Here is a 44,260-nt window from a genome sequence, read left to right on the forward strand (position 1 = left end):
ACCGCACGCTCGTTGCCGAGGATCAGCTCTGCGCGTCCCGGGCAACCGCGTGCCGCGGTTGGTACAGCAGCGCACGAACCAGCGGGCGCGGATCACCTCGTCGGCCACGCCCAGCGCCAGCGCCATGATCGACACCTGCGGGTTGACCTCCGGGCAGCTCGGCAGGATCGAGGCGTCGGCCACCCACACCCCGTCCACGCCGCGCAGCCGCCCCGTCTCGTCGACCGGGCAGAGCTGATCGTCGGCGCCGGCGGCCGCCGTGCCCGTCGGATGAAAAGCCGCCAGGTGCAGGCTTCTCGGGTCGCTGCGCCGCAACGCATCCTGCAGGGCGGGCAGCGACGTCACCGTCATCGCGCCGGGCAAACCGGTCAGCACCTCGCTCGCCCCGGCCGCGAACAACAGCCGGCCCATCGCCTCGAGTGCCACCACGAGCTTGCCGACGTCGGCGCGCGCGATGTTATAGCGCACCAGCGTCTCGCCGCGCACGGTGGACACCGAGCCGACGCCCCGATCGGCCACCATGGCGCCGAACGTCGCCACCCGGGGGGCCGCATCCAGCCAGCCGAGCAGCTCGGCACCGTAGCCCGGATACACCATCGAGCCCATCCCCGGCGGGGTGGAGGTCGCTTCGATGAGCACGCCGTGCGACTCGTGCAACTCGTGAACCGCGGCGCTTTGCAGCACGCCGTGCCAGGCCACCACGTCGTCCTCGAAGCGGCCCGCGAGCATGGTCGCCGGATGCAGCGCCAGGTTGCGGCCGAGCCGCGGGTGCGCGCCAAAGCCGCTGCGCCGCAACAACCCCGGCGTTTCGGTGGCGCCGGCCGCCACGATGACCGTGTCGGCCAGCACGTCCAGCGCGGTGCCGTCGGGCCGGCGGGCGCGCACCCCTCGTGCGCGCCCGTGCCCGTGCAGCACCCGCTCGACGCGGGCGTGGGAGATGATCCGCGTGCCCGAGGCGCACGCCTCGGGCAGCGCGTTGAGGTGCACGCCGAACTTGGCGTTGCGGGGGCAGCCGATCGCGCACTGGCAGCAGCCCTCGCAGCCCGGCGCGTTGCGCGGGATGGGCGCCGCCCGCCAGCCCAGCGTGGCGGCGGCCTCCAGCAGCAGCCGCCCGTTGTGGCCCATGACCTCCAGCGGCACCGGGGCAACCCGCAGCGTGCGTTCGACGTCGTCCAGGCGCGCGGCCAGCCGGTCGGAATCGGCCAGCGCGAGCCCGAATTCGTCGCGCCACCGCCGTTGCACGGCCGCCGGCGGGCGGTAGCAGGTGCCGGAGTTCACCACCGTGGTGCCGCCGACCGCCCGGCCGATGGGCAGCACCACCGACGGGCGGCCCAGGGCGACGGTGGCCCCCGCGCCGCGGTACAGCCCGGCGTAACGGTCGATCGGGTGGGTGGTGCGGAATTCCTCGACCGTCCACCGGCGCCCCTCCTCGAGGACGACGACGTCCAGGCCGGCCCGGCCCAGCGCGCGGGCCGCCATCGCCCCGCCGGCGCCCGACCCCACGATCACCGCGTCGGCGGTGACGACGGAGGCCTCATCGGCCGACGACACGATGTTCAGCGCGGCGTCGGGCCGGGCGGTCGCGTGCTGGCCGGCGTGCGAAATCAATTCCGTCGCATAGGTTTCCGCGCCGTTGGCCAGCAACACGATCGCCTTCATGGCCTCGACGGCCGCGCCGGCGTCCGGGCTCAGCGCGGCGACCCGGCGCAGGACCTGCTCCCGGCGGTCGGGGCCGAGCCGCGACAATGGCCGGCCGGTGGTGGCGTAGCTCGCCGCGGCCAGCGTGAACAACCCGGCGCGCACGGCCACGCGTGATGTCGTGGGCAGCTGCCGCAGGTAGCGCTCGACGCGGCCGGTCAGCTCGGGGGGCGTCGGGCCGCCGTACTCCTCCGGCAGCAGGGCGGTTCCGAACGAGGCGACCAGGCTCATGTCGTCCGCGCGAGCCGGCGGCCCAGCTTGATGAAGAACGGATAGGTGGCGAAGATGGCGGCGGCCGCCGCGTGCAGGGGCCAGTCCGCTTTGGCGGTGTTGACGCGGAAAACCCCGCTGTTCCACATGAAGTCGCGACCGTTGCGGGCGCGGAACGGCCGCCACAGCACCCCCAGTCCGGGGACGTTGTTGTACAAACCGAACGAGCCGCCGAAGAAGACGCCCAGCGTGGCGGCCTCGGCGGCGTCGCGCTGCTCGGCGGGCAGCCGCCGCTCGATCAGCAGGCCGGAGGCGAACAGCAGCGGTGGGTCGAGCAGAAAGCTCATGAAAGGATCCTTTCGTTGACCTCGGGTGCCGCGCGGCCGCGCAGGCCCACTTCGGCGTGCCCGGTGCCCAGCACCGACCACCGCCGGTCGTCGATCTCGATGTGGACGTCGGCCTGTTCGGTGTTGGTGCACACCGCTTTTCCGCCGTCGGGGTCGGTGTACTCCAGGCTCACGCACCGCTCCGCGGGCTGGTCCACGCGGATCAGGACCCGACGGCCGCCGATGCGGCCCTCCAGCTGCCAGTGCGCCAGCCCAAGGGTCGTCCGCATCCGCAGAGACGGCAAAGGGCTTGCGGGCCAATCCTTTCCGTCGATGCGAAACCGCACGAACGCCAGCGGGGCCAGCTTGTTCAGCCCCGGCCTATTGGAGACCGCCGCAACGACTTCCATGACGTCGCCGTTGCCCAGGTCGGCGTGGACCCAACCCCAGCGCTTGGCGTTGCCGTGCCCATAGATGTGCGCGACGCCGCCACGCCAGCCGTCGATGCGCGACGCGGTGCCGGCGACGGTCAGCGAGCCGGTGAAGTCGGCGGTGGGGGCGATGACGACCTGGGCGCCCGGCAACAGCTCGCGGTCCCAGGCCGCGCGGGGAAACGTCCACAGCGGTGCGCCGGTGTCCGTCCACGCCAGGTCCCAGGCGAGGGGCCCGGCGCGTCCGCTGAGCTGAGCGTCGCCCACCCGGACGCCTTCGGCGTCGAACCACCAGGGCCCGCTGGCGGGCCGGGTGGGCGCGGGACCGAACCGCTCGGTGCGGGGCGGGCCGTCGGGCGAAAACCAGGTGGCCCAGCCGTGCGCGTAGGCGTCGCCGGCGAGCGGGGCGACCGTCTCGCAGTGCACCCACAGCCCGGCGCGCGTCGCCGGATCCGACAGGGTGGCGTACCACACTTCCAGGCGGCCGGCCTTGCCGCGCCAGCGTGGATTCGCCGCCGATTGCGTGTCGCCGTCCATTGCTCAACCTCCCGAGGGTTAATCCACTATATTGGTTGAGCCAATGAACCAGTCAAATCCGCTGCGTCCGCCGGACCGCCAACGCGTCGACGAACAGATCGCCGCGTCGATCACCGACGCGATCCTCGACGGCGCGTTTCCGCCGGGCTCGGCCCTGCCGCCCGAGCGCGAGCTGGCCGAACAGCTCGGCGTCAACCGCACGTCGCTGCGCCAGGGCCTGGCCCGGCTCCAGCAGATGGGCCTGATCGAGGCCCGGCACGGCAGCGGCAACGTGGTCGCCGACCCGCAGGGGCTCACCCACCCCGCGGTGGTCGAGGCGCTGGTGCGCAAGTTGGGGCCGGAGTTTTTGGTGGAGCTGTTCGAGATCCGGGCGGCGTTGGGGCCGTTGATCGGGCGATCGGCGGCGCGACGGCGCGCCCCCGAGGATGCCGAGACGCTGCGCGCCGCGCTGGCCGCGGTCGGTGAGGCCGACAGCGCGGCGGCGCGCCAGGCCGCCGACCTCGCCTACTTCCGGGTGCTCATCCACCACAGCCGCAACCGCGCGTTGGGGTTGCTCTATCGCTGGGTCGAGCACGCCTTCGGCGGCCGCGAGCACCAGCTCACCGCGGCGTACGACGACGCCGCGCCGGTGGTGGCCGGGCTCACCGCGATCACCGAGGCCGTGCTGGCGGGCGACGAAGCGGGGGCCGCCGCGGCCGTCGAGGCGTACCTGCACGCCAGCGCGCAGCGAATGGTGTTGTCCTACAACAAAACCGAGGCTATTCCGCGAGGCGAGTCGCGGGATGAACCGCGATGAGGCCCAACTTGGCGCGGCGCTTGCACATGGCCGCCAGCTCCGCGTAGGCCTTGGCGCCGAGCAACTCGGTGAGCTCGTCGGCCATGCTCTCCCACACCTGCTTGGCGCCGACGTGGGCGCCCGGGTCACCCGTGCAGTACCAGTGCAGGTCGGCGCCCCCGGAACCCCAGCCGCGCCGATCGTATTCGGTGACAGTGGTTTTGAGGATCTCGGTGCCGTCGGGCCGCGTCACCCACTCCTGGCTGCGCCGGATCGGCAACTGCCAGCAGACGTCGGGCTTCATGGTCAGCGGCGCGACGCCCAGCTTGAGGGCCTTGCTGTGCAGCGCGCACCCGACCCCCCCGGGGAAGCCGGGCCGGTTCAAGAAGATGCAGGCGTCCTTGTGTTTGCGGGTGCGGTACTGGGCCTGCCCGTCGTGCTCGTCGAGTTCCAGGTATCCCTTGCGGCCCAAGCCCTTTTCGCGGAATTGCCAGTCGTCGTCGGTCAGGTGCTGCACCGCGTCGTCGAGCCGGGCGCGGTCGTCGTCGTCGGACAGGAACGCCCCGTGCGAGCAGCAGCCGTCGTCCGGGCGGCCCGCCACCGTGCCATGGCAGGCGGGGGTGCCGAACACGCACGTCCACCGCGACAGCAGCCAGGTGAGGTCGGCCTCAATCAGGTGCTCCGGATTGTCCGGGTCGTAGAACTCCACCCACTCACGGGCGAAGTCCAGCTCGACCTCTTGTCCCGGCTCAGGGTAGGAATTCGCCACGGCGTCCACGTTAGACGACGCATCCGGCTCTTCGACCCGCTGACACTCGGGGCCCGACCGAACATCGTCGGCAACTTCCTTTGCGGGCCGCACGCGGGGTCCGCCCATATCCGACTAGGTTGTTTTCCGTGCGATTGGGCGTTCTCGACGTGGGCAGCAACACAGTTCATCTGTTGGTGGTTGATGCGCACCGTGGTGGGCATCCCACGCCCATGAGTTCGACGAAGGCCACCCTGCGGCTGGCCGAGTCGATCGACAGCTCGGGCAAGATCACCAAGCGCGGCGCCGAGAAGCTGATCTCCACGATCGACGAGTTCGCCAAGATCGCCGACAGCTCCGGCTGCGCCGAGTTGATGGCCTTCGCGACCTCCGCGCTGCGCGACGCGGTGAACTCCGACGACGTGCTGACCCGCGTCCGCAAGGAAACCGGCGTCGAACTGGAGGCGCTGAGCGGGGTCGACGAGTCGCGCCTGACCTTCCTCGCGGTGCGCCGCTGGTACGGGTGGAGCGCGGGGCGGATCATCAACCTCGACATCGGCGGCGGCTCGTTGGAGATGTCCAGCGGCGTCGACGAGGAGCCGGAGGTGGCGCTGTCGCTGCCGCTGGGCGCCGGCCGGCTGACCCGCGAGTGGCTGCCCGACGACCCACCCGGGCGGCGCCGGGTGGGGATGCTGCGGGACTGGCTGGACGCCGAGCTCGCCGAGTCCGCCGTGACGATGCTGGAAGCCGGCGCTCCGGACCTGGCGGTGGCGACGTCGAAGACGTTTCGCTCGCTGGCGCGGCTCACCGGTGCGGCCCCGTCGGCCGACGGGCCGCGGGTGAAGCGGACGCTCACAGCAAACGGCCTCAGGCAACTCATATCTTTCATCTCTAGGATGACGACCGCCGACCGGGCAGAACTGGAAGGAGTGAGCGCCGAGCGGGCGCCGCAGATCGTGGCGGGTGCGCTGGTGGCGGAGGCGAGTATGCGAGCGCTGTCGATCGAATCGGTGGATATCTGCCCGTGGGCATTACGGGAAGGTCTCATCTTGCGCAAACTCGACAGCGAAGCCGACGGAACGCCCCTCATGAAGCGATCCGTGCGCGATGCTGGAGGCCAGGCAGGTGATCGGGACGGCAACCGATCGAGAGGCGACAAAGCATGACCGGACCACACTCCGAGACCGAGAGCGCGGGCACTCGGCCGATCTCGGTGGCCGAACTTCTGGCCAGGAATGGAACCATCGGCGCCCCGGCGGTCACCCGGCGCCGCCGCCGCCGCCGCGGTGACAGCGACGCGGTGACCGTCGCAGAGCTGACCGGCGAGATTCCGGTCATCTCCGACGACGACGAGGACCCCCGGACCGCCGAGCAACCGAGCGCCGAACCCGTCGCCACCGCCCCGCAGCAGCAAACCGAAGCCAAGCCCGCCACCGCGTACTGGTCGCAGCCGGAGCCGCGCTGGCCCAAGTCGCAGCCGAAGAAGCCGTCCGGACCGGAGCGCAGCGAGTACCCGCGCCCGCTGAGCCATGCCGAGGCGACGAACGGCACCGGCCAATCCGGCGCCGAGGACATGAATCCCGACCCGCTGGACCATTACAGCGACCTCCCGGTCGACGTGATGGATTCGGAGGTGCGCGAGGCCGAAACCGCGCAGGAGGATTCCGCGTACGTGCGCTCCTACCTGCAGACGGAGACCGACGAGGCCGAGGAGGACGTCGACCCGCTGGCCGCCGGATACGTGCCCGAGGAGGACCTCGACGAGACGAGGCACGCGGACGCGGCCACCGACACCCACGCGCCCGGCCGGTTCGAGGGGATCTGGCGCGGCAGCCTGGTCGTGTTCCAGTCGATCCTGGCCGTCGCTTTCGGCGCGGGATTGTTCGTCGCCTTCGACCAGTTGTGGCGCTGGAACAGCATCGTGGCCCTGGTGCTCTCGGTGCTGGTGATCCTGGGCCTGGTGGTCGGCGTCCGGGTGGTGCGCAAGACCGAGGACATCGCCAGCACGTTGATCGCGGTCGCGGTGGGGGCGTTGATCACCCTGGGCCCCCTGGCGCTGTCGCTGCAGTCGGGCTAGGCGGACCCGGGACCACACAGACCGTTGCGCCCAGCTATCAAAGTCGGACTCTCAACGGCTTCGGTGTACCCATTGCGGGCCGAGGCCGCGTTCGAGTACGCCGCCCGGCTCGGCTACGACGGGGTCGAGCTGATGGTGTGGGCAGAAACGGTCAGTCAGGACATCGACGCCGTGGCCAAACTGTCCCGGCGCTATCGGGTACCGGTGCTGTCCGTGCACGCGCCCTGCCTGCTGATCTCGCAACGGGTGTGGGGCGCCAACCCGATCCCCAAGCTGGACCGCAGCGTGCGCGCCGCCGAGCAGCTCGGCGCGCAGACCGTCGTCGTGCACCCGCCGTTTCGTTGGCAGCGGCGCTACGCCGAGGGCTTCAGCGAGCAGGTCGCGGCGCTGGAGGCCTCGAGCGACGTGATGGTCGCGGTGGAAAACATGTTCCCGTTCCGCGCGGACCGGTTCTTCGGATCGGGCCAGTCGCTGGAGCGGATGCGCCGGCGTGGCGGCGGCCCGGGCCCGGCCATCTCGGCGTTCGCGCCCTCCTACGACCCGCTGGACGGCAACCACGCGCACTACACGCTGGACCTGTCCCACACCGCGACCGCGGGCAGCGATTCGCTGGACATGGCCCAACGGATGGGCGACGGGCTGGTCCACCTGCATCTGTGCGACGGCAGTGGTCTGCCCGCCGACGAGCACCTGGTGCCCGGGCACGGCACCCAGCCAACCGCGGAGGTCTGCCAGATGCTGGCCGGCAGCCACTTCGGCGGCCACGTCATCCTGGAGGTGTCCACGTCCAGCGCGCGTTCGGCCAACGAGCGCGAAAGCATGCTCGCCGAATCGCTGCAGTTCGCCCGCACGCACCTGCTGCGCTGATCAATCCAGGAGACCATGAACGCGTTATTCACCACCGCGATGGCATTGCGGGAGGTTGACCCCGGCGTCTTTGAAGGCGAGCTCAACAAGCACTGGACCATCGGCCCGAAGGTGCACGGCGGCGCGATGCTGGCGCTGTGCGCCAACGCCGCCCGCAGCGCCTGCGGCGGACCGTCGGCCGGCTTCGAGGCGGCCCAGCAGCCGGTCGCGGTGTCGGCGAGCTTCCTGTGGGCCCCCGACCCGGGGCCGATGCGGCTGGTGACCTCGATCCGCAAGCGTGGCCGGCGGATCAGCGTGGTCGACGTCGAGCTCACCCAGGGCGACCGCACCGCGGTGCACGCCGTGGTCAACCTCGGTGAGCCGGAGCACTTTCCGCCCGACGGTGACGCCAAGCCGTTGCTGTCGGCCAACCCCGTGGTGGGCCTGATGGCGCCCGAGCCGCCCGACGACGTCGCGCCAATCGGGCCCGGCCACCCGCTGGCCGGCCTGGTGCACCTCGGCGAGGGCTGCGACGTGCGACCGGTGTTGTCGACGCTCGGGCCGACGGCCGACGGGGGACCGCCGGTGATCCAGATGTGGGCGCGCCCCCGGGGCGTGGCGCCGGACGCGCTGTTCGCGCTGATGTGCGGGGACCTGTCCGCGCCGGTGACCTTCGCGGTGGAGCGCACCGGCTGGGCGCCCACCGTCCAGCTGACCGCCTTCCTGCGCGGCTTGCCCGCCGACGGGTGGCTCCGGATCATCGCGACCTGCACCGAAATCGGTCATGACTGGTTCGACGAGGACCACACCGTCGTCGACAGTCTGGGCCGCCTCGTCGTGCAGGCCCGCCAACTGGCGCTGGTCCCTGCCGCCGGGTAGCCGCCGGTGTCTGCGATGCTGTCGGGCATGGCAAGAATCGCGATCATCGGTGGCGGCAGCATCGGGGAGGCACTGCTGTCGGGTCTGCTGCGCGCGGGCCGGCAGGTCAAAGACCTGGTGGTGGCCGAGCGGGTGCCGGAGCGCGCCGAGTATCTGGCAGCCACCTATTCGGTGCTGATCACCTCGGTGGCCGACGCGGTGGAGAACGCGTCCTTCGTCGTGGTGGCGGTGAAGCCGGGCGATGTCGAGCCGGTGATGGCGGAGCTGGCCAAGGCGGCCGCCGCGGCCGAGACCGACAGCGCCGAGCAGGTGTTCGTCACCGTCGCGGCCGGAATCGGCCTCTCGTACTTCGAGTCGAAGCTGCCCGCCGGGACGCCGGTGGTGCGCGCCATGCCCAACGCGGCGGCGTTGGTCGGCGCGGGGGTGACCGCCCTGGCCAAGGGCCGGTTCGTCACCGTCCCGCAGCTCGAGGGGGTCTCGGCCCTGTTCGACTCCGTCGGCGGCGTGCTGACCGTGCCGGAAGCCCAGATGGACGCGGTGACCGCGCTTTCCGGGTCGGGCCCGGCCTATTTCTTCTTGATGGTCGAGGCCCTGGTGGACGCCGGGGTGGCCGCCGGTCTGAGCCGCGAGGTGGCCACCGACCTGACCGCGCAGACCATGGCCGGGTCGGCGGCCATGCTGCTGGAACGGATGGACGCCGAGCGGCGACCGGCCGAGGGGGAGGCGCCGGGGTTGCGGGTGGACGCCACCGCGACCCAGCTGCGGGCCACCATCACCTCACCCGGGGGAACCACCGCCGCCGGGCTGCGCGAACTGGAACGGGGCGGCCTGCGCGCGGCCGTGGATGCGGCGGTTCAGGCCGCCAAAATGCGCTCTGAGCAGCTAAGAATTACATCGGAGTAATCCAAGATTTTTGAACTGATTGTCCCCCACCAGTACCAGTAACCCCATTAGTCCCGCTATTCTCCTCTTTGTATGCACGTGTGGGTGCCAGCGGAGGGGAAGCCGCTGGCATTGCGGGTGCCTGACACGATTGGGTTGCGATGACGTCTACGAACGGGCCATCGGCGCGCGATTCTGCTGGTAAGCGGGACACCGGTTCCGGCGAGGGCCAGCAGGGCAGGACACAGTTCTTGACCGTCGCCGAGGTGGCGGCGTTGATGCGGGTCTCCAAGATGACGGTGTACCGGCTGGTGCACAACGGCGAGCTGCCCGCGGTCCGCGTCGGGCGGTCTTTCCGCGTGCACGCCAAGGCGGTGCACGACATGTTGGAGACGTCCTACTTCGACGCGGGCTGAGACGAAACCGGCCGCCCGCTGACTGCGCGCGGCCGGCCATGCGCGCTCCGCTGCGGACGCCGACGCCGGTTTGGTGTTCGGTGCGTCCCGCCGGGTAAAGTGTCCGGGTCAATCGGAGCAAGCAGGTCACGGGTCAGATAGCGGAGTTCATGGGTTCAGTAATCAAGAAGCGGCGCAAGCGCATGTCGAAGAAGAAGCACCGCAAGTTGTTGCGCCGCACCCGGGTGCAGCGCAGAAAACTCGGTAAGTAGGGCCCGCCCGCGGCGTCCTGCTGCGGTCTCTGAAGAGTCGATAGGCTGTTTGGGTGGATCAGTCGAGTGGGGATGGCGCCGGAAACGGCGGCACCGCGAGCAACACGGTGCATTACCCCAAGGTTGTGCTGGTCACCGGGGCGTGCCGGTTCCTGGGCGGCTACCTGACCGCTCGGCTCGCGCAGAATCCGATGATCAACGCGGTCATCGCGGTGGACGCGATCGCGCCCAGCAAAGACATGCTGCGCCGGATGGGCCGCGCGGAGTTCGTTCGGGCCGACATCCGTAATCCCTTCATAGCCAAGGTGATTCGCAACGGCGATGTCGACACGGTGGTACACGCGGCGGCCGCCTCGTACGCGCCCCGCTCCGGCGGCACCGCGGCGCTGAAGGAAATCAACGTGATGGGCGCGATGCAGCTGTTCGCGGCCTGTCAGAAGGCGCCTTCCGTGCGCCGCGTCGTGCTCAAGTCGACGTCGGAGGTGTACGGCTCCAGCGCGCACGATCCGGTGATGTTCACCGAGGACAGCACCAGTCGCCGGCCCCTGCGCGGCGGCTTCGCCAAGGACAGCCTCGACATCGAGGCCTACGCCCGCGGCCTGGGGCGGCGCCGGCCCGACATCGCCGTGACGATCCTTCGCTTGGCTAACATGATCGGGCCGGCGATGGACACCACGCTGTCGCGCTACCTGGCCGGGCCGCTGGTGCCCACGATGTTCGGCCGCGACGCGCGACTGCAGTTGCTGCACGAGCAGGATGCGTTGGGCGCGCTGGAGCGCGCGGCGATGGCCGGCAAGGCCGGCACCTTCAACGTCGGCGCCGAGGGCATCATCATGCTGTCGCAGGCGATCCGCCGGGCTGGCCGTATTCCGTTGCCAGTGCCCGGTTTTGGCGTCTGGGCGCTGGATTCACTGAGACGGGCTAACCGTTACAACGAGATCAGCCGCGATCAATTCGCCTACCTGAGCTACGGCCGGGTCATGGACACCACCCGGATGCGGACGGAACTCGGCTACCAGCCGAAATGGACGACCGCCGAGGCGTTCGACGACTACGTCCGCGGCCGTGGCATGACTCCCATTATCGACCCGCATCGGGTACGCTCCTTGGAAAGTCGCGCCATATCCTTAGCCCAGCGCTGGGGTAGCCGAAATCCAAGTTCGTGGGGTGGGGTCAGGTAGGAATCGTGGCGGGTGAAACCAGAGCGAATGTCATTCCACTGCACACGAATCGGGGTCGGGTAGCGGCGCGTCGGAGATCCGATCAGCGCGCGGAGTCTGCTGGCCAGCATCCTTCCTTGCTTTCGGACCCGCACGGCCGGGCGTCGGCGGAGGAGATCGCCGCCGTCGTCCGCGAGATCGACGAGCACCGCCGCGGCACGGGCGCCGGCTCGGCCGACGTACCCCTCAACGAACTCGCGCAGCGGGTCGCCGCGGTGGCCGGCTTCCTGCGGCAGCGGATCACCGGCGACTACAGCGTCGACGAGTTCGGCTTCGATCCGCACTTCAACAGCGCGATCGTCCGGCCGTTGCTCCGGTTCTTCTTCCGGTCGTGGTTCCGGGTCGAGGTCAGCGGCGTCGAGAACCTGCCCAGCGAGGGGGCCGCGTTGGTGGTGGCCAACCACGCCGGCGTGCTGCCGTTCGACGGCCTGATGCTTTCGGTGGCGGTTCATGACGAGCATCCCGCGCAGCGGGACCTGCGGCTGCTCGCCGCCGACATGGTGTTCGACCTGCCCGTGGTGGGCGAAGCCGCCCGCAAGGCGGGCCACACCATGGCCTGCACCACCGACGCGCACCGGCTGCTCGCCGCCGGCGAACTGACGGCCGTGTTCCCCGAGGGCTACAAGGGACTGGGCAAGCGCTTCGAGGACCGCTACCGGCTGCAGCGCTTCGGCCGCGGTGGCTTCGTCACGGCGGCGCTGCGCACCAAGGCGCCCATCATCCCGTGCTCCATCATCGGTTCGGAAGAGATCTACCCGATGCTGACCGATGTGAAGCTGCTGGCCAGACTGTTCGGCCTGCCGTATTTCCCGATCACGCCGCTGTTCCCACTGGCGGGGCCGGCGGGCCTGGTCCCGCTGCCCTCGAAGTGGCGCATCGCGTTCGGCGAGCCGATCTACACCAGCGACTACGCCGCCTCCGACGCCGACGACCCGATGGTCACCTTCGAGGTGACCGACCAGGTTCGCGAGACCATCCAGCAGACGCTGTACCGGTTGCTCGCCGGCAGGCGCAACATCTTCTTCGGCTGAGCTCTTCGTTTCCCGGCCCGGCCCGTTTCGCTTTCCGGGCCTCGCCGACGCGAAAACGCCCCGGAGCCAACGGCTTCCGGGGCGTTTGTCGCTCGAACTATTTGACCATCGTGAACTGGCAGACGTTCGTGTAGCCGTCGCGGAACAGGTCCGAGCAGCCCCGCAAGTACTTCAGGTAGATGTCGTAGGTCTCCTGGCCCTTCAGGGCGATCGCCTCTTCCTTGTGCGCCTCGAGGGCATCGCCCCAGGCCGTCAGCGTCGGCACGTAGTTCTTGCCGATGAAGTGGTGTCGCTCGATCTTGAAGCCCGCGTCCGTCGCGTACTTGTCGACCAGGTCGACCTGGGGCAGCTTTCCGCCCGGGTAGATCTCCTTGAGGATGAAGCTGATGAACCGCAGCAGGGTCATGTTCACCTGCAGGCCCATCTTCTTGCCCTCTTCGGCGCTGGGCACCACGATCGAGTGCAGCAGCATGCGGCCGTCGTCGGGCAGCAGGTCGTAGTACTTCTTGAAGAAGGTGGCGTACCGCTCGTATCCCGCGTCACCGGCGCCGTCGGCGAAGTGCTCGAACGCTCCCAGCGACACGATGCGGTCGATGGGTACGTCGCCGGGGAATTCCTCCCAGCCCTGGATCCGCACCTCCTTGCGGCGCGGGCTGTCCATCTTCTCGAACTCGGCCACGCAATGGGCGTACTGGTTTTCGCTGAGCGTCAGGCCGATGACGTTGACGTCGTACTCGTCGACGGCGTGCCGCATCGTCGAACCCCACCCGGAGCCGATGTCGAGCAGCGTCATGCCCGGTTCCAGGTTGAGCTTGTCGAGGGCGAGCTTGCGCTTGGCGTACTGCGCCTCTTCGAGCGTCTTGGTCAGGTTTTGCGGGTCCGGATTCTCGTCGAAGTAACCGCAGCTGTACGTCATCGACGGGTCAAGCCAAAGCTTGAAGAATTCGTTTGATTTGTCGTAGTGCGACCGAACCTTCTCGACCGGCGGCTTCAGTTGGGTGCTGCCCGTTTCCCCCTGTGACGTCATGGATTCGAACCTACTTTCCCGCTGAGATTGACGCGACTGCCGCGACGGTGGCTTCGTGGTCGGCTTCGTGGTGGGCGGCTTCTCCCAGCATCGTGACTGTACTGGTGATCACCGGTTTGCCCTCGGCGTCCGTGACCTCGCTGCGGATTTCGGTGATCACGGCGCCATGGGACTCAATGACCGAGTCTAGATAAGTGTCGAAGTAAAGCCTATCCCCGGCGACGATCGGCCGGTGGAACTTGAATTTCTGGTCGCGGTGCATGACCCGCGCGATGTTGATCGGGATGCTGAACTTGGTGAAGATCTCCAGCTGCACGCGCCGACCCGCGATGGCGAGGAATGTGGGCGGGGCCACCAGCCCGTCATATCCAGCCTCGGCGGCGTCGGCCTCGTTGAAGTGCGTCGGATGGTCGTTGCTGATGGCGAGCGCGAACTCCCGGATCTTCTCGCGGCCGACCAGGAAGTAATCCGGAGCCCGGTAATGGCTGCCGATGAGCCCTTCGGCTCCTTTGGGGATTGTCATACCGCTGTCGCTCTCCGCTTCGAATAGGTCTCAGCGGCGCAGCCTATCAGCGGGATTGCCGCCGGGATGCCACCGCGGCCAGTGCCCCGCCGGCAGCCCCCAGCGCCAGCGCCGACGGCACCCCGATCCGCGCGGCCTTGCGGGCGGTGCGAAAGTCGCGGATCTCCCAGCCGCGTTCGCGCGCCAGGGTGCGCAGGCGCGCGTCGGGGTTGATCGCGACGGCGGTGCCCACCAGCGAGAGCATCGGCACGTCGTTGAAGCTGTCGGAGTACGCCGTGCAGCGCTTGAGGTTGAGCCCCTCCCGGATGGCCAGCGATCGCACGGCGTGCGCCTTGCCGGTGCCGTGCAGGATCTCGCCGACGAGCCGGCCGGTGAACACGCCGTCGACCGACTCCGCGACGGTGCCCAGGGCGCCGGTCAGGCCGAGCCGCCGCGCGATGGTCGCCGCGAGTTCGTACGGGGTGGCGGTGATCAGCCAGACCTGCTGGCCGGCGTCGAGGTGCATCTGCGTGAGTTCGCGGGTGCCGGGCCAGATCTTGTCGGCGATGATCTCGTCGTAGATCTCCTCACCCAGGGCCACCAGCTGCTCGACCGATCGGCCCTCGATGAAGGCGAGCGCTTTGCGGCGGCCGGCGGCGACGTCGTTGCTGTTCTCCTTGCCGAGGACCTGGAATTTGGCCTGGGCATAGATGAAGCCGAGCACGTCGCGATAGGTGAAGTAGTTCCGCGCCGCGAGCCCGCGACCGAAGTGCACCGCCGAGGAGCCCTGCACCAGGGTGTTGTCGACGTCGAAGAAGGCGGCCGCGGTCAGGTCGATCGGCGGCTGCGGGCGGTCCTCGCCGGCGGTCTCGGCCTGCAGGCCCTCCAGCGCGCGGGCGGCGCTGGCGTCGGCGGCCAGCGATTCCAAGTCGGCGCGACTGACGTCGCCGTTGACCGGGTCAGAGGAAGTCATCGCCAAACCTCCTAGATCGCTGTGTTGCCTGGCGACCCAGTGGGTCCCGGTACTCAACCCTATCCGGCGGGGGGTGGGGGAGGCGCAGCCGAAGGCGCCGAGCGGAGTCTCTTTGCACTCAGTCGCGGAGGTGCGCGATGGTCGACAAACCGGTCCTCACACGCCGGCGGCGCCATGTGCTCACGACCACATGCCGAGATTCGTCGACATCGCGCCCGTGTAGTTGCCGTGCGCGGTCGTGGCCACCTTCTCGAGTTGCGCCAGCGCCTCGCGCATCATCGCCTCGCCGCGCACCCAGTGCCGGTGCGCCTCGGCGTGGGCCGCTGCGGCCTCGCCCGTCCACACGGCGTGCAAATGCGTTACCCGCGAATCGATTTCGGCGATCATGTCCTCGGCGTAGCGCTGAAAGCCCGCCATCCGCTGCACCGCATCGGCCAACGCCTGCGGATCCACCCGAAACGCCTCAGCCACCACGCACCGCCCGCTCCGCTTGGGCCGACCGGGCCTCGTTGGCCGCATACGCACCGCCGGCTTCGCCCACCAGGTGCGCCAGCATCGACAACCCGAGCTCCACTTCGCGGGCGCCCCGATGCCACAGCCCCCACGCCGCCCCGTACGCGGTACCCGACTCGCCCTGCCAGCCGCCCAACAACCGTCCCACCTGATCGTCCAGCTGGGCGAGCTGGCCCGAAAGTTGCTCGGCCGCACCGCTGAGCGATGTGGCGGCGTCCCGCATCACCGCGGGATCAACCCGCACTGTCGCCTCGGCCATGAGCGGAACATAACGCCTGGTAAATAGGCCCACAAGTCACCGATGCCAGACTGGTGCCCATGACCGAAGCGACCGGCCGCCCGCGGGTGGAACTCCTGACCCGCGACGGCTGCACCATCTGCGAACGGGTGCATGCCCGGCTGGGCGAACTGGCGGCCGAGCTGGGCTTCGAGCTCTCCGCCACCGACGTCGACGCCGCCGCGGCGGCGGGCAACCCGGCGCTGCGGGCGGAGTTCGGCGACCGGCTGCCCGTGATCCTGCTCGACGGCCGCGAGCACAGCTACTGGGACATCGACGAGGCGCGGCTGCGCACGGATCTCGGGAGATGAGGGCCACCGGGCAATTATTTGGTAGCCCACCTGTTAAACGATTACCGTGGAAACCAGTTCGATTACTGGAGAAAGCAAGGGAGCTGGCCAGGTGATGCTGCCGTGAGCGTCTTGCTTTTCGGGGTTTCGCACCGCAGTGCGCCGGTCTCCGTCCTGGAACAGCTCACCATCGACGAATCCGATCAGGGCAAGATCGTCGACCGGGTGCTGCAGTCGCCGCTGGTGACCGAGGCGATGGTGCTCTCGACGTGCAACCGGGTCGAGGTCTACGCCGTGGTGGACGCGTTCCACGGCGGGTTGGCCGCGATCGGGCAGGTGCTGTCGGATCACTCCGGAATGTCGATGGGGGACCTGACCAAATACGCGTACGTCCGCTACAGCGAGGCCGCCGTCGAGCACCTGTTCGCGGTGGCCAGCGGGCTGGACTCCGCCGTGGTGGGTGAGCAGCAGGTGCTCGGCCAGGTGCGCCGCGCGTACGCCACCGCGGAAACCAATCGCACCGTCGGCCGGGTGCTGCACGAACTGGCCCAGCGGGCGCTTTCGGTGGGCAAGCGGGTGCACTCCGAGACCGCCATCGACGCCGCCGGCGCGTCGGTGGTGTCGGTCGCCCTCGACATGGCCGAGCGCCGGCTGGGCGGCCTGGAGGGCAAGACCGCCGCGCTGGTCGGCGCCGGCGCGATGGGCGCCCTGGCCGCGGCCCACCTGACCCGGGCCGGCGTCCGGCACGTGCACGTGCTGAACCGGTCGTCGTCCCGGGCGCAGCGACTGGCCCGCAAGATCCGCGAATCGGGTGTGCAGGCCGACGCGATGTCACTCGACCGCTTGGCCGAGGCGGTGGCGGACGCCGACGTCATGGTCAGCTGCACCGGCGCGGTGAGCCCGGTGGTCACCCTCGCCGACGTGCACCACGCGTTGGCCGCCGCGCGCCGCGACGAGTCGACGCGTCCGCTGGTGATCTGCGACCTGGGCATGCCGCGCGACGTCGACCCCGCGGTCGCGGGCTTGCCGGGGGTGTGGGTGGTCGACGTGGATCGCGTGCAGCACGAGCCGTCGGCGCACGCCGCCGCCTCCGATGTGCACGCCGCGCGCCACATCGTGGCGGCCGAACTCGCCGCCTACCTGGCGGGGCAGCGGATGGCCGAGGTCACCCCGACCGTGACCGCGCTGCGCCAGCGCGCCGCCGACGTGGTGGAGGCGGAACTGCTGCGGCTGGACAACCGGCTGCCCGGCCTGGAAAGCGCCCAGCGCGAGGAGGTGGCGCGCACCGTGCGGCGGGTGGTGGACAAGCTGCTGCACGCGCCCACCGTGCGGATCAAACAACTCGCCAGCGCCCCGGGCGGCGACAGCTACGCCGAGGCGTTGCGCGAACTCTTCGAACTCGACCAGACCGCCATTGACTCGGTGGCCGCCGTCGCCGCGGGCGAATTGCCCGTTGTGTCAACGGGATTCGACGCCGGAACCCAAGAAGTGGCCGAGTAGCCGATTGGCGAACGTGATCCGGATAGGCACCCGGGGCAGCCTCTTGGCCACCACCCAGGCCGGCGTGGTCAGGGACGCCTTGATCGCCAACGGCCACCCCGCGGAGTTGGTGATCATCACCACCGCCGGTGACCGCTCGTCGGCGCCCATCGAGACCCTGGGCGTCGGGGCCTTCACGACCGCGCTGCGCGAGGCCATCGACGACGGCCGGGTGGACGCCGCGGTGCACTCGCACAAGGATTTGCCGACGGCGGACGACCCGCGGTTCACCATCGCGGCGATACCGCCGCGCAACGACCCGCGCGACGTGGTCGTGGCCCGCGACGGGCTGGTGCTCGGGGAGTTGCCGCCGGGTTCGCTGGTGGGCACGTCGTCCCCGCGCAGGGCCGCGCAGCTTAGAGCATTGGGTCTCGGTTTGGAAATCCGCCCCCTACGAGGCAACCTAGATACCAGGTTGAACAGGGTAAGCAGTGGTGATCTTGACGCGATCGTGGTGGCTCGGGCCGGACTGGCCCGGCTCGGTCGCCTCGACGATGTCACCGAGACGCTAGAGCCGGTGCAGATGTTGCCAGCACCGGCTCAGGGCGCGCTCGCCGTCGAATGCCGCGCCGGTGACGATCTGGCGGCGGTGCTGGCGGAGTTGGACGACGCCGACACGCGCGCGTCGGTCACCGCGGAGCGAGCCCTGCTGGCCGAACTGGAGGCCGGTTGTTCCGCACCGGTGGGCGCGATCGCCGAGGTGGTCGAGTCCATCGATGAGGACGGCCGGGTCTTCGACGAGCTGTCGCTGCGCGGTTGCGTGGCGGCGCTGGACGGGTCCGACGTGATCCGCGCATCCGGGATCGGCTCCGCCGACCGGGCGCGAGAGCTGGGGGTCTCGGTCGCCGCAGAGTTGTTCGAACTCGGCGCCCGAGAACTCATGGCCGAGGCGCGGCAGGACCCTGCACGAGGAAATTAATCGCGAGTGACGTGGGAGCGACAATGACGACGCGAGGGCGTAAGCCGAGACCCGGCCGCATCACGTACGTGGGTTCCGGGCCCGGCGATCCGGGACTCTTGACCACCCGGGCCGCCACGGTTTTGGCGAACGCCGCCCTGGTGTTCACCGACCCCGACGTGCCGGAGGCGGTGCTGGCGCTGATCGGCAAGGACCTGCCACCGGTTTCCGGCCCGGCACCCGCCGATGCCCCGGCCGGCAACAGTGACGCCGCCACCGGCCCGGACCAACCCGCGGTGATATCGGCCGGCCCCGATGTGCGCCCGGCCCTCGGCGAGCCCGCCGAGGTGGCCAAGACGCTGACCGCCGAGGCCCGCGCCGGCGCCGATGTGGTGCGGCTGGTGGCCGGCGACCCGCTGACGGTCGACGCGGTCATCACCGAGGTGAACGCCGTCGCGCGCAGCCACCTGCACCTCGAGATCGTGCCCGGCCTGGCCCCCACCGGCGCCGTGCCCACCTACGCGGGGCTCCCGCTGGGCTCGTCGCACACCGTCGCCGACGTGCGCGACCCACACGTCGATTGGGACGCTCTGGCCGCGGCGCCCGGCCCGCTGATCCTGCAGGCCACCACCTCGCATCTGGCCGACGCCGCGCGCACCCTCATCGAGCACGAGCTGGCCGAGACCACCCCGTGCGTCGTGACCGCGCACGGCACCACCTGCCAGCAGCGGTCGATCGAGACGACGCTGGGCGGTCTGACCGACTCCGCCGTGCTGGGCGGGACGGACCCGGCCGGCCCGCTGACCGGGCCGCTGGTGGTGACCATCGGTAAGACGGTGGCCAGCCGGGCGAAGCTGAACTGGTGGGAGAGCCGCGCCCTGTACGGCTGGACCGTGCTGGTGCCGCGCACCAAGGACCAGGCCGGCGAGATGAGCGAGCGGCTGACGTCCTACGGCGCGCTGCCGATCGAGGTGCCGACCATCGCCGTCGAGCCGCCGCGCAGCCCCGCTCAGATGGAGCGGGCCGTCAAGGGCTTGGTCGACGGCCGGTTCCAATGGGTGGTCTTCACCTCCACCAACGCGGTGCGCGCGGTGTGGGAGAAGTTCGGCGAGTTCGGTCTGGACGCGCGCGCGTTCTCGGGCGTGAAGATCGCCTGTGTGGGCGAGTCGACGGCCGACCGGGTGCGCGCGTTCGGCATCAGCCCCGAGCTGGTGCCCGCCGGCGAGCAGTCGTCGCTGGGTCTGCTGGACGACTTCCCGCCCTACGACAGCATTTTCGACCCGGTGAACCGGGTCCTGTTGCCGCGGGCCGACATCGCCACCGAGACGCTGGCCGAGGGGCTGCGCGAACGCGGTTGGGAGATCGAGGATGTCACGGCCTACCGGACCGTGCGGGCCGCGCCGCCGCCGGCGGAGACGCGGGAGATGATCAAGACCGGCGGTTTCGACGCCGTGTGCTTCACCTCCAGCTCCACGGTGCGCAACCTGGTCGGCATCGCCGGCAAGCCGCACGCGCGGACGATCATCGCCTGCATCGGTCCCAAGACCGCCGAGACCGCGGCCGAGTTCGGTTTGCGGGTGGACGTCCAGCCGGAGACGGCCGCCGTCGGTCCGCTGGTCGACGCGCTGGCCGAACACGCCGCGCGGTTGCGCGCCGAGGGCGCGCTGCCGCCACCGCGCAAGAAGAGCCGCAGGCGCTAGTGGGTCGCCGCAAAAGGAGCTAGCCAATGGCTTATCCGCGGCAGCGCCCGCGCCGGCTGCGCTCCACCCCCGCGATGCGTCGCTTGGTGGCGCAGACGTCTTTGGAGCCAAGGCATTTGGTGCTGCCGATGTTCGTCGCCGACGGTATCGACGAGCCACGGCCCATCGCGTCCATGCCCGGCGTCGTGCAGCACACCCGCGATTCGCTGCGCAGCGCCGCAGCCGATGCCGTCACCGCCGGCGTGGGCGGGCTGATGCTGTTCGGTGTGCCCCGAGACGAGGACAAGGACTCGACCGGGTCGACCGGCACCGACCCCGACGGCATCCTCAACCTCGCGCTGCGGGACTTGGCCAAGGATCTCGGCGACGCGACGGTCCTGATGGCCGACACCTGCCTGGACGAGTTCACCGATCACGGCCACTGCGGCGTGCTGGACGCCAGGGGCCGGGTGGACAACGACGCCACGTTGGCCCGGTACGTGAAACTCGCTGTGGCACAAGCGGAATCGGGCGCACACGTGGTGGGGCCGAGTGGCATGATGGACGGCCAGGTGGCGGCGATACGCGACGGCCTGGACGCCGCGGGTTACACCGACGTCGTGATCCTGGCCTACGCCGCGAAATTCGCGTCGGCGTTCTACGGGCCGTTCCGCGAGGCGGTCAGTTCCAGCCTGTCCGGGGACCGGCGCACCTACCAGCAGGAGCCGGGCAACTTCCGCGAGGCGCTCCGCGAGATCCGGCTGGATCTCGACGAAGGCGCGGACATCCTGATGGTCAAACCCGCACTGGGTTACCTCGACGTGGTGGCCGCCGCGGCGGACGTCTCGCCCGTGCCGGTGGCCGCCTACCAGGTCTCCGGCGAGTACGCCATGATTTGCGCTGCGGCGGCGAATAATTGGATCGACGAACGCGTCGCGGCGCTCGAGTCGTTGACGAGCATTCGCCGCGCCGGAGCCGATATCGTGCTGACGTACTGGGCCGCGGACGTGGCCGGTTGGCTTTCGTGAGATGGGGCTTGCGATGACTACAGGCAGGGACGTCGAACCCAAGCCGTTGTTCCACGAATCGGGCGCCAGCTGGATATGGGTGCTGTGGGGCCCGGTGGCCGCGGGCGCGATGATCCTGATCGAGGTCTGGAGCGGCGCCCCGGTGTCGTTCCTGATTCCGGTGATCTTCCTGGTGCTGGTGTCGGGGTTCGTCGGGTTGCAGGTGAAGGCGGCACGCATCCACGTCTCGGTGGAGCTCACCGAGGACGCCCTGCGCCAGGGCACCGAAACCATCCTGGTACGCGAGATCCTCAAGGTCTATCCCGAACCCGAGAACCACGAGGCCTCCGGCAAGGAGCTGGCGCGGTGGCAGTCGGCGCGCGCCCTCGGCGAATTGGTCGGGGTGCCCCGCGGCCGGATCGGCATCGGTCTCAAGCTGACCGGGGATCGCTACGCGCAGGCGTGGGCGCGACGGCACCGCGAGCTGCGGGCGGCGCTGACCCCGCTGGTTCAGGAGCGGGTGGAACCGGCCGGATCCGACATCGCCGACGACGACGCCGGCACCGAACAGTGAGCACCCGTTCCTGGAGCACCAGGGCCGTGATCGAACTGGCGGCCGCCTGCGCGGCGCTGGCGGGCGCCGCGGTGAGCTGGTTTCGTTCGCACCACACGGTGGCGGTCGCGCCGATCGCCGACGGGCAGCCGTTCACCACGTCGTTGGTGTACGACCCGCAGTTGCTGTTGTTGACCCTGCTGCTGCTGACCAGCGCGGGGGTGCTGGCGGTGGTCGGGACCGCCAGGCAGCGCCGTACGCGGCGCGCTAAGACGTCTTGATCAGCGGCAAAGCCAACCGGCGGCGCGTGGCGATGGCGTCGGCCACGTCGTGCAGCGCCTCGTGCACCGATAGCGCGTAGGGGAAATCGCCGTCGTCACCCAGGAGCTCGCCGACCGCCGGGCTCGCGACCAGGGTCCACTGCACGCCTTCCGCGCGGCAATCCTCGTCGAAGCTTTGCAAGAGCGAAAGGCCCGCGGGAGCAAATTGGCTCACCTCGCCCATGTCGAGCACCACGTGGTCCTCGCCGAGGATGAAACGCCGAATGTGGTCGCCGATCTGTTCGGCGTTGACGGCGTCGATTTCACCCCGAATCGTCACCACGGTCGCCAGCTGGCGGCGGTGGGCCCGGACCCAGGCGCCGCCGCAGCGGAAGATGCCGTTTTGCTCGCGCGTCAGGATGTCGGCGATCGTCATGAACACCCCTCGCTCTCCGTGGCGTTCGCTATGCCTCCCGACGCTAATCCGCAAGGTTAAGGAGGGGGAAAGCCGCACCTAACGGTTCGGTAAGAAGCGATTTTCGCCGCCATTTTCGCGGTCCCCGAGCAAACCTGTGGCGTGGGAAATCCTCGCCGAAAGACCGCGTGCCACACCACAACCGTCCGCGCGTCGGGGCTATCGCGCTGCTAGGCTGCCAGGGCTACCGGTTGCGCGGCGGGGGCGGTGAAACCGCGTGGTCGCCCGGTGGGCCGAGTTGGCAGGCGAACGGCAGAGTCCAGGCAGAAAGAGCATTTGTGCGCGGCGCAGAGATCAGGGGAGAGATCAAGGCCCTGACGGGACTGCGCATCATCGCCGCGCTGTGGGTCGTGCTGTTCCATTTCCGGCCGATGCTGGGCGACGTGGGGCCCGATTTCCGTGACGCCCTGGCCCCGGTGCTCAACTGCGGCGCCCAGGGCGTCGACCTGTTCTTCATCCTCAGCGGGTTCGTGCTGACGTGGAACTACCTCGAGAAGATGGGCCGGTCCTGGTCGACGCGCGCGACACTGCACTTCCTGTGGCTGCGCCTGGCCCGGGTGTGGCCGGTATACCTGGTCACCCTGCACCTCGCCGCGCTGTGGGTGATCTTCACCCTGCACGTCGGCCACGTGCCGTCGCCCGACGCCGCCGGGCTCACCGCCATGAGCTACGTCCGCCAGATCCTGCTGGTGCAGCTGTGGTTCGTGCCGTTCTTCGACGATTCCAGCTGGGACGGGCCGGCCTGGTCGATCAGTGCCGAGTGGCTGGCCTACCTGCTGTTCGGCTTCCTGGTGCTGGTGATCCTGCGGATGAAGCAGGCGACCCGGGCGCGCAGCCTGATGGTGCTGGCCTTCGCGGCGGCGTTGCCGCCGGTGGTCATGTTGCTGGCCAGCGGCCACTTCTACACGCCCTGGAGCTGGCTGCCCCGCATCGTCACGCAGTTCACCGCCGGCGCGCTGGCCTGCGCCGCCGTGCGCCGGCTGCGATTGACCGACCGCGGCCGCCGCGTCGCCGGGTACCTGTCGCTGCTCGTGCTGGCCGCGATGGTGGGCATCCTGTATTGGTTTGACGCGCACCCGATCTCGGGTGTGGTGGAGAACGACAGCGGCGGCGTCGTCGACATCCTGTTCATCCCGCTGGTGATCACGCTGGCGATCGGCGTGGGCAGCCTGCCGCGGGTGCTCTCAACGCGGTTGATGGTCTACGGCGGGCAGATCTCATTCTGCCTGTACATGGTTCACGAGCTGGTGCACACCGCCTGGGGATGGTCGGTCGAGCAGTTCGAGCTGCGGCCGCAGGACAATCCGTGGAAATGGAATGTCATTGGGCTGCTTGCCATCGCGGTGGTCATCTCGGTGCTGATGTATCACTTCGTCGAAGAGCCCGCCCGCCGTTGGATGCGCAAAATGGTCGACGTCAAAGCCGTCACCGCGAGAAGCGAGCCCGACGAGCCGCCGAGCGGCAAGGTGCATCCGATCGACCGTTCGCGGGAAGCGATTTCGGCCCGCGCGGTGTGACGGACGCCGCGGCGCCCAGGCGCAAGCCGGATAATCGATGACAATGCAGTGGCACATGACGATGCCGTGGGAGGGGAGGTAGTAGTGAGTCGTCTGGCCACTTTCGTCATCGGCCTGGCGTTTCTGGTGGGCGTCGGCATCGCCTATCCGGCCCAGGTGCGTACGTACGACACCTTGACGCTGGATTTCCGGTTGAATCACCTCGCCGTCATCGGGGACTCCTACACCACCGGCACCGGCGAGGGCGGGATCGGGCCGAGGTCATGGCCGGCGAGGGCCTGGGACGGGCTCGCCGCGCGGGGCGAACGGATTTCGGCCGACGTCGCGGCCGAGGGCAGGGCCGGCTACGGCATGCCGGGCGACCACGGCAGCGTCTTCGAGGACCTGACCGGCAGGGCCGTGCAGGGCGACGACGTGCTGGTGGTGTTCTTCGGCTCCCGCAACGACGAGACCGTCGATCCGTTCGTGGTGGGCCAAAGGGCCCGCAGCACATTCGATTTGGCCCGGCGGCTGGCGCCGTCCGCACGGTTCCTGGTGATCGGGCCGCCGTGGCCGACCGCCGATGTGCCCCTGCCCATGCTGCAGGTGCGCGACGCGCTCTTCGGCGCGGCCGCGTCCGTGGGGGCGACGTGGGTGGACCCGATCGCCGAGCATTGGTTCGTCGGCAGGCCCGATCTGATCGGCGCGGACGGCGTGCACCCGAACGACGCGGGGCATCAATACATGGCGGACAAGATCGCGCCGCTGATCCGTACGCAGCTGTCGATCTGACCCCGGGGCGGTTCAGTCCTCGGCGTGGCGCTCGTAGTCCCATCGCTCGAGGCGGGCTTGCAAGTTCAGCAAGCCGAAACCGGCGACGGGAGTGGCGGCTGCAATGCAGACCAGCAGCAGCTGAGTCATCCCCGAAACCTCCCAAAACCCTTCCCTAGTATGACGTTCCTCGGCGACAAGAAGTTCATTTCCGCTCGCGCACACGCCGACGAGTTCGGGCGAATTTTCGTCATCGCTTCTCCCTAGGTCGCCATCCAGGCGAGTTCGCCGGGCAACTGGAGGCGCCAGTAGACCATGTCGTGGCCGCCGATCGTGAAGCTGCCCGCGGGCGGCGTCTTCAGCTGGCTCACGAATTGCCGGGTGGCGGGATAGAACCGATCGAAGGTGCCGCAATCCACGCGCAGCGGAATCTGCGACAGCGCCGGCACACCCAGCACGCTGTTCTTCGTCCAGTCGTCTTCGCTGTCGAACGCCTTCGGGGCGGTTTCGGCGAACGAGGTGTACAAGGCCGGGCTGATGGCGCAGATCCCCGCGGTCCGCGCCGGCCCGAGCCGGGCGCCCAGGTGCAGCGCCCCATAGCCGCCCATCGACCAGCCCAGGAAACCCACCCGCGAAGTGTCGAAACCCATCGACGAGAGCATCGGCAACAACTCGTCGAGCACCATCGCACCGGAGTCGGTGCCGTCGGCCCGCTTGTGCCAGTAGGAATCGCTGCCGCCGTCGACGCCCACCACCGCGAACGGCGGCTTGCCGTCCTTGACCAGCTGGGCCAGGCCCTTCTCGACACCGCAGTCGAGCATCATGTTCGCGTCGCCGTCCTTGCCGTGCAGCGCGATCACCGGGCGCAGCATGCCGGTTTGCCCCGGCGGCAACGCAATCACGTAATTCGTCTTCACCCCCCCGCGGGCGGCCGAGACGAACGAACCGGTGATCCTGGTCGGCAGGTTGCTGCTCGCCGCCGATGGCTCGAACGGCGCGGGAGCCTGCGGCAACGTCGCGGCCACCGGTCTGACCGGATCGAGCAGGGCACTCAAGGCGAACACGCCAGCGGCGCCCAGGCCGGTGCCGGCTCCCCGCAGCACCGCCCGGCGTGTCAGCTCAGGCATGATCGCAATGATGCCGCGCTGAGTGCGCATTGCCGCCCGAGCCAGGCTGAAATGGAAGCATTGTGTGACCTAGCGTGACCGATCGGTCTCCAACCGGTTACCTGCGCGACCGTGCTAGGGGCCGTTCCGTCGGCCCGGCTGCCCGACTGCACCGCGATTTCCGGCCGTATTCCTCTCTGCCACAACGAAAGACGTGCCGATCGCGGCCGGATGGCGTCCGCCCGATCCACCTGCCGGACCGCCTTCCCGCCACCCGGCCGCACGGCCCGGGTGGGATGCAATCTCGACGGTTTCAACCCTCCCGCGCCGGGCGCGATTTGCGCAGGATGGACCCTCGTGTCGCGTCGTCTGAAAGAGGATCGAGGATGAGTCTGGCGTTCCATTGGTTTTTGCCGACCTACGGTGATTCCCGGAACCTGGTGGCCGGCGGGCACGGCACGCCGATGTCCGGCGACCGGCCCGCCACGCTGAAGTACTTGCATCAGATCTGTGCGGCCGCCGAGGACAACGGCTTCGAGGCGGTGCTCACGCCGACCGGATTGTGGTGCGAGGACGCCTGGTTGACGACCGCGATGCTGGTCGAGGCCACCGAGACGCTGAAGTTCCTGGTGGCGTTCCGGCCCGGGCTGCTGAGCCCCACCCTGGCCGCCCAGATGGCCGGAACGTTCCAGCGGCACTCGGGCGGGCGGCTGTTGCTCAACGTCGTCACCGGCGGCGAACCGCACGAGCAGCGGGCCTACGGGGATTACCTGGATAAGGAGGCGCGCTACGCGCGCACCGCCGAGTTCCTGCACGTGGTGCGCCAGCTGTGGACCTCACCGGAGCCGGTCACCTTCGCCGGTGAACACATTCGCATCGAGGGCGCGCAGCTGAACAACCCGCCCGACCCCATACCGGCGGTGTTCTTCGGCGGATCGTCGGCCTCCGCCGGCCCGGTCGCCGCCAAGCACTCCGACGTGTACCTCACCTGGGGCGAGCCGCTCGCTGCGGTCGCGCAGAAGCTCGACTGGATCCGTGGACTGGCCGTCGATGCCGGCCGAATCCTGCAGTACGGCTTGCGAATTCACGTGATCAGCCGCGACACCGCCGAGCAGGCCTGGGCCGAGGCCGACCGGTTGCTGGCCGCCGTCGACCCGGCCGACGTCGAGCGGGTGCAGGCCAGCCTGGCGCGCAGCGAGTCGGAGGGGCAGCGCCGCATGCTGGACTTGCACGGCGGCAACAGCGGCCGGCTGCTGGTCGCGCCCAACCTGTGGGCCGGTGTGGGCCTGGTGCGCGGGGGAGCGGGCACCGCGCTGGTCGGGTCGCACGCCGAGGTCGCCGAGCGACTGGCCGAATACGCCAAACTCGGCATCAACCACTTCATCCTGTCGGGCTATCCGCACCTGGAAGAGGCCTACTGGTTCGGCGAGGGCGTGCTGCCGCTGCTGGAGCGGATGGGCCTGTGGCGTCATCCCAACCGGCGCCAGTCCCATCCGGTATCGGCGACGCCGTTCGCGGTCGCCTCGGCCCACTAACGCCATGGCGGCTACATTGCCGGCGCCCGCGACCGGCGCGGGTCTGGACGCGATCGCCGGCCCGGTCGACGAATCCGCCGCGCAGCAACGCCATCGCCTGCGGGTCGTCGTCGCGGCCAGCCTGGTGGGCACCACCGTCGAGTGGTACGACTTCTTCCTCTACGCGACCGCTGCGGGCCTGGTGTTCAACAAGGTCTTCTTTCCCAGCGAGAGCTCGCTGGTCGGCACGCTGCTGGCGTTCGCGACGTTCGCCGTCGGGTTCGTCATGCGGCCGGTCGGCGGGCTGGTGTTCGGCCACATCGGGGACCGGATCGGCCGCAAGCGCAGCCTGGCGCTGACCATGCTCATCATGGGCATCGCCACGGCGCTGATCGGGGTGTTGCCGACCGCCGCCCAGATCGGGGTGTGGGCGCCGCTGCTGCTGCTGGCGTTGCGGATCTTGCAGGGTTTCGCCCTCGGTGGCGAGTGGGCGGGCGCCGTGTTGCTCGCCGTGGAGCACAGCCCCGCGGGCCGGCGTGGACGCTTCGGGGCGATTCCCCAGATTGGCCTGGCGCTCGGGTTGGCTTTGGGCACAGGCATATTCGCCTTCCTGCAAATCGCCCTGGGCCCGGCACGCTTCCTCTCCTACGGCTGGCGCATCGGTTTTCTGCTCAGCCTGGTGCTGGTGGTGATCGGCGTCGTGGTGCGGTTGCGGGTCGAGGAGACCCCGGCCTTCCGCGAGTTGCGCGAGGCGGAGGCCACCGCCACCGTGCCCGTGCGTGAGATCGTCCGTGAGCCCCGGTCACGGCGAAACACCGTGCTGGGCTTGCTGTCTCGCTGGGCCGAAGGCTCGGCGTTCAACACCTGGGGCGTGTTCGCCATCAGCTACGCCACCGGGGCCCTGGGCTTCAACCGGGTGTCGGTCCTGGTGGTGGTGACCGCCGCGGCCCTGCTGATGGCGGTCCTGCTGCCGGTGTCCGGCGCGCTGACCGACCGGTTCGGCGCGCGCCGGGTGTATCTGACCGGCGTCGCCTGCTACGGCCTCGCCGCGTTTCCCGCCTTCGCGCTGTTCGGCACGCGGAATTTGGTCTGGTTCGGCGCGGCGCTGATCATCGTGTTCGGCGTGGTGCATGCGCTGTTCTACGGGGCGCAGGGCACGTTGTACTCGTCGCTGTATCCCACCAGCACCCGCTACACCGGGCTGTCGTTCGTCTACCAGTTCTCCGGCATCTACGCCTCCGGCGTCACCCCGATGATCATGACCGCGCTCATCGCGGCGCTCGGCGGCGCCCCGTGGCTGGCATGCGGCTACCTGGTGGCGACGGCCGCCATCAGCGTGCTCGCCACGGCGCTGATCCGCGACCAAGACCTGCACCTCTGAGCCGTCCGCGCAGTAGTCTCGTTCGCAGTCGTCAGGCGCGAGGAAGCGAGAAGACATGACGGACGCGAACGTCGCCGGTTTCGAACCGCTGTACGACGAGGCGGAACACGCCGACCGGCGGATCCCCTGGGACATCGGCGGCCCGCAGCCGGCCGTTCAGCAGTTGGTGGCCTACGGCGGGATCCGCGGCGAGGTGCTCGACCCGGGTACCGGCCCGGGCTATCACGCCATTCACTTTGCGGCGCATGGGTATTCGGCAACCGGGATCGACGATTCGCCGTCGGCCATCGAGCGCGCCAAGCGCAACGCCGAGCGCGCCGGGGTCCAGGTCGATTTCCAGGTGGCCGACGCCACCAAGCTCGACGGCTTCGAGGGCCGATTCGACACGGTGGTGGACAGCGCGTTCTATCACGTCTTCCTCAACGACGGGGTTGTCCAGACGCGGTACGCCCAGGCGTTGCACCGGGCCACCAAACCCGGGGCGCGGCTGTACATGTTCGAGTTCAGCCCCCACAACGTCAACGGCCTGCAGTGGACGGCCGTCCCCGCCGACAACTTCGAGCGGGTGTTCGGCGCCAACGGGTGGCGCATCGACTACCTGGGCAGCACGACCTACCAAGCCCGCTTCCTCAAGGAGACGTTCGACGCCATGAAGACGTTCGCGTCCGAGCAGCAGGGCGAAATCCTGGAGCGGATGCGGCCGCTGGTGCACCGGCTGGGCGTCATCGACCCACTGCTGGAAGACCACCGGGTGCACCTGCCGGTGTGGTCCGTGGTGGCCACCCGCCTGGACTGACCGCGGCCCACACCGTCATCGATGGCCGGCACTGGACAACTGCGCCAAGGACTGTCGCAGCGTCAGCTCAGCATGATCGCGCTCGGCGGTGTCATCGGTGCCGGGTTGTTCGTCGGTTCCGGTGTGGTGATCAAAGACACCGGCCCCGCGGCGTTTTTGACGTACGCGCTGTGCGGTCTGCTGATCGTTTTGGTGATGCGCATGCTGGGCGAGATGGCGGCCGCGAACCCGTCGACCGGATCCTTCGCGGACTACGCGGGCAAGGCCCTGGGCGGCTGGGCGGGGTTCTCGGTGGCCTGGCTGTACTGGTACTTCTGGGTGATCGTGGTCGGCTTCGAAGCGGTCGCCGGCGGCAAGGTGCTCAACTACTGGTTTCACGCCCCGCTGTGGTTGCTGTCGCTGGGCCTGATGGTCTTGATGACCGCCACCAATCTGTTCTCGGTGTCCTCCTTCGGTGAATTCGAATTCTGGTTCGCCGGAATCAAAGTCGCGACCATCGTGATTTTCCTCGCGGTGGGCGCGGCGTTCGTCCTGGGACTTGTGCCGGGCCACGCCGGCGGACTGGACAACCTCACCGCTCACGGCGGGTTCTTCCCCAAGGGCGTCGGGGCGGTCTTCGCCGCCATCGTGGTGGTGATCTTCTCCATGGTCGGCGCCGAGATCGTCACGGTGGCCGCCGCCGAAAGCCGGGATCCCGAACTGGCGGTTCAAAAGGCGACCCGATCGGTGGTGGCGCGCATCGGTGTCTTCTTCGTCGGTTCGGTGTTCCTGTTGGTGGTGATATTGCCCTGGGACTCCGTGGAACTCGGTTCCTCGCCGTACGTGGCCGCCCTCAACCACCTGGGGCTGCGCGGCGCCGATCAGGTGATGAACGCGGTGGTGCTCACCGCGGTGCTGTCCTGCCTGAACTCGGGCCTCTATACCGCATCGCGCATGCTGTTCGTGCTCGCCGACCGGGGGGAGGCGCCGACGCGGCTGGTGCAGCTGAGCGGGCGAGGAGTTCCGCACATCGCCATCCTGTGCTCGTCGGCCGTCGGGTTCGGCTGCGTCGTGATGGCGCGCGTCGCGCCCAACACCGTGTTCCTCTTCCTGCTCAACTCCTCGGGCGCCGTGATCCTGTTCGTCTACTGGCTGATTGCGTTGTCGCAGATCGTTCTTCGCCGCCGCACCCCAACCGACAAGTTGCGGGTGAAAATGTGGTTCTTCCCGGTGTTGTCGATCCTCACCCTGGCCGGGATCACCGCGGTGCTGGTGCAGATGGCGTTCGACCGCTCGGCCCGCAGCCAACTCTGGCTGAGTCTGCTGTCGTGGGGCGTGGTGATCGGGGTGTACTTCGTGGCCCGCAGGCGCGGTCGGATTCCCGCCGAGGATTGAGGCTCAGCCGGTTTTCGTCAGCAGCACCGCGTCCTCGAACGGCAGCCTCGCGAAAACCGCTCGCGCCCCGGGCTTTACGTGCGCGGCCGCCTCGGCCTTGCTGACCACCTGGGGATCGGCGATGCCGAAGCTCTTGCCGTTGCGGCGCATCCGGCCGCCGCCCGCGGCCTTCAGGTTCTTCAGCCAGTCGCGGTCCGGGCCGTAGGTCAACAGGATCGCCACCCCGGGCTTGCCGTCGACGTCGGCACTGAACACGTTCACCGGAGTGCGGTAGCCCTTGCCCGAGCGGCGGCCGACGTGTTCGACGATCCCGAACGGCGGCAGCCAGCCGGCCCACAGCCGCTGGATCGGATTGGTGACGTGACGGTTGAACCGGGCGAGCCCCTGCGGCATCTGCATACCGCCATCCAACTCGCCCGCGCCGCCCGGCAGCAACCAAACTTTTCGCGGCGAACGGGTCTAGTGTCTGAACATGGGCGACTCGCCGGGTAACGACGCGGCCCAGCGCGCCGCGGAGCTCAAGCGCAGGGGTGAAGCCCTGGCCGCCCGGAAACCCATCACCCCGCAAGACGTCGAGCGCGCGACCGACCGCGCCCAGCACGCCCAGGAGCGGGACCACGAGGCGCACCGCCGCGACCGGGACGGCCACTACCAGGCCGCCGTCGCGCACGAACGCGCCGCCGAGGTGCATGAGCGGGCGGTCGAGGAGGGCCTAGGGGACGTCGAGGCGCACCGGCGGGCGGCGGAGAAAGAGCGCGACGCCGCCCGCCATCATTTCCGGGCCGCCCAGCAAGCCGACCCGCGAAGCGACGCCTGACCTGTCCTGCTACACCCTGTAGTTGTATCGATCGCGGCAGCTGGGACACTGGTCGTCATGGGAAGCAGTGACCAGGCGACCGCGCACGCCGCGACGACGGCGGCGTCGGCCCGGCTGTTCGCCGACGCCTGCGCGGTCATCCCCGGCGGGGTGAACTCCCCGGTGCGGGCGTTCACCGCGGTGGGCGGGACCCCGCGCTTCATCACCGAGGCCAACGGGTACTGGCTCACCGACGCCGACGGCAATCGCTACGTGGACCTGGTCTGCTCGTGGGGCCCGATGATCCTGGGACACGCGCACCCCGCCGTCGTCGACGCCGTCACCCGGGCCGCCGCGTCCGGCCTGTCGTTCGGCGCCCCCACCCCGGCCGAGAGCGAGCTGGCCGGCGAGATCATCGGACGGGTGCCGCCCGTCGAGCGGATCCGACTGGTCAACTCCGGCACCGAGGCCACGATGAGCGCGATCCGGCTGGCCCGCGGCTTCACCGGCAGACCCAAGATCGTCAAGTTCTCCGGCTGCTATCACGGCCACGCCGACGCGCTGCTCGCCGACGCGGGTTCCGGGGTGGCGACGCTGGGCCTACCGTCCTCGCCCGGGGTCACCGGCGCGGCGGCGGCCGACACGATCGTGTTGCCCTACAACGACATTGACGCCGTGCGGCACACCTTCACCGAGCTCGGCGACCAGATCGCCGCGGTGATCACCGAAGCCAGCCCCGGCAACATGGGCGTCGTCCCGCCCGCGAACGGCTACAACGCCGCGCTGCGCGCGATCACCGCCGAGCACGGGGCGCTGCTGATCGTCGACGAGGTGATGACCGGTTTCCGGGTCAGCCGAAGCGGTTGGTACGGAATCGATCCCGTCGACGCCGACCTGTTCACCTTCGGCAAGGTGATGAGCGGCGGCCTGCCGGCCGCCGCGTTCGGCGGGCGCGCCGAGGTGATGGAACGGCTGGCGCCGCTGGGGCCGGTCTATCAGGCCGGCACGTTGTCCGGGAACCCGGTCGCCGTGGCCGCCGGCCTGGCGACGCTGCGCGCCGCCGACGACGCCGTCTACGCCGCGCTGGACACCAACGCCGACCGGCTGGCCGCCCTGCTCACCGAAGCGTTGACGAATGCCGGTGTGGCGCATCAGCTTTCGCGGGCCGGCAACATGCTCAGCGTGTTCTTCACCGACACGCCAGTGACGGACTTCGCGTCCGCGCGCGCCAGCCAGACCTGGCGGTACCCGTCGTTCTTCCACGCCCTGCTCGACGCGGGCGTCTACCCGCCGTGTAGCGCCTTCGAAGCTTGGTTCGTCTCGGCGGCGCTGGACGACGCGGCGTTCGACCGGATCGCCGAAGCAGTGCCCTTTGCCGCCCGGCGGGCGGCCGAAGCGGCCGCCGGAGAGGACAAGCCCTGATGGCCGAGCAGACCCGGGTGCACGTGGTGCGCCACGGCGAGGTGTACAACCCCAGCGGCGTCCTCTACGGCCGGCTGCCGGGGTTCCACCTGTCCGACAAGGGCAGGGCGCAGGCGGCCGCGGTCGCCGACGCGCTGGCGGGCCGCGACGTCGCCGCCGTGATCGCCTCCCCGCTGCAACGGGCCCAGGAGACCGCCGAGCCCATCGCCGCCAAGCACGGCGTCGCCATCGACACCGATCCGGACCTGATCGAATCGGCGAATTTCTTCGAGGGCCGCCGCGTCGGCCCGGGCGACGGCGCCTGGCGCGACCCGCGGTTCTGGTGGCAGCTGCGCAACCCGTTCCGGCCGTCGTGGGGCGAACCGTACGCGGAGATCGCCGCGCGCATGACGACCGCGGCGGACAAGGCGCGCGCCCGCGCCGCCGGCCGCGAGGTGGTGTGCGTCAGCCATCAACTGCCGGTGTGGACGCTGCGGCTGCACGTGACCGGCCAGCGGCTCTGGCACGACCCGCGGCGGCGGGAGTGCGGGCTGTGCTCGATCACCACGCTGGTGTACGAGGGCGACCGGCTGGTCGACGTCGAATACCAGGAACCGGCGGGCTGAAAATCATGCGGCGGCTGGCGGTGGCCGGGGCGGCGGTGGCCGCCCTGGTGGCGGGCTGCTCTTCCGGTCACGACGCGGTGGCCCAGGGCGGCACCTTCGAATTCGTCTCCCCGGGCGGGAAGACCGACATCTACTACAACCCGCCGTCCGCGCGCGGCCGCCCCGGCCCGCTGTCGGGGCCCGACCTGGCCGACCCCGCCCACCCGTTGTCCCTGGACGACCCGATCTTCGCCGGCCGGGTCGTTGTCATCAACGTCTGGGGGCAGTGGTGCGGGCCCTGCCGGGCCGAGGTTGCCCAGCTGCAACAGGTGTACGACGCGACCCGCGACGCCGGGGTGTCGTTCCTGGGCATCGACGTGCGCGACAGTAACCGGCAGGCGGCGCTCGACTTCGTCAACGACCGCCACGTGACCTACCCGTCCATCTACGACCCGGCGATGCGGACCCTGATCGCGTTCGGCGGCAAATACCCCACCACCGTCATCCCGTCCACGCTGGTGCTGGACCGCCAGCACCGGGTCGCGGCGGTGTTTCTGCGCGAACTGCTGGCCGCCGACCTGCAGCCCGTGGTCCAGAAGCTGGCCCAAGAGCGATGACCGGTTTCACCCAGATCGCCGCCGCCGGCCCACTCCTGGTGGCGCTCGGAGTGTGCCTGCTGGCGGGGCTGGTGTCGTTCGCCTCGCCCTGCGTGGTGCCGCTGGTGCCCGGCTATCTGTCCTACCTCGCGGCCGTCGTCGGGGTGGACGAGCAGCCGCCGCCCGGCGCCGTCAAGGCCCCACCCTCGGCGCGGTGGCGGGTCGCGGGCTCGGCAGCGCTGTTCGTCGCGGGCTTCACCGCGGTGTTCGTGCTGGGCACCGTCGCCGTCCTGGGCATGACCACCACGCTGATCACCAACCAGCTGCTGCTGCAGCGGGTTGGCGGCGTGCTGACGATCGTCATGGGGCTGGTGTTCGTCGGCCTCATCCCCGCCCTGCAACGCCAGGCCCGGTTCAGCCCGCGGCAGGTGACGACCGTCGCCGGGGCGCCGCTGCTGGGCGCGGTGTTCGCGCTGGGCTGGACGCCGTGCCTGGGGCCCACGCTGGCCGGCGTGATCACGGTGGCCTCGGCCACCGACGGCGCGAGCGTGGCCCGCGGGATCGTCCTGGTGATCGCGTACTGCCTGGGCCTGGGCATCCCGTTCGTGCTGCTGGCCTTCGGCTCGGCGGGCGCGGTGGGGGCGCTGGGCTGGTTGCGCCGCCACACCCGCGCCATCCAGATCTTCGGCGGCGCGCTGCTCATCGCCGTCGGCGCCCTGCTGGTCACCGGGGTGTGGAACGACTTCGTCTCCTGGCTGCGCGACGCGTTCGTGTCCGACGTGAGGCTGCCGATTTGAGCCGGGCGATCGCTGGCCTCGTTTCCAAGGGGCGCAACACCTGGCGGGCGTTGACGTCCATGGGCACCGCGCTGGTGCTGCTGTTCCTGCTCGCGCTCGGCGCGATACCCGGGGCGCTGCTGCCGCAGCGCAGCCTCAACGCCGGCAAGGTCGACGACTACCTCAAGGCGCACCCCGTGATCGGCCCGTGGCTGGATCGGCTGCAGGCGTTCAGCGTGTTCTCCAGTTTCTGGTTCACCGCCATTTACGTCCTGCTGTTCGTCTCGCTGGTCGGCTGCCTGACCCCGCGGATGATCGAGCACGCCCGCAGCCTGCGCGCCACCCCGGTGGCCGCGCCGCGCAACCTCGCCCGGCTGCCCAAGCACGCCGGCGCCGAGCTCTCCGCCGACGCCGCGGACCTCAACGCCCTGGCCAACAGGATCACCCGGCGGCTGCGCGGCTGGCGCACGGCCATCCGGCACGAAGGCGAAGTCGTCGAGGTGTCGGCCGAGAGGGGCTATCTGCGAGAGTTCGGCAACATCGTCTTCCACTTCTCGTTGCTGGGCCTGCTGGTCGCGGTGGCCGTCGGCAAGCTGTTCGGCTACGAGGGCAACGTCATCGTCATCGCCGACTCCGGCCCGGGCTTCTGCTCGGCCTCGCCGGCCGCGTTCGACTCCTTCCGCGCCGGCAACACCGTCGACGGCACATCGCTGAACCCGATCTGCATCCGGGTCAACGACTTTGCCGCGCACTACCTGCCGTCGGGGCAGGCCACCTCGTTCGCCGCCGACATCGACTACCAGGCCGGCCGCGACGTGGCGGCCAACAACTGGCGGCCCTACCTGTTGGAGGTCAACCACCCGCTGCGGGTCGGCGGCGACCGGGTGTACCTGCAGGGCCACGGGTACGCGCCCACCTTCACCGTGCGGTTCCCGGACGGGCAGACGCGGACGTCGACCGTGCAGTGGCGGCCCGACAATCCGCAGACCCTGCTCTCCTCCGGAGTGGCGCGCATCGACCCGCCCGCCGGCACCTACCCCAACCCCGCCGAGCGCCGCCAGCACGAGATCGCGATCCAGGGCCTGCTGGCGCCCACCGAGCAGCTCGACGGCACGCTGTTGTCGTCGAGTTTCCCGGCCCTCAACGCCCCGGCGGTGGCCGTCGACATCTACCGCGGGGACACCGGCCTGGACACCGGGCGGCCCCAATCGCTGTTCACGCTCGATCCGCGGCTGATCCAGCAGGGCCGGCTGACCAAGGAGAAGCGCGTCAACCTGCGGGCCGGCCAGGAGGTGCGCATCGACCAGGGCCCGGCCGCCGGCACCGTCGTCCGCTTCGACGGCGCCGTCCCGTTCGTCAACCTGCAGGTCTCGCACGACCCCGGGCAGGCCTGGGTGCTCGTCTTCGCCATCACCATGATGGCCGGCCTGCTGGTGTCGCTGCTGGTGCGCCGCCGCCGGGTGTGGGCCAGGCTCACCCCCGGGGCCGGTACCGTGAACGTCGAACTGGGCGGGCTGGCGCGCACCGACAACTCCGGGTGGGGCGACGAGTTCGAGCGGTTGACCGAGCGGGTGCTGACCGGTCTGGGCGAGCCCTATGTGGCGCCGTCAGCCGAGCCCCCCGCGTCCAGAAGGAGTTCTCAGGTGGACGTCAAATGAACACGCTGCACGTCAACATCGGCCTGGCGCGCTACTCCGACTGGGCGTTCACCTCGGCCGTGGTGGCTCTCGTCATCGCGCTGCTGCTCCTGGCCTACGAGCTGGCGTACGCCGGCGCCCGCCGCGTCGACCGGCGCGAGCGCGTCCACGCCGGCGCGGTCGCCTCGGACGGCGTCACCCCCGGCATCGTCGAGGAGGCGCCCCGGCGTCCGTTGGACGAACGCGTCGGGCGGGCCGGGTTGGCCGTCGTCTACCTCGGCATCGGGCTGCTGTTGGCCTGCATCGTGCTGCGCGGCCTGGCCACGCTGCGCGTGCCGTGGGGCAACATGTACGAGTTCATCAATTTGACCTGCATGTGCGGGCTACTCGCCGGGGCTTTCGTGTTGCGCCGCCCGCAGTACCGACCGCTGTGGGTCTTCCTGTTGGTGCCCGTGCTGATCCTGCTCACGGTGTCCGGGCGCTGGCTGTACACCAACGCCGCGCCGGTGATGCCCGCGCTGCAGTCCTATTGGCTGCCCATCCACGTGTCGGTGGTGAGCCTGGGCTCCGGGGTGTTCATGGTCGCCGGCATCGCGAGCATCCTGTTCCTGTTGCGCACGTCGCGCCTGGGTGAACCGGGCGCCGAGGGGGCGCTGGCCCGGATCGTGCGGCGCTTCCCCGACGCGCAGACGCTGGACCGGGTCGCCTACCGGACCACGATCTTCGCCTTCCCGGTGTTCGGTTTCGGCGTCATTTTCGGCGCGATCTGGGCCGAGGAGGCCTGGGGCCGGTACTGGGGCTGGGATCCCAAGGAGACGGTGTCCTTCGTCGCGTGGGTGATCTACGCCGCCTACCTGCACGCCAGGTCGACGGCGGGATGGCGGGACAGGAAGGCGGCCTGGATCAACGTCGCGGGGTTCGTGGCCATGGTCTTCAATCTGTTCTTCGTTAACCTGGTGACCGTGGGCCTGCATTCGTATGCGGGCGTGGGGTGACCGCCAGCAACCGACCCAAGTGAAACGAGGGGGAGTGCACGTGTCCGACCAACCATCCACGGGCGTGGGGGCGCCCGATCAGCCGACGACGCAACTGCCTCCGCAGGGGACCGAGGGCGCGCCGGCCGGCGCCGACGAGTCAGCGGCCGACGGCGGCGAAGCGCCCACCCGCGCCTTCGCCGGGTTCCGCACCGAACGCCGGGTCCCCGGTCCCGAGCGCCGCGACGCCCCGCCGCCCGCCGCGCCCAGGCCCGCCGGGATGCCGCCGTGGGACGCCACCCCGGTGACCGGCATCCCGCGGGTCGACCCGACGGTGTACGGCGCCTACTACGCCCCGCCCGCCGACGCGCCGCCCGCCCAGGTCCCGCCGCGGCCCGAGCCGCTGCCGCACACGCCGTACCCGGAGCTGTCCACCGGCATGTTGCTGCGGCCCGTCAAGCCGCCGCCGTCGGAGGGCTGGCGCCGGCTGCTCTACGAACTGTCCGGCCACCTGATCAACCTCGGGGAGAGCCCGCGGGCCGCCCGTTACAACAACCTGGTGGCACAGGTGAACCGGCCGCTGCGGGGCTGCTACCGGATCGCCATGGTGTCGCTCAAGGGCGGCGTCGGCAAGACCACGATCGCCGCGACGATGGGCGCCACCTTCGCCACCATCCGCGGCGACCGGGTGGTCGCGGTCGACGCCAACCCCGACCGCGGCACGCTGAGCCAGAAGATCCCGCTGGAGACGGCGGCGACGGTGCGCCAGCTGCTGCACGACGCCGGGACCATCGAGCGCTACAGCGACGTCCGCCGCTACACCTCGAAGGGCCCCAGCGGCCTGGAGGTGCTGGCCTCGGAAACCGACCCGGCCATTTCGGAGGCGTTCAGCGCCGAGGACTACACCCGGGTCTTGGACATCCTGGAGCGGTTCTACGGCCTGGTGCTCACCGACTGCGGGCCGGGGCTGCTGCACTCGGTGATGGCCTCGGTGCTCGAGAAGGCCGACGTTCTCGTCGTCGTCAGCTCGGGGTCCATCGACGGGGCGCGCAGCGCGTCGGCGACGCTGGACTGGCTGGACGCGCACGGCCACGAGGAGATGGTCCGCAACTCGGTCGCGGTCATCAACGCGGTGCGCCCGCGGACGGGCAAGGTCGACATGAACAAGGTGGTCGAGCACTTCTCGCGGCGCTGCCGCGCCGTCCAGGTGGTGCCGTTCGACCCGCATCTGGAAGAGGGCGCCGAGATCGACTTGGACCGGCTGAAGCGGTCGACCCGCGAGGCGCTCACCGAGCTGGCGGCCATCGTCGCCGACGGCTTCCCGGGCGACCAGCGCAACCCCGGGGTCGCGTAGCGCGAGGGCTATTTGTCGCCGTGACCTAACCGCCGCAAGAACTCTGGATCGTCGTCCGGCCCGATGACGCGCGTCTTCGCCCGGTGGGTCTGCGACCGCGCCGTCCGCCAGCCAACGTAGATCAGCGTCCCCAAAATCAGGACGAGCAGCAGGTAGAGCACTCAACACCTCCTTTGCCGAATATACCCGCGCCGTAGGCTCTCCCTTGTGTCAGAAGGAGCCAACGACAACAACACTGGCGACCCGGGGCGCGGGACGCCGGGCGCCGGGCGACGGGCGGCCGCGGACGTGTTGCTCTACGCCGGGGCGCGGCTGGTCTTGGCGGTGGTGCTGGCCGCCGCGATCTACGGGGCGGCGCGGCTGATGGGGGTCAGCCAGTTCCCGATCGTGGTCGCCGCGTTGTTCGCTCTGATCATCGCCATGCCCCTGGGCATCTGGCTGTTCGGGCCGCTGCGCCGGCGCGCCACCGCGTCGCTGGCGATCGCCGGTGAGCGCCGGCGCCGGGAACGCGCGCAACTGCGGGCGCGGCTGCACGGCGACGCGGTGGCCGACGACGCGAAGGATCAGTAGTTGGGCATCCGCACGACCTGAGCGGCGTAGCTGAGGCCCGCGCCGTAACCGATCAGCAGGGCCAGGTCGCCCGGGTTGGCCGCCCCGGTTGCCAGCAGTTCGGCCATCGCCAGCGGGATGGAAGCCGCTGAGGTGTTCCCGGTGTGTTCGATGTCGTTGGCGACGACGGCGTCCGGCCGCAGGTCCAGGCTCTTGGCGAGCACCTCGTTGATTCGGCTGTTGGCCTGGTGCGGCACGAACACGTCGATCTCGTCGGGCCGCACACCCGCCGCGTCCATCGCCTGCCGGCCGACCTTGCCCATCTCGAAGGCCGCCCAGCGGAACACCGCGCTTCCCTCCAGCCGCAGGAAGGGGCGGGGGCCCGTGGGCTCGTCCATGTAGTCGATCCAGTCGATGTCCTGCCGAATCGCCAGCGCCTGTTCTCCGTCGCTGCCCCAGACGGTCGGGCCGATGCCCTGATCGGGCGTCTCGCCCACCACCACGCCCGCCGCGCCGTCGGCGAAGATGAAGCAGTTGGTGCGGTCTTGCATGTCGACGGTGGGGGACAGCTTCTCCGAACCGAGGACCAGCACCTTGGCGGCGGTGCCGCCGCGGATCATGTCGGCCGCGACGCCCAGCGCGTAGCCGAAGCCGGCGCATCCGGCCGAGACGTCGAACGCGGGCACGCCGGTGGCGCCCAGCGCCGCGGCGACCGCCGGGGCGCACGCCGGGGTCTGCAGGAAGTGCGTGCTGGTCGCCACGATCACGCAGTCGATGTCCGACGGCGTCAGCGCGGCGGTCGCGATCGCCTGCCGACCCGCCTCGGTGGCCATCGACGCGGCGGACTCGTCGCGCGCGGCGAAGCGCCGCGTCTTGATCCCGGTCCGGGAGAAGATCCACTCGTCGGACGACTCGATGTTCTCGCATATCTCGTCGTTGGTGACCACGCGCTCGGGGCGGTACGCCCCGACGCTGAGCAATCCGATGTTCGTCGGTCCACTGGTCGCGGCGATCTGCGTCATTGCTGTCCCCGATCGGTGTTGGCTCGGTGGGCGTCTATGGCCGTCAGTCGCGACGCCGGTCCCTCATTGTTATCCCATCGCCCGCCGCGCGCACGGCCGATCAGCCGGCCAGCCCCAAAGCGGCGGCCACCGCGATCGCCCACACGACCATGGCCAGGCCGGTATCGCGCAGGACCGGAATCAGCTCCGGGCCGCCGCGCCCCGAGCGCACCGGCCGGGCCGCGCGCAGCGCCAGCGGCGTGGCCACGAATCCCACGGCGCACCACGGCGTGGCCGCCATCAGCACCAGCGTCAGCACGCCCGCGGTCGCCAGCAGCGCCTGGTACAGCACGCGGGTGCGGCCATCGCCCAGCCGCACCGCGAGCGTGATCTTGCCCGACTGAGCGTCGGTGGGGATGTCGCGCAGATTGTTGGCCACCAGCACCGAGGACGACAGCGCCCCGATCGCCACCGCCAGCGCCAGCCCCACCCAGTCGACCCGCAAGGCCTGGGTGTACTCGGTGCCGAGCACGGCGACCAGGCCGAAGAACACGAACACGGCGACTTCGCCGAAACCGGCGTAGCCGTAGGGCTTCGAGCCGCCCGTGTACAGCCAGGCGCCGGCGATGCACACCGCGCCCACCGCGATCAGCCACGGCGCGCTGACGAGCGCGAGGGCCACGCCGGCGGCCGCCCCGACGGTCAGGCTCGCCACCGCGGCGGTGAGCACCGCGCGCGGGGTGGCCAGCCGCGAGCCCACCAGGCGCATGGGGCCGGCGCGGTCGTCGTCGGTGCCACGAATGCCGTCCGAATAGTCGTTGGCGTAGTTGACCCCGACGGTCAGCGCCACCGCGACCGCCAGCGCCAGCAGCGCCTTCCACCACACGGCGGATCCCAGCCACGCCGCCGCGCCGGTGCCCGCCACCACCGGCGCCACCGCGTTGGGGAGCGTCCGCGGCCGCGCGCCGGAGATCCACTGCCCGAAATTGGCCACGCACGCATCCTGCCAGGAGCCGCGCGCGGCCCCGCACCCGCGATCGGGCCGGGGGCATGCACCACAATGGGCGGATGCTCGGAGTCATCGGCGGCAGCGGCTTTTACACGTTCTTCGACTCCGGCACCCGCACCATCGAGGTCGACACCCCCTACGGCCCGCCCAGCGCCCCGGTGACGATCGGCGCCGCCGGCGGGCACGAGGTCGCCTTCCTGCCCCGGCACGGGGCCAGCCACGAGTTCTCGGCGCACACCGTGCCCTACCGGGCCAACATGTGGGCGCTGCGCAAGCTCGGGGTGCGACGGATATTCGGCCCGTGCGCCGTCGGCAGCCTCAAACCGGAGAACGGTCCCGGCGCCGTCGTGGTGCCCGACCAGCTGGTCGATCGCACCCGAGGCCGGCCGGACACCTACTTCGACTCCGGCGGCATCCACGTCGACTTCGCCGACCCGTACTGCCCCACCCTGCGCGCCGCCGTCACCGGGCTGCCCGGGGTGGTCGACGGCGGCACCATGGTGGTGATCCAGGGGCCCCGCTTCTCCACGCGCGCCGAAAGCCAGTGGTTCGCCTCGGCGGGGTTCTCGTTGGTCAACATGACCGGCTATCCAGAGGCGGTGCTCGCCCGGGAACTCGAAATGTGCTACGCGACAATCGCTTTGGTCACCGACCTGGATGCCGGGGTGGCGCCGGGTGAGCGTGTGACCGCCGTCGAGGTGTTCGCCGAATTCGAGAAGAACATCGGGGGATTCAAGGAGCTGGTGCGCGACGCGATCGGCCGGGTCGACAGCGAACGCAACTGCACCCACTGCCTGCCGCACACCGGCGTCACCCTGCCCGTCGAGTTGCCATGAGGGTGTTGCTGACGGGTGCCGCCGGTTTCATCGGGTCGCGGGTGGACGCGGCGCTGCGGGCCGCGGGCCACGACGTGGTCGGCGTCGACGCGTTGCTGCCCGCGGCGCACGGCCCGAATCCGGTGCTGCCGCAGGGATGTCACCGCGTCGACGTCCGCGACGCCGACGCCCTGGCACCCCTGCTCGACGGCGTGGACCTGGTCTGTCATCAGGCGGCGATGGTGGGCGCGGGCGTGGACGCCGCCGACGCCCCCGCCTACGGCGGCCACAACGACTACGCCACCACGGTGCTGCTGGCGCAGATGTTCGCCGCCGGGGTGGGCCGCCTGGTGCTGGCGTCGTCGATGGTCGTTTACGGGCAGGGCCGCTACCACTGCGAGCGGCACGGGCAGGTCGACCCCCTGCCGCGAGGGCGCGCCGACCTGGACGCCGGCATCTTCGAACACCGCTGCCCGGTCGGCGGCGAGGAACTGCAGTGGCGGCTTGTCGACGAGGACGCCGCGCTGCGGCCGCGCAGCCTGTACGCCGCCGGCAAGACCGCGCAGGAGCACTACGCGCTGGCGTGGTCGGAGTCGACCGGCGGCTCCGTGGTGGCGTTGCGCTACCACAACGTCTACGGTCCCGGGATGCCCCGCGACACCCCGTACTCCGGGGTGGCGGCGATCTTCCGCTCATCCCTGGAAAAGGGGGACGCGCCAAGGGTTTTCGAGGACGGCGGGCAGATGCGCGACTTCGTCCACGTCGACGACGTGGCCGCGGCCAACCTTGCGGCCGCGGCGTCGACGCTGGGGGGATTCACCGCGGTCAACGTCTGTTCGGGGCGGCCCGTGTCGATCCTGCGGGTGGCCTCGGCGCTGTGCGAGGCCCGCGGCGGTGGGCTCGCGCCGGTGATCACGGGCCAGTACCGCAGCGGCGACGTGCGCCACATCGTCGCCGACCCGTCCCGGGCGGCGGAGGTGTTGGGCTTTCGCGCGACCGTCGACCCGGCCGAGGGCCTGCGCGACTTCGCGTTCGCGCCGCTGCGCTGAGCGCAGCGCCTTACGCCTGCGGCGGCCGGTAGATCTTCGGTTTCTGCAGGGGGATCTGTCGCGTCGCGGAGTCGTCGCCGCGGAAGAGCCGGGGGCCGGTGCTGATCCGGGTGGTGGCGGCGGCCGACGGCGGGGCGGCGTGGCCCACCGGGACGCGCGCCCTGGGCTCGGCGGGCGCGGCCGGGGCGGCCGGCCTACGGGCGGCGCGGCGGCGGCGCGCGCGGCGGCCGCGCAGCTGCCCGGTGACGATGGCGGCCCCCAGGATGCACAGGGCCAGGCCGCACAGCGCCACGTCGAAGGTGCTGGTGATCTGCTGGGCGAGGTTGTTGCCGTAAACCGGGTGCTGCGCGGGCGAATTGGGTGAATCCGCGAACCGGGGCGCCAGCACCACACCGACCACGACGCGGGCGACGCTCAGCGTGGCGACCAGCCCGCACAGCGACGAGATCAGTCGGGCGGAGCGGGTGGCGTCGGCCAGGTTGATCCGCAGCCAGATTGCGAGAAGCGCGGTAGCCAGGTCGAATCCGGCCAGCACCACGCTGTCGTACCGAGAGAACGGGTAATCCAGGCTCACGGCGACGAAGAGGTCGGTCAGCCGCATCAGCATCGAGCCCAGCCCCCATACGGCTATGAGCAGCAAGCCGTTTCGGGCCGCGGCCCGCCAGGAGGTCTCCTCGGCGCGGATCGTGTTGCGGTGACCGAAGAGGGTTCGCGGCGCGAAGATCGCCGCCGCCGCGGCCCACGCCAGGTAGCCCTCGAACCCCACCCCGGCGGTCGAGGTGTTCTGCGCGATGCCGTGGAACGCGTCGACGTCGCGGCCGATCGGCAGGACCCACACCAGGACCCCCGCGACCAGCGTCGAGGCGCCGAGCGCGACCGTGGCCAGCCGGGCCGCCCTAGTGCCGCGCAGCAACCACCGGGAGGCGACCAGCACGGCGAC

General features: G+C 70.2%; 49 protein-coding genes and 1 pseudogene. 34 read left to right on the top strand and 16 right to left on the bottom strand.

All coding sequences use genetic code 11. From position 1 onward, the window contains the following. The 3 genes from A5702_RS11785 to A5702_RS11795 all read right to left on the bottom strand — a co-directional run. A partial coding sequence (locus A5702_RS11785) for a GMC family oxidoreductase (RefSeq protein ID WP_156669588.1) occupies positions 1-1,929 on the bottom strand: 1,929 nt, incomplete at its 3' end. Then, the gene (locus A5702_RS11790; RefSeq protein WP_055403954.1) at positions 1,926-2,255 is read right to left on the bottom strand and encodes a hypothetical protein; all 330 of its coding nucleotides are present in this window, start codon (positions 2,253-2,255) and stop codon (positions 1,926-1,928) included. The genes A5702_RS11790 and A5702_RS11785, both read right to left, overlap by 4 nt. After that, positions 2,252-3,202 (bottom strand): hypothetical protein, encoded by a 951-nt coding sequence (locus A5702_RS11795; RefSeq protein WP_068220870.1) that lies wholly within the window; start codon positions 3,200-3,202, stop codon positions 2,252-2,254. The genes A5702_RS11790 and A5702_RS11795 overlap by 4 nt, the downstream gene beginning before the upstream one ends. 43 nt (positions 3,203-3,245) lie before the next feature. Here A5702_RS11795 and A5702_RS11800 point away from each other — a divergent pair, with 43 nt between their 5' ends. Next, a complete protein-coding gene (locus A5702_RS11800) occupies positions 3,246-3,998 on the top strand; it encodes a FadR/GntR family transcriptional regulator (RefSeq protein ID WP_068220873.1) in 753 nt (250 codons plus the stop codon). Here the strand turns inward: A5702_RS11800 and A5702_RS11805 are convergent. Next, complete coding sequence (locus A5702_RS11805; RefSeq protein WP_068220876.1) at positions 3,961-4,755, bottom strand: hypothetical protein; 795 nt, start codon at positions 4,753-4,755, stop codon at positions 3,961-3,963. The two genes, A5702_RS11800 and A5702_RS11805, sit on opposite strands and share 38 nt — an antisense overlap. Before the next feature lie 119 nt (positions 4,756-4,874). Here A5702_RS11805 and A5702_RS11810 point away from each other — a divergent pair, with 119 nt between their 5' ends. From A5702_RS11810 to A5702_RS11845, 9 genes are all read left to right on the top strand, one after another. Continuing rightward, entirely contained in the window at positions 4,875-5,891 is a 1,017-nt protein-coding gene (locus A5702_RS11810; RefSeq protein ID WP_055403950.1) for a Ppx/GppA phosphatase family protein, read from the top strand. Further along, positions 5,888-6,802: a hypothetical protein gene (locus tag A5702_RS11815; RefSeq protein WP_055403949.1), complete on the top strand. Its 915-nt coding sequence runs from the start codon at positions 5,888-5,890 to the stop codon at positions 6,800-6,802. The genes A5702_RS11810 and A5702_RS11815 overlap by 4 nt, the downstream gene beginning before the upstream one ends. 24 nt (positions 6,803-6,826) lie before the next feature. After that, on the top strand, positions 6,827-7,669 hold the full coding sequence (locus A5702_RS11820) for a sugar phosphate isomerase/epimerase (RefSeq protein ID WP_055403948.1): 843 nt from the start codon (positions 6,827-6,829) through the stop codon (positions 7,667-7,669). Positions 7,670-7,684: 15 nt separating this feature from the next. Then, a complete protein-coding gene (locus A5702_RS11825) occupies positions 7,685-8,527 on the top strand; it encodes a thioesterase family protein (protein WP_068220879.1) in 843 nt (280 codons plus the stop codon). A gap of 27 nt (positions 8,528-8,554) precedes the next feature. Continuing rightward, positions 8,555-9,430, top strand: a complete 876-nt coding sequence (gene proC / locus A5702_RS11830; RefSeq protein WP_197285988.1) for a pyrroline-5-carboxylate reductase — start codon at positions 8,555-8,557, stop codon at positions 9,428-9,430. Positions 9,431-9,570: 140 nt separating this feature from the next. Further along, positions 9,571-9,825: a cell division/environmental response transcriptional regulator gene (locus tag A5702_RS11835; protein ID WP_046185670.1), complete on the top strand. Its 255-nt coding sequence runs from the start codon at positions 9,571-9,573 to the stop codon at positions 9,823-9,825. Between the two features lie 149 nt (positions 9,826-9,974). Beyond that, positions 9,975-10,076: a 30S ribosomal protein bS22 gene (locus tag A5702_RS25640; RefSeq protein WP_003402602.1), complete on the top strand. Its 102-nt coding sequence runs from the start codon at positions 9,975-9,977 to the stop codon at positions 10,074-10,076. A gap of 53 nt (positions 10,077-10,129) precedes the next feature. After that, positions 10,130-11,257: an SDR family oxidoreductase gene (locus A5702_RS11840; protein WP_055404566.1), complete on the top strand. Its 1,128-nt coding sequence runs from the start codon at positions 10,130-10,132 to the stop codon at positions 11,255-11,257. After that, on the top strand, positions 11,239-12,327 hold the full coding sequence (locus A5702_RS11845; RefSeq protein ID WP_156349652.1) for a lysophospholipid acyltransferase family protein: 1,089 nt from the start codon (positions 11,239-11,241) through the stop codon (positions 12,325-12,327). Before A5702_RS11840 ends, A5702_RS11845 begins: the two co-directional genes overlap by 19 nt. A gap of 97 nt (positions 12,328-12,424) precedes the next feature. On the opposite strand, the gene A5702_RS11850 is transcribed toward A5702_RS11845, so the two are convergent. The 5 genes from A5702_RS11850 to A5702_RS11870 all read right to left on the bottom strand — a co-directional run bounded on the left by A5702_RS11850 (position 12,425) and on the right by A5702_RS11870 (position 15,601). Beyond that, the gene (locus A5702_RS11850) at positions 12,425-13,354 is read right to left on the bottom strand and encodes a cyclopropane mycolic acid synthase family methyltransferase (protein WP_067821623.1); all 930 of its coding nucleotides are present in this window, start codon (positions 13,352-13,354) and stop codon (positions 12,425-12,427) included. Positions 13,355-13,364: 10 nt separating this feature from the next. Next, the gene (locus tag A5702_RS11855; RefSeq protein ID WP_055404569.1) at positions 13,365-13,877 is read right to left on the bottom strand and encodes a MaoC family dehydratase N-terminal domain-containing protein; all 513 of its coding nucleotides are present in this window, start codon (positions 13,875-13,877) and stop codon (positions 13,365-13,367) included. Between the two features lie 46 nt (positions 13,878-13,923). After that, positions 13,924-14,829 (bottom strand): HAD family phosphatase, encoded by a 906-nt coding sequence (locus A5702_RS11860; protein ID WP_055404570.1) that lies wholly within the window; start codon positions 14,827-14,829, stop codon positions 13,924-13,926. A 180-nt stretch (positions 14,830-15,009) separates the two neighbouring features. Then, complete coding sequence (locus tag A5702_RS11865; RefSeq protein ID WP_068220918.1) at positions 15,010-15,300, bottom strand: WXG100 family type VII secretion target; 291 nt, start codon at positions 15,298-15,300, stop codon at positions 15,010-15,012. Then, positions 15,293-15,601, bottom strand: a complete 309-nt coding sequence (locus A5702_RS11870) for a WXG100 family type VII secretion target (RefSeq protein WP_068220883.1) — start codon at positions 15,599-15,601, stop codon at positions 15,293-15,295. Before A5702_RS11870 ends, A5702_RS11865 begins: the two co-directional genes overlap by 8 nt. Positions 15,602-15,660: 59 nt before the next feature. Between A5702_RS11870 and A5702_RS11875 the strand changes: the two genes are divergently transcribed. The 7 genes from A5702_RS11875 to A5702_RS11905 all read left to right on the top strand — a co-directional run bounded on the left by A5702_RS11875 (position 15,661) and on the right by A5702_RS11905 (position 21,866). Then, entirely contained in the window at positions 15,661-15,930 is a 270-nt protein-coding gene (locus A5702_RS11875; RefSeq protein ID WP_068220885.1) for a glutaredoxin family protein, read from the top strand. Between the two features lie 102 nt (positions 15,931-16,032). Next, entirely contained in the window at positions 16,033-17,409 is a 1,377-nt protein-coding gene (locus A5702_RS11880) for a glutamyl-tRNA reductase (protein WP_055404573.1), read from the top strand. Positions 17,410-17,422: 13 nt separating this feature from the next. After that, positions 17,423-18,367, top strand: a complete 945-nt coding sequence (gene hemC / locus A5702_RS11885; RefSeq protein ID WP_055404582.1) for a hydroxymethylbilane synthase — start codon at positions 17,423-17,425, stop codon at positions 18,365-18,367. A gap of 23 nt (positions 18,368-18,390) precedes the next feature. Beyond that, the gene (locus tag A5702_RS11890; protein ID WP_055404574.1) at positions 18,391-20,046 is read left to right on the top strand and encodes a uroporphyrinogen-III synthase; all 1,656 of its coding nucleotides are present in this window, start codon (positions 18,391-18,393) and stop codon (positions 20,044-20,046) included. Positions 20,047-20,072: 26 nt separating this feature from the next. Then, positions 20,073-21,053, top strand: coding sequence for a porphobilinogen synthase (gene hemB, locus A5702_RS11895; protein WP_082956038.1), 981 nt, complete (start codon positions 20,073-20,075; stop codon positions 21,051-21,053). A gap of 13 nt (positions 21,054-21,066) precedes the next feature. Continuing rightward, positions 21,067-21,606: a DUF3093 domain-containing protein gene (locus A5702_RS11900; protein WP_067821880.1), complete on the top strand. Its 540-nt coding sequence runs from the start codon at positions 21,067-21,069 to the stop codon at positions 21,604-21,606. Continuing rightward, positions 21,603-21,866: a hypothetical protein gene (locus tag A5702_RS11905; protein WP_067821633.1), complete on the top strand. Its 264-nt coding sequence runs from the start codon at positions 21,603-21,605 to the stop codon at positions 21,864-21,866. The genes A5702_RS11900 and A5702_RS11905 overlap by 4 nt, the downstream gene beginning before the upstream one ends. On the opposite strand, the gene A5702_RS11910 is transcribed toward A5702_RS11905, so the two are convergent. Continuing rightward, positions 21,853-22,281, bottom strand: a complete 429-nt coding sequence (locus A5702_RS11910; RefSeq protein ID WP_068220924.1) for an STAS domain-containing protein — start codon at positions 22,279-22,281, stop codon at positions 21,853-21,855. The two genes, A5702_RS11905 and A5702_RS11910, sit on opposite strands and share 14 nt — an antisense overlap. 317 nt (positions 22,282-22,598) lie before the next feature. On the opposite strand from A5702_RS11910, the gene A5702_RS11915 reads away from it, so the two are divergent. After that, a complete protein-coding gene (locus A5702_RS11915) occupies positions 22,599-23,837 on the top strand; it encodes an acyltransferase (RefSeq protein ID WP_055404576.1) in 1,239 nt (412 codons plus the stop codon). 84 nt (positions 23,838-23,921) lie between these two features. Beyond that, positions 23,922-24,608, top strand: a complete 687-nt coding sequence (locus tag A5702_RS11920; RefSeq protein WP_055404577.1) for a GDSL lipase — start codon at positions 23,922-23,924, stop codon at positions 24,606-24,608. Between the two features lie 242 nt (positions 24,609-24,850). Here A5702_RS11920 and A5702_RS11925 read toward each other — a convergent pair whose 3' ends face one another. Continuing rightward, positions 24,851-25,714: an alpha/beta hydrolase gene (locus tag A5702_RS11925; protein ID WP_369817893.1), complete on the bottom strand. Its 864-nt coding sequence runs from the start codon at positions 25,712-25,714 to the stop codon at positions 24,851-24,853. Between the two features lie 365 nt (positions 25,715-26,079). Between A5702_RS11925 and A5702_RS11930 the strand changes: the two genes are divergently transcribed. Genes A5702_RS11930 through A5702_RS11945 form a run of 4 tightly spaced genes read left to right on the top strand, consistent with a single transcriptional unit; the run spans position 26,080 to position 30,758 of the window. Next, on the top strand, positions 26,080-27,228 hold the full coding sequence (locus tag A5702_RS11930) for an LLM class flavin-dependent oxidoreductase (RefSeq protein ID WP_055404579.1): 1,149 nt from the start codon (positions 26,080-26,082) through the stop codon (positions 27,226-27,228). Between the two features lie 4 nt (positions 27,229-27,232). Beyond that, positions 27,233-28,588, top strand: coding sequence for an MFS transporter (locus tag A5702_RS11935; RefSeq protein ID WP_068220891.1), 1,356 nt, complete (start codon positions 27,233-27,235; stop codon positions 28,586-28,588). Positions 28,589-28,643: 55 nt separating this feature from the next. Beyond that, positions 28,644-29,384, top strand: a complete 741-nt coding sequence (locus A5702_RS11940) for a class I SAM-dependent methyltransferase (RefSeq protein WP_156669590.1) — start codon at positions 28,644-28,646, stop codon at positions 29,382-29,384. Positions 29,385-29,405: 21 nt separating this feature from the next. After that, positions 29,406-30,758, top strand: a complete 1,353-nt coding sequence (locus tag A5702_RS11945) for an amino acid permease (protein WP_068220893.1) — start codon at positions 29,406-29,408, stop codon at positions 30,756-30,758. 3 nt (positions 30,759-30,761) lie between these two features. Here the strand turns inward: A5702_RS11945 and A5702_RS11950 are convergent, their stop codons facing one another. Continuing rightward, positions 30,762-31,157, bottom strand: coding sequence for a nitroreductase family deazaflavin-dependent oxidoreductase (locus A5702_RS11950; RefSeq protein WP_068220930.1), 396 nt, complete (start codon positions 31,155-31,157; stop codon positions 30,762-30,764). Positions 31,158-31,230: 73 nt separating this feature from the next. Between A5702_RS11950 and A5702_RS11955 the strand changes: the two genes are divergently transcribed. From A5702_RS11955 to A5702_RS11990, 8 genes are all read left to right on the top strand, one after another. Further along, on the top strand, positions 31,231-31,575 hold the full coding sequence (locus A5702_RS11955) for a hypothetical protein (RefSeq protein ID WP_068220896.1): 345 nt from the start codon (positions 31,231-31,233) through the stop codon (positions 31,573-31,575). Positions 31,576-31,632: 57 nt separating this feature from the next. Then, positions 31,633-32,976 (top strand): glutamate-1-semialdehyde 2,1-aminomutase, encoded by a 1,344-nt coding sequence (gene hemL / locus A5702_RS11960; protein WP_068220899.1) that lies wholly within the window; start codon positions 31,633-31,635, stop codon positions 32,974-32,976. Further along, a complete protein-coding gene (locus A5702_RS11965) occupies positions 32,976-33,581 on the top strand; it encodes a histidine phosphatase family protein (RefSeq protein ID WP_068220902.1) in 606 nt (201 codons plus the stop codon). Before hemL ends, A5702_RS11965 begins: the two co-directional genes overlap by 1 nt. A gap of 5 nt (positions 33,582-33,586) precedes the next feature. Next, positions 33,587-34,177 (top strand): TlpA disulfide reductase family protein, encoded by a 591-nt coding sequence (locus A5702_RS11970; RefSeq protein WP_055404932.1) that lies wholly within the window; start codon positions 33,587-33,589, stop codon positions 34,175-34,177. Continuing rightward, positions 34,174-34,953, top strand: a complete 780-nt coding sequence (locus tag A5702_RS11975; RefSeq protein WP_068220905.1) for a cytochrome c biogenesis CcdA family protein — start codon at positions 34,174-34,176, stop codon at positions 34,951-34,953. Before A5702_RS11970 ends, A5702_RS11975 begins: the two co-directional genes overlap by 4 nt. A 59-nt stretch (positions 34,954-35,012) precedes the next feature. After that, positions 35,013-36,590, top strand: a complete 1,578-nt coding sequence (locus A5702_RS11980) for a cytochrome c biogenesis protein ResB (protein ID WP_068220908.1) — start codon at positions 35,013-35,015, stop codon at positions 36,588-36,590. Beyond that, positions 36,587-37,564, top strand: coding sequence for a c-type cytochrome biogenesis protein CcsB (gene ccsB, locus A5702_RS11985; protein ID WP_068220912.1), 978 nt, complete (start codon positions 36,587-36,589; stop codon positions 37,562-37,564). Before A5702_RS11980 ends, ccsB begins: the two co-directional genes overlap by 4 nt. Before the next feature lie 64 nt (positions 37,565-37,628). Next, positions 37,629-38,897, top strand: coding sequence for a MinD/ParA family protein (locus A5702_RS11990; RefSeq protein WP_369808557.1), 1,269 nt, complete (start codon positions 37,629-37,631; stop codon positions 38,895-38,897). 8 nt (positions 38,898-38,905) lie between these two features. Here A5702_RS11990 and A5702_RS26310 read toward each other — a convergent pair whose 3' ends face one another. Further along, complete coding sequence (locus tag A5702_RS26310; protein ID WP_156349684.1) at positions 38,906-39,058, bottom strand: hypothetical protein; 153 nt, start codon at positions 39,056-39,058, stop codon at positions 38,906-38,908. 46 nt (positions 39,059-39,104) lie between these two features. Between A5702_RS26310 and A5702_RS11995 the strand changes: the two genes are divergently transcribed. Then, on the top strand, positions 39,105-39,467 hold the full coding sequence (locus A5702_RS11995; protein WP_055404928.1) for a DUF4229 domain-containing protein: 363 nt from the start codon (positions 39,105-39,107) through the stop codon (positions 39,465-39,467). Here A5702_RS11995 and fabH read toward each other — a convergent pair. Continuing rightward, complete coding sequence (gene fabH, locus A5702_RS12000; protein ID WP_055404927.1) at positions 39,461-40,468, bottom strand: beta-ketoacyl-ACP synthase III; 1,008 nt, start codon at positions 40,466-40,468, stop codon at positions 39,461-39,463. The two genes, A5702_RS11995 and fabH, sit on opposite strands and share 7 nt — an antisense overlap. 100 nt (positions 40,469-40,568) lie before the next feature. Then, complete coding sequence (locus A5702_RS12005; protein ID WP_055404926.1) at positions 40,569-41,441, bottom strand: 1,4-dihydroxy-2-naphthoate polyprenyltransferase; 873 nt, start codon at positions 41,439-41,441, stop codon at positions 40,569-40,571. 74 nt (positions 41,442-41,515) lie between these two features. On the opposite strand from A5702_RS12005, the gene A5702_RS12010 reads away from it, so the two are divergent. After that, entirely contained in the window at positions 41,516-42,292 is a 777-nt protein-coding gene (locus A5702_RS12010) for an S-methyl-5'-thioadenosine phosphorylase (RefSeq protein WP_055404925.1), read from the top strand. Next, entirely contained in the window at positions 42,289-43,320 is a 1,032-nt protein-coding gene (locus tag A5702_RS12015; protein WP_068220915.1) for an NAD(P)-dependent oxidoreductase, read from the top strand. Before A5702_RS12010 ends, A5702_RS12015 begins: the two co-directional genes overlap by 4 nt. Before the next feature lie 10 nt (positions 43,321-43,330). On the opposite strand, the pseudogene A5702_RS26720 reads toward A5702_RS12015, so the two are convergent. Further along, a pseudogene (locus A5702_RS26720) lies at positions 43,331-44,260 on the bottom strand (hypothetical protein); the annotation flags it as partial.

The organism is Mycobacterium sp. E3339 (assembly GCF_001666915.1).
In the GTDB taxonomy this organism is placed as follows: Bacteria; Actinomycetota; Actinomycetes; order Mycobacteriales; family Mycobacteriaceae; genus Mycobacterium.

Excerpts from the sequence above, each read along its gene's own strand:
- A5702_RS11795 (WP_068220870.1), bottom strand. The coding sequence starts at position 3,202 with ATGGACGGCGACACGCAATCGGCGGCGAATCCACGCTGGCGCGGCAAG.
- A5702_RS11900 (WP_067821880.1), top strand. The coding sequence starts at position 21,067 with ATGACTACAGGCAGGGACGTCGAACCCAAGCCGTTGTTCCACGAATCG.
- hemL (WP_068220899.1), top strand. The coding sequence starts at position 31,633 with ATGGGAAGCAGTGACCAGGCGACCGCGCACGCCGCGACGACGGCGGCG.
- A5702_RS11925 (WP_369817893.1), bottom strand. The coding sequence starts at position 25,714 with ATGCCTGAGCTGACACGCCGGGCGGTGCTGCGGGGAGCCGGCACCGGC.
- A5702_RS11855 (WP_055404569.1), bottom strand. The coding sequence starts at position 13,877 with ATGACAATCCCCAAAGGAGCCGAAGGGCTCATCGGCAGCCATTACCGG.
- A5702_RS11825 (WP_068220879.1), top strand. The coding sequence starts at position 7,685 with ATGAACGCGTTATTCACCACCGCGATGGCATTGCGGGAGGTTGACCCC.
- A5702_RS11940 (WP_156669590.1), top strand. The coding sequence starts at position 28,644 with ATGACGGACGCGAACGTCGCCGGTTTCGAACCGCTGTACGACGAGGCG.
- A5702_RS25640 (WP_003402602.1), top strand. The coding sequence starts at position 9,975 with ATGGGTTCAGTAATCAAGAAGCGGCGCAAGCGCATGTCGAAGAAGAAG.
- A5702_RS11875 (WP_068220885.1), top strand. The coding sequence starts at position 15,661 with ATGACCGAAGCGACCGGCCGCCCGCGGGTGGAACTCCTGACCCGCGAC.
- A5702_RS11980 (WP_068220908.1), top strand. The coding sequence starts at position 35,013 with ATGGGCACCGCGCTGGTGCTGCTGTTCCTGCTCGCGCTCGGCGCGATA.
- A5702_RS11790 (WP_055403954.1), bottom strand. The coding sequence starts at position 2,255 with ATGAGCTTTCTGCTCGACCCACCGCTGCTGTTCGCCTCCGGCCTGCTG.
- hemB (WP_082956038.1), top strand. The coding sequence starts at position 20,073 with ATGGCTTATCCGCGGCAGCGCCCGCGCCGGCTGCGCTCCACCCCCGCG.
- A5702_RS11965 (WP_068220902.1), top strand. The coding sequence starts at position 32,976 with ATGGCCGAGCAGACCCGGGTGCACGTGGTGCGCCACGGCGAGGTGTAC.
- A5702_RS11815 (WP_055403949.1), top strand. The coding sequence starts at position 5,888 with ATGACCGGACCACACTCCGAGACCGAGAGCGCGGGCACTCGGCCGATC.
- fabH (WP_055404927.1), bottom strand. The coding sequence starts at position 40,468 with ATGACGCAGATCGCCGCGACCAGTGGACCGACGAACATCGGATTGCTC.
- A5702_RS11955 (WP_068220896.1), top strand. The coding sequence starts at position 31,231 with ATGGGCGACTCGCCGGGTAACGACGCGGCCCAGCGCGCCGCGGAGCTC.
- A5702_RS11970 (WP_055404932.1), top strand. The coding sequence starts at position 33,587 with ATGCGGCGGCTGGCGGTGGCCGGGGCGGCGGTGGCCGCCCTGGTGGCG.
- A5702_RS11800 (WP_068220873.1), top strand. The coding sequence starts at position 3,246 with ATGAACCAGTCAAATCCGCTGCGTCCGCCGGACCGCCAACGCGTCGAC.
- A5702_RS11950 (WP_068220930.1), bottom strand. The coding sequence starts at position 31,157 with ATGCAGATGCCGCAGGGGCTCGCCCGGTTCAACCGTCACGTCACCAAT.
- A5702_RS11945 (WP_068220893.1), top strand. The coding sequence starts at position 29,406 with ATGGCCGGCACTGGACAACTGCGCCAAGGACTGTCGCAGCGTCAGCTC.
- A5702_RS11850 (WP_067821623.1), bottom strand. The coding sequence starts at position 13,354 with ATGACGTCACAGGGGGAAACGGGCAGCACCCAACTGAAGCCGCCGGTC.
- A5702_RS11935 (WP_068220891.1), top strand. The coding sequence starts at position 27,233 with ATGGCGGCTACATTGCCGGCGCCCGCGACCGGCGCGGGTCTGGACGCG.
- A5702_RS11910 (WP_068220924.1), bottom strand. The coding sequence starts at position 22,281 with ATGACGATCGCCGACATCCTGACGCGCGAGCAAAACGGCATCTTCCGC.
- A5702_RS12015 (WP_068220915.1), top strand. The coding sequence starts at position 42,289 with ATGAGGGTGTTGCTGACGGGTGCCGCCGGTTTCATCGGGTCGCGGGTG.
- ccsB (WP_068220912.1), top strand. The coding sequence starts at position 36,587 with ATGAACACGCTGCACGTCAACATCGGCCTGGCGCGCTACTCCGACTGG.
- proC (WP_197285988.1), top strand. The coding sequence starts at position 8,555 with ATGGCAAGAATCGCGATCATCGGTGGCGGCAGCATCGGGGAGGCACTG.
- A5702_RS11835 (WP_046185670.1), top strand. The coding sequence starts at position 9,571 with ATGACGTCTACGAACGGGCCATCGGCGCGCGATTCTGCTGGTAAGCGG.
- A5702_RS11975 (WP_068220905.1), top strand. The coding sequence starts at position 34,174 with ATGACCGGTTTCACCCAGATCGCCGCCGCCGGCCCACTCCTGGTGGCG.
- A5702_RS11860 (WP_055404570.1), bottom strand. The coding sequence starts at position 14,829 with ATGACTTCCTCTGACCCGGTCAACGGCGACGTCAGTCGCGCCGACTTG.
- A5702_RS12010 (WP_055404925.1), top strand. The coding sequence starts at position 41,516 with ATGCTCGGAGTCATCGGCGGCAGCGGCTTTTACACGTTCTTCGACTCC.
- A5702_RS11870 (WP_068220883.1), bottom strand. The coding sequence starts at position 15,601 with ATGGCCGAGGCGACAGTGCGGGTTGATCCCGCGGTGATGCGGGACGCC.
- A5702_RS11930 (WP_055404579.1), top strand. The coding sequence starts at position 26,080 with ATGAGTCTGGCGTTCCATTGGTTTTTGCCGACCTACGGTGATTCCCGG.
- A5702_RS11890 (WP_055404574.1), top strand. The coding sequence starts at position 18,391 with ATGACGACGCGAGGGCGTAAGCCGAGACCCGGCCGCATCACGTACGTG.